Source organism: Gilliamella sp. B2838, from assembly GCF_026536185.1.
Lineage (GTDB): Bacteria > Pseudomonadota > Gammaproteobacteria > Enterobacterales > Orbaceae > Gilliamella.
The window spans coordinates 1-42,806 of sequence record NZ_JAFNOO010000014.1; the positions used below are offsets into that span (position 1 = coordinate 1).

Annotated in this window: 34 protein-coding genes; 23 read left to right on the plus strand and 11 right to left on the minus strand. The window is 37.1% G+C overall.

What is annotated here, in order from left to right:
• Positions 1-509 precede the first annotated feature (509 nt).
• Positions 510-1,046: a D-glycero-beta-D-manno-heptose 1,7-bisphosphate 7-phosphatase gene (gene gmhB, locus J3U63_RS12265; RefSeq protein ID WP_267371678.1), complete on the minus strand. Its 537-nt coding sequence runs from the start codon at positions 1,044-1,046 to the stop codon at positions 510-512.
• Between the two features lie 115 nt (positions 1,047-1,161).
• Between gmhB and metN the strand changes: the two genes are divergently transcribed.
• The 4 genes from metN (at position 1,162) to tsaA (ending at position 4,705) form a co-directional block, all read left to right on the plus strand.
• Positions 1,162-2,193 (plus strand): methionine ABC transporter ATP-binding protein MetN, encoded by a 1,032-nt coding sequence (gene metN / locus J3U63_RS12270; RefSeq protein ID WP_267367841.1) that lies wholly within the window; start codon positions 1,162-1,164, stop codon positions 2,191-2,193.
• A gap of 112 nt (positions 2,194-2,305) precedes the next feature.
• Positions 2,306-2,947 (plus strand): methionine ABC transporter permease, encoded by a 642-nt coding sequence (locus J3U63_RS12275; protein ID WP_416381311.1) that lies wholly within the window; start codon positions 2,306-2,308, stop codon positions 2,945-2,947.
• Positions 2,948-2,961: 14 nt separating this feature from the next.
• On the plus strand, positions 2,962-3,861 hold the full coding sequence (locus J3U63_RS12280) for a MetQ/NlpA family lipoprotein (RefSeq protein ID WP_267371681.1): 900 nt from the start codon (positions 2,962-2,964) through the stop codon (positions 3,859-3,861).
• A 124-nt stretch (positions 3,862-3,985) separates the two neighbouring features.
• Entirely contained in the window at positions 3,986-4,705 is a 720-nt protein-coding gene (gene tsaA, locus J3U63_RS12285) for a tRNA (N6-threonylcarbamoyladenosine(37)-N6)-methyltransferase TrmO (RefSeq protein ID WP_065633287.1), read from the plus strand.
• Between the two features lie 294 nt (positions 4,706-4,999).
• Here the strand turns inward: tsaA and hslO are convergent, their stop codons facing one another.
• The 3 genes from hslO to J3U63_RS12300 form a co-directional block, all read right to left on the minus strand.
• On the minus strand, positions 5,000-5,872 hold the full coding sequence (gene hslO, locus J3U63_RS12290) for an Hsp33 family molecular chaperone HslO (protein ID WP_267371698.1): 873 nt from the start codon (positions 5,870-5,872) through the stop codon (positions 5,000-5,002).
• A complete protein-coding gene (gene hslR / locus J3U63_RS12295; protein WP_141671509.1) occupies positions 5,865-6,263 on the minus strand; it encodes a ribosome-associated heat shock protein Hsp15 in 399 nt (132 codons plus the stop codon). The genes hslO and hslR overlap by 8 nt, the downstream gene beginning before the upstream one ends.
• A 105-nt stretch (positions 6,264-6,368) precedes the next feature.
• A complete protein-coding gene (locus tag J3U63_RS12300) occupies positions 6,369-7,958 on the minus strand; it encodes a hypothetical protein (RefSeq protein WP_267371683.1) in 1,590 nt (529 codons plus the stop codon).
• A 248-nt stretch (positions 7,959-8,206) separates the two neighbouring features.
• Here J3U63_RS12300 and greA point away from each other — a divergent pair, with 248 nt between their 5' ends.
• Positions 8,207-8,683: a transcription elongation factor GreA gene (gene greA, locus J3U63_RS12305; protein WP_065559646.1), complete on the plus strand. Its 477-nt coding sequence runs from the start codon at positions 8,207-8,209 to the stop codon at positions 8,681-8,683.
• Positions 8,684-8,740: 57 nt separating this feature from the next.
• Here the strand turns inward: greA and yhbY are convergent, their stop codons facing one another.
• Positions 8,741-9,034: a ribosome assembly RNA-binding protein YhbY gene (gene yhbY, locus J3U63_RS12310; protein ID WP_065633283.1), complete on the minus strand. Its 294-nt coding sequence runs from the start codon at positions 9,032-9,034 to the stop codon at positions 8,741-8,743.
• Between the two features lie 98 nt (positions 9,035-9,132).
• Here yhbY and rlmE point away from each other — a divergent pair, with 98 nt between their 5' ends.
• The 3 genes from rlmE (at position 9,133) to folP (ending at position 12,736) form a co-directional block, all read left to right on the plus strand.
• Entirely contained in the window at positions 9,133-9,759 is a 627-nt protein-coding gene (gene rlmE, locus J3U63_RS12315; protein WP_065633282.1) for a 23S rRNA (uridine(2552)-2'-O)-methyltransferase RlmE, read from the plus strand.
• A gap of 77 nt (positions 9,760-9,836) precedes the next feature.
• Positions 9,837-11,717 carry an ATP-dependent zinc metalloprotease FtsH gene (gene ftsH / locus J3U63_RS12320; protein WP_416379619.1) on the plus strand — a complete coding sequence of 627 codons (1,881 nt, stop codon included), beginning with the start codon at positions 9,837-9,839 and terminating at the stop codon, positions 11,715-11,717.
• A gap of 182 nt (positions 11,718-11,899) precedes the next feature.
• Positions 11,900-12,736 carry a dihydropteroate synthase gene (folP, locus tag J3U63_RS12325; RefSeq protein WP_267371684.1) on the plus strand — a complete coding sequence of 279 codons (837 nt, stop codon included), beginning with the start codon at positions 11,900-11,902 and terminating at the stop codon, positions 12,734-12,736.
• 202 nt (positions 12,737-12,938) lie between these two features.
• On the opposite strand, the gene ubiA is transcribed toward folP, so the two are convergent.
• From ubiA to J3U63_RS12350, 5 genes are all read right to left on the minus strand, one after another.
• Positions 12,939-13,778 (minus strand): 4-hydroxybenzoate octaprenyltransferase, encoded by an 840-nt coding sequence (gene ubiA, locus J3U63_RS12330; protein WP_267334543.1) that lies wholly within the window; start codon positions 13,776-13,778, stop codon positions 12,939-12,941.
• 121 nt (positions 13,779-13,899) lie between these two features.
• Positions 13,900-14,466, minus strand: a complete 567-nt coding sequence (locus J3U63_RS12335; protein ID WP_267334541.1) for a molecular chaperone TorD family protein — start codon at positions 14,464-14,466, stop codon at positions 13,900-13,902.
• Positions 14,467-14,534: 68 nt separating this feature from the next.
• Positions 14,535-15,374 carry a dimethyl sulfoxide reductase anchor subunit family protein gene (locus J3U63_RS12340; RefSeq protein ID WP_267371687.1) on the minus strand — a complete coding sequence of 280 codons (840 nt, stop codon included), beginning with the start codon at positions 15,372-15,374 and terminating at the stop codon, positions 14,535-14,537.
• A gap of 1 nt (position 15,375) precedes the next feature.
• On the minus strand, positions 15,376-15,990 hold the full coding sequence (locus tag J3U63_RS12345) for a DMSO/selenate family reductase complex B subunit (protein ID WP_416379621.1): 615 nt from the start codon (positions 15,988-15,990) through the stop codon (positions 15,376-15,378).
• A 20-nt stretch (positions 15,991-16,010) separates the two neighbouring features.
• A complete protein-coding gene (locus tag J3U63_RS12350; RefSeq protein ID WP_267371688.1) occupies positions 16,011-18,461 on the minus strand; it encodes a DMSO/selenate family reductase complex A subunit in 2,451 nt (816 codons plus the stop codon).
• Positions 18,462-18,695: 234 nt separating this feature from the next.
• Between J3U63_RS12350 and parE the strand changes: the two genes are divergently transcribed.
• From parE to J3U63_RS12405, 11 genes are all read left to right on the plus strand, one after another.
• Complete coding sequence (gene parE, locus J3U63_RS12355) at positions 18,696-20,585, plus strand: DNA topoisomerase IV subunit B (RefSeq protein WP_267367823.1); 1,890 nt, start codon at positions 18,696-18,698, stop codon at positions 20,583-20,585.
• A gap of 27 nt (positions 20,586-20,612) precedes the next feature.
• Positions 20,613-22,841 (plus strand): DNA topoisomerase IV subunit A, encoded by a 2,229-nt coding sequence (parC, locus tag J3U63_RS12360; RefSeq protein WP_267367821.1) that lies wholly within the window; start codon positions 20,613-20,615, stop codon positions 22,839-22,841.
• 1 nt (position 22,842) lies between these two features.
• On the plus strand, positions 22,843-23,697 hold the full coding sequence (djlA, locus tag J3U63_RS12365) for a co-chaperone DjlA (protein WP_267334530.1): 855 nt from the start codon (positions 22,843-22,845) through the stop codon (positions 23,695-23,697).
• 14 nt (positions 23,698-23,711) lie between these two features.
• Entirely contained in the window at positions 23,712-25,157 is a 1,446-nt protein-coding gene (locus J3U63_RS12370) for a TrkH family potassium uptake protein (RefSeq protein WP_267334564.1), read from the plus strand.
• A 787-nt stretch (positions 25,158-25,944) separates the two neighbouring features.
• Positions 25,945-27,507, plus strand: a complete 1,563-nt coding sequence (locus J3U63_RS12375; protein ID WP_416381309.1) for a TerC family protein — start codon at positions 25,945-25,947, stop codon at positions 27,505-27,507.
• A gap of 526 nt (positions 27,508-28,033) precedes the next feature.
• Entirely contained in the window at positions 28,034-29,833 is a 1,800-nt protein-coding gene (gene ybaL, locus J3U63_RS12380; RefSeq protein WP_416381310.1) for a YbaL family putative K(+) efflux transporter, read from the plus strand.
• A 178-nt stretch (positions 29,834-30,011) separates the two neighbouring features.
• Positions 30,012-31,322 (plus strand): NCS2 family permease, encoded by a 1,311-nt coding sequence (locus J3U63_RS12385; protein ID WP_267334526.1) that lies wholly within the window; start codon positions 30,012-30,014, stop codon positions 31,320-31,322.
• A 317-nt stretch (positions 31,323-31,639) separates the two neighbouring features.
• Positions 31,640-32,959: a xylose isomerase gene (gene xylA / locus J3U63_RS12390; protein ID WP_267371693.1), complete on the plus strand. Its 1,320-nt coding sequence runs from the start codon at positions 31,640-31,642 to the stop codon at positions 32,957-32,959.
• Positions 32,960-33,029: 70 nt separating this feature from the next.
• The gene (gene xylB / locus J3U63_RS12395) at positions 33,030-34,487 is read left to right on the plus strand and encodes a xylulokinase (protein WP_267371695.1); all 1,458 of its coding nucleotides are present in this window, start codon (positions 33,030-33,032) and stop codon (positions 34,485-34,487) included.
• Positions 34,488-34,892: 405 nt separating this feature from the next.
• On the plus strand, positions 34,893-36,539 hold the full coding sequence (locus J3U63_RS12400) for a family 43 glycosylhydrolase (RefSeq protein ID WP_267367813.1): 1,647 nt from the start codon (positions 34,893-34,895) through the stop codon (positions 36,537-36,539).
• A gap of 15 nt (positions 36,540-36,554) precedes the next feature.
• Positions 36,555-37,793, plus strand: coding sequence for an MFS transporter (locus J3U63_RS12405; RefSeq protein WP_416381312.1), 1,239 nt, complete (start codon positions 36,555-36,557; stop codon positions 37,791-37,793).
• Positions 37,794-37,880: 87 nt separating this feature from the next.
• Here J3U63_RS12405 and J3U63_RS12410 read toward each other — a convergent pair whose 3' ends face one another.
• Positions 37,881-39,065, minus strand: coding sequence for a XylR family transcriptional regulator (locus J3U63_RS12410; RefSeq protein WP_267349125.1), 1,185 nt, complete (start codon positions 39,063-39,065; stop codon positions 37,881-37,883).
• 432 nt (positions 39,066-39,497) lie between these two features.
• Here J3U63_RS12410 and rpsL point away from each other — a divergent pair, with 432 nt between their 5' ends.
• The 4 genes from rpsL to J3U63_RS12430 form a co-directional block, all read left to right on the plus strand.
• A complete protein-coding gene (gene rpsL / locus J3U63_RS12415) occupies positions 39,498-39,872 on the plus strand; it encodes a 30S ribosomal protein S12 (RefSeq protein WP_034883792.1) in 375 nt (124 codons plus the stop codon).
• A 99-nt stretch (positions 39,873-39,971) separates the two neighbouring features.
• On the plus strand, positions 39,972-40,442 hold the full coding sequence (rpsG, locus tag J3U63_RS12420; RefSeq protein WP_065633265.1) for a 30S ribosomal protein S7: 471 nt from the start codon (positions 39,972-39,974) through the stop codon (positions 40,440-40,442).
• A gap of 108 nt (positions 40,443-40,550) precedes the next feature.
• A complete protein-coding gene (fusA, locus tag J3U63_RS12425; protein ID WP_065633264.1) occupies positions 40,551-42,653 on the plus strand; it encodes an elongation factor G in 2,103 nt (700 codons plus the stop codon).
• Positions 42,654-42,721: 68 nt separating this feature from the next.
• On the plus strand, positions 42,722-42,806 hold an 85-nt coding region (locus J3U63_RS12430), incomplete at its 3' end, for a GTP-binding protein (RefSeq protein ID WP_010312103.1).

Below are 42,806 nucleotides of genomic sequence, written 5' to 3' on the forward strand. Positions count from 1 at the left end.
TCAATATTTTTGATCTTGCTCTCTAACACGTTCTTCGTTTGTTTTTCACTAACGCCGTGTCAGTGGATGCGCATTATAGGCACTTTAAATTTTCCTGCAAGTGTTTATTGCCACTTTTTTTCTGTTTGTGTTTTTTTTACACATTACGTATCAAAAACAAGCTATCTCTATACATTTTTTATTTAAAATCGCTTTGAATATTACAATTAAAATTAAAAGAGTAAAAATTGAATCGAACTTATCATCATCCAATTTAGCTATTTTAAATACGACAGGACTTTCATGTGATAACAAAAACTAAAATAAAGTCAGTGATAACACCATATAATAGATTCTAGTATTAATATTGTTTATCTTGTCATTTGAATATCTCTTTCCTGATTAAGTCAGGATAACCAAAATGTAACCAACATTTATTTATTAATGCAGAGTTTCAAAATTAAAGTGATCACTGATAGTTATAACAATACAGTATTGTTTCAATGCTTTGTCTGAATTTACATCGTCTATCACAATTGTGATCTTATTTTACTTGGTAAATCAGCCAAGCTGTCAATTACCCAATCAGCTTGTGCTAATGCTTCTTCAGTAATAGCATCACCGGTTTTGACTAAAACTGTTTTTTTAACGCCTGCCTTTTTACCCGACAATAAATCAGATACTCTGTCCCCAACCATATATGAACTTGCAATATCGATATTTAATTCCTTGGCTGCCGTTTGAATCATACCAGGACTCGGCTTACGACATTCACATTTATCAATCAATGGATCGTGAGGACAATAATAGATTCCATCCAAATCTACACCGCGATCTTGTAATGACCAATCCATCCATTCTGTTAATGTATTAAACTGTTCTTCAGTAAAGATATTTCTAGCTATACCTGATTGATTGGTCGTAATCACCAACAAAAAACCCATTTTTTTGAGCTCTTGCATAGCTTCTATAACCCCATCAATAAAATCAAATTTATCAATGGCATGAACATAATTATAATCGACATTAATGGTACCATCTCGATCCAAAAAAATAGCAGGTTTCATGTTTACTTTTTTCCTTTTACTTAGGCATTACACCAATTCGTATAGCATATTATTGATTGACTTAGATGTCTAGACGTCTTAATATTCAGCTATCTACCCTTTGTCTATATATATTATGATACAATTACAGCATATTTCGAAAATATTTGAGCATAATAAGACCCCAATTCATGCTTTAAACGATATTTCCCTTCATGTTCCGCAAGGGCAAATCTATGGCGTTATTGGCAAATCAGGAGCGGGGAAAAGTACACTTATTCGATGCGTAAACCTACTCGAAAAACCGACTAGTGGTAAAATATTTTTTGATAATCAAGAAATTACTCACCTTTCTAACCGTAAGCTAATTGAAGTACGTCGAAAAATCAGTATGATTTTTCAGCACTTCAACCTGCTTTCTTCACGTACCGTTTTTGATAATATTGCTTTTCCATTAGAACTAAATAAAACACCAAAAGCGCAAATAAAGCAAAAAGTGACCGAACTGATTGAATTAGTCGGATTAACCGAGAAAGCTCATGTCTATCCGGCTAATTTGTCTGGTGGGCAAAAACAACGCGTTGCTATTGCTAGAGCGTTAGCCAGTGATCCAAAGGTATTACTATGTGATGAAGCAACTAGCGCATTAGATCCAGAAACAACACGCTCAATTTTAGCTTTATTAAAAGATATCAACCAAAAACTCGGTTTAACCATCTTATTAATCACTCATGAAATGGATGTGGTAAAACAAATTTGTGATCAAGTTGCCGTTATCAGTAATGGTAAATTAGTAGAACAATCATCGGTTGGTGAAATGTTTTCACATGCTAAAACTGATATTGCAAGGCAATTTATACAATCAACTTTACACTTAACTATCCCTGAGGACTATTTAGCAAGGCTATCACCTGAATATAAAGAAGGTTTAAATCCATTAGTAAGTTTAGAATTTACTGGTGTTTCAGTTGATTTGCCACTGTTATCACAAATTGCTAAAGAATTTGATATTGATAGTAACATTATCAGTGCTCAAATGGATTATGCTGGCGGTGTTAAGTTTGGATTAATGTTGACAGAAATGAAAGGCAAACCAAAAAGCACAGCATCAGCAATACAATTTTTAGAGAACAATAACACCAAAGTAGAGGTGCTCGGTTATGTTTAATTTTATTCCTTCGTTTAAACCTTTTGAATCATTATTTCGATTTTTAGCTGAACACGATTTTTGGGCAAACTTTGTGACTTTTTGCTCTTCTTTTAATGGCTTTAATGAAGCCATGTTATTCAAAATGGCACAAGCGACCGATGAAACCCTATACATGGTTATTTTGTCAGGTTTTTGGGGAACAGTGATTGGCTTACCAATAGGCATATTACTTTATACCACACGCAAAGGGCAAATTTTAGATTGTTACTTAGCAAATAACGCTCTTTCATTCATTACTAATGTATTTCGTTCCATACCATTTATTATTTTGATTGTCTGGATTATTCCTTTCACGACAATTCTTATGGGAACTTTTATTGGTAAACAAGCAGCAGTCGTACCACTGAGTATTGGTGTGTCACCTCTAATTGCACGAATGATCGAAAATGCCTTATTAGATGTACCAAAAGGATTAATCGAAGCAGCACGTTCAATGGGGGCAACACCACTACAAATAATTTATAAAGTTTTATTACCCGAATCATTACCTGTCATTGTTAATAGTATGACAATTACATTAATTACCCTAACTGGCTATATTGCTATGGCTGGTGCTGTTGGTGCAGGGGGACTTGGTCAATTAGCAATACAATATGGTTACAATGGTTATAAGCCTGCTATAATGAATACGGTTTTGATAATATTAATTATTATCGTATTTATTATTCAATTTATTGGCAATGCTATTGTAAAACGTGTTACTCATCATTAATTTTGGAGAAAATTATGTCTATTAAAAAGCTAGCACTTATCACTACTTTGGTGAGTGCATTTTTTTTAACGGGTTGTGATAATAAACAATCAAAAACAGAAGAAAATAAACCGGTAGAGCCTGTAAAAACTAACACGATTAAAGTTGGTGTGATTTCAGGCCCAGAACAAGAAGTTGCAGAAGTTGCTAAACAACAAGCTAAAGATCTTTATAACTTGGATGTAGAACTGGTTATTTTTAATGACTATGTCACGCCAAACCAAGCACTAAATGATGGCTTAATTGATGTTAACGCATTCCAACATAAACCTTATTTAGATGAACAAATGAAAGAACGTGGTTATAAATTAGCAGTAGTCGGCAACTCATTTGTTTATCCAATTGCTAGCTATTCACATAAATTAAAACCAATTGATAAATCAGCTGAAACTGGTGCCGGCGTGAAAGTAACCTCACCACGTGACGAAACCTTCTTTATTCCAGCTAGCTCAACGATAGCCATTCCTAACGATCCAACTAATTTAGGCCGTGCATTATTGTTATTACAACATGAAGGCATGATTACGGTGGATAAATCAAAAGGATTACTACCGACAGTACTTGATATAACCAGCAACCCGTATAATTATAAAATTGTTGAACTTGAAGCACCAATGTTACCGCGTTCATTAAAGGACGCACAAGTTGACCTTGCCATTATTAATAACGCTTTTGCAGGACAAGCTAATTTAACACCAAGCAAGGATGGTATTTTTGTTGAAGATAAAGAATCACCTTATGTAAACATTATCGTATCACGTGAAGTAGATAAAGATAATGACAATGTCAAAAACTTTGTTAAAGCTTACCAGACAGATGCCGTAGCCCAAAAAGCAAATCAAGTGTTTAATGGCGGCGCAATTCGTGGTTGGTAAAATCATAGCTAAAATATTATGATGTTTTTCCACCGACTTAACGTCGGTGGATGTTTTTAATATGTCGTAATAACTATTATAAAATGTATTTTACTCATGAGTTGTACCTGTTAACTCAATTAATATGAAACAAATAATCAACCCAATAGGCATTATCCATTCACCTTATAGTGAAAAATTTGCTGTGCCTCGACAACCTAATTTAGTGACTGAAGGTCAAGGTGAACTGCATTTGTTACCACCTTACAATAACCCTGATGCAATTAAAGGATTAGAACAGTTTTCTCATCTTTGGCTTCTATTTCAATTTCATCAAATTGAATTAGACAAATGGCGTTTAACAGTGCGCCCACCTCGTTTAGGCGGAAATAAAACGTTAGGGGTATTTGCAACCCGTTCTCCATTTAGACCCAACCATATTGGTTTATCAGCAGTAGCGTTGAAAGATATCGTTATAAAAAACAAACAAGTCATTTTAAAATTAGGTAGTGTTGATTTAGTAGATGGAACACCGGTTATCGATATCAAACCCTACTTACCCTATTGTGATAGTTATCCCGAGGCAATTGCCGGTTATGCTCAAGCGATGCCAGATAAAACCTTAACCGTTGAATTTTCAAAACAAGCACAGCAATCACTAAAATTATATCAACTGACATACCCTAATTTAGCGACATTAATTACTCAAGTTATTGCTCAAGATCCAAGGCCTGCATATAAACAAAAAAGTTTGAAAGAGCAGGATTATGGATTTAGACTTTATCACTTTAATATTAAGTGTAGAATTTCTGATAAACATGCCATAGTTGAAGATATTGATATAGAAAAAAACAACAAAACATAAATCGCATTACTGCCGTTATTATCATAAATTCTATACTAGAAACACTTTTAGTTTATTAAGTAAAAAGTAAACTACCTAACTTATTGATATTAAAAACAATTAATAAGATATTTTTAGGTATTATTGTTATAAATAGTTTTGTAAAGATTCTTTACAAAAATATCTATCAAAACCGATAAAAGAAACTGACATATTTATACGAGTCTGGTAAATTAGCAGTGGGTTTAATTTCCCTATATTTCACCTTACCACTAAAATTTTAACAAATTTTAGTGGTCCTTTTAGAAAGAAAAATCAATGATAATTGGTATGCTGTTTAGCTCTGATTTGAGCAATATCAATCGTATCAAATATGTAATGTTTCCCACAATAATCACAATGAATATCAATTTTGCCACCATCTTCTTTTAACATCTGATCTATTTCATTGGCAGGCAAAGTCATTAAGCTATCTTCACAACGTTCACGAGAACAACCACATTTAAATGTCACGTTATGAGTCTCAAATAATCGAACTTGCTCTTGATTATATAAACGATATAAAATTTCTTCAGTGGACAGTTCAAATAACTCATCACTAGTAATCGTTTGAGTTAAGGTACATAGATGCTCGAAAGAATCTGATGTATTTTCATTTCCTGGCAATATCTGCAATAAAATACCAGCAGCAACAGGTTTATTATTATAAACGCCTGTTTTGACAAATAAACGTGTTGGTAACTGCTCAGACTGCATGAAATAGTTTTCAATACAACCAATAAGCGTATCGCTTTCTAATCCTACAATACCTTGATAACGTTCACCATTTTTGGGTGTAATGGTAATAACAATATAACCATTACCAACCATTTCTTTAAGTGTTGCATTATTGGCAATATCCGACTTTACACGCGCAACTCCTCGAAGTTGTTGCTGATCATTACCATTTACAACCGCTAAAGATAAAGGACCATCACCTTGTAATTGTACAGCGATATCACCCTCAAATTTTAGTGTAGCTGTTAACAAACTGGTTATCACCAGTAATTCACCTAAGACTTTTTGTACAGCAACGGGATAAGTGTGATTATCTAAAATTGCCTGGTATGTCTGTTCAAGATGGGTGATTTCACCTCGAATAGCGTGATTATCAAATAAAAATCGATTAAGAGTATCCATATTAGTTATTTTCGCCTAGTTGTCTATCATATTTAAATTTAATCAAGTTACGTCGCTCTTTTTTATCCGGTTTCCGATCCGGATGTGGCATAGTTAATGCGTTAAGTTTACGTGCTTGCGCTATTGTTTCGCGTTTAGTAATACTTTCTTGCGTTTCTTGATAAAGTAATTGTGCCTCTGTAGCAGATCTACGCTGTTCAGTAATGGCTAATACTTGGATGGTCTTTTGATCAGAACCTTGTCGAAGAGTTAAAATTGCACCCACTTCAATAATTTTACTTGGTTTAGTGCGCTGTCCATTATAATGAACTTTACCACCGTCAACCATTTCTCGAGCTAATGAACGAGTTTTATAAAACCTTGCAGCCCACAACCATTTATCTAATCTAACTGGATTCATTACATCCTCATATACATTTTTCATCAAGTCAATCTGATACTAAACACTAGTCAGATATCAAATATCTTTACAGGGTATATAAGGATGTTTTTACTTAAATCAATATTATGGATTAATAATAAACTCGTTTTCATTAGACAATAAAGTGCCAGATAATTTAAATGGTGAAATACTACCGTGTAAATCTGCACTATAATTAATGGATTTAGGTGGTTCTTCTATTAATTTCCACTCTTTTAATAGTAAACTGGAGATATTATAGGCAGTTAAATGTAACGAGACAAATTCAGTTTGCGTTGGATCTATTGTCGCTATTGCTTCAACCATACCGCCACTCACTAACGAACTAAAACTGACTAAAGTTTGATTTTGAGCATCAAATTTAACAACAAGATCGGGATATTTAATATCAATTTCATTAATAGAGCCCAGTTCAGCTTTACAAAATAAGGTTCCAGCATAAATACCTAATTTTCTATCTTGAACTAAGACTACATTAGAGCCTGACATTTCAAAATTGATAAAAACAAATGGAAAATCTGAATTTTTATCAATTAACATACCAGGTAAAATGGTTAATTGATCCACTTCTACTCGGCTAAATAGATCGGGTAATAAAAATCCGTCTGATTTTGGCGGTACTTGGTAATTGACACCAGCTAATAATAATTTTTCTAAATGTAAGGCGTTATTACTCCAACTACCAGTAAAATCAAGATTACCTTCATTCCAATTTGCCATCGCTTTTTGAATTTCAACTTGATTATTTTTAAACTGTAATTGTAACAATGCCGATGAAAATACCTCATCATGCCAAACTACACTCTCTGCACTCAAAGTAACATCACTATCATCTACTATCCATTGTTGATCATAGCGTAGGTTAGTTGCATCAATATTCCCTTTATCAATAGTTAACCCTGGAATTTGAATACTACTATCGAACATAGTAAATTGGCGAATAACTAACTTAGGCAGTATTGTAGAATAACGGTCATCCATCGATTGAAAATGAATCTTATTAATCTTCAACTGTTCAATATCCCAGCTATTATCCGCCATTATTTTCAATTTACTAACAAAAAAACCGTTATCAACATTACCGCCTAAATTGGTAACAGTAATAATATTATTTCGATGAAAACCTTGAATAAGTACCTTATCCATTGCCTGTTGATTTAACATAACTTGCTGTGCCGTCAAATCAAACTGATAGTCTCCCTCACCTTGCGAATTAAATGATTTAATGCCACCATTTAACTGGTTTAATGATAATTTATCTTGGTTATTATTAAGGGGAATATTGATTTTGGTATCCACTAATTTTAGCGTGTTTGCAGTAAAATTATAATCTTTAGCTTTTTGTGAATAATCAATCACACCTTCAAAAACAGTAATATAATTGAAATGATTTAACTGCCATAGGTTATCTTTATCAAATCCAACAACTAATTTTGGAACATTAACCAATTGCTGCTTTTCATTACTAATCACAACATCATCAAAAGACAGCTCATAAAAATTTGAAAATGAATGACTTACCTTGCCAATAGAAATAGTATAAGGACTTAATTTAGATAATTGTTGCCCAATTAAATTCGCACCAAAAGAAGTCTGCATTAAGAAATAAGGTAATAACAACACAAACCAAATAATAGACAAGACAATAATTATAGATAATCTTAATCGTCGCATAACATAAATAGACTAAATGGTTAAATTAAAATATTAATAATTACATTACGATAACCGATTTTAGGCAAAATAGCACCTGATTTCGATATAAATGATTTGTGGTCAGATCGGTTTTACAGTTAATATATAGCGATAGACATTGGTGTCTTTTAAAATAACATATACAACTACAATCACCACCTGCCACGCTTTTGATTAAGCGTTGGGCTTGTTATTTTTTTTATTATCAGTAAAACGGGAGAGCAAAGATGAAACAAATCCCAATGACGGTAAAGGGAGCCGAATTATTACGCGCGGAATTGGAAGAGCTGAAAAATGTTAAACGACCACAAATTACAGCAGCTATAGCCGAAGCAAGAGCGCACGGGGATTTAAAAGAAAACGCCGAATACCATGCAGCCAGAGAACAACAAGGCTTTTGTGAAGGACGTATTCAAGAAATTGAAGGCAAGTTATCACAAGCACAAATTATTGATATTACCAAAGTGAAAAACACCGGACGTATAATTTTTGGTGCCACAGTAACAGTAATCAATGTTGATACCGACGAAGAAACAACTTATCGCATTGTCGGTGATGATGAAGCTGACTATAGGCAAAATCTGATTTCGGTCAACTCACCTATTGCCAGAGGTTTAATTGGCAAAGAAGATGGTGACACAGTCCAAATTAAAACACCGGGCGGTGATGTAGAATTTGATATAGTAAAAGTTGAATATATCTAATATCAAAAAAACATAAAAGTTAACAATAAAAACAGGGCTTACTGCCCTGTTTTTATTTTATTTAGGTAAAGTGATTTTCTTTTCATCACTTGGTCTAAAAATAGTAAAAATAGACCCGACTTGTTGTACAGCTAGTGCTTTGGTTTCACGAATAATTGCATCGCAAATTAATTTTTTACTATCACGATCTTCAGCTGATACTTTAATCTTAATTAATTCATGAAAATTTAAAGCGCTTTCAATTTCAGCAAGAACACCTTCGGTAAACCCATTAGCACCAATCATCACAACAGGTTTTAAATGATGGGATTCACTTTTTAAGTACTGTTTTTGTTTATTTGATAAATTCATTAATTTTTTATCACATTAAGTTGTAATTTTGCTATTCTACCCTTATATATATGAGTAATCAATTGAAGAAACCTTCTTACACTAAGGATTTATTAGCGGTGAGTAATAAAAAACGCTCGGCAAGTTCGACACGCTGGCTTAATGAACATTTCAAAGATCGCTTTGTACAACAAGCCCAAAAAAAGGGATTACGATCTCGGGCATGGTTCAAATTAGAAGAAATTCAAAAAAGTGACAAACTATTTAAACCCGGGATAACCGTTGTTGATTTAGGTGCAGCACCTGGTGGTTGGTCACAATACGTAGCATCTTTAATTGGTAATAAAGGTCGCATTATTGCATGTGATTTATTACCCATGGATCCGATTGTTGGCGTTGATTTTTTGCAAGGTGATTTTCGTGATGAAGCAGTATTAAAAGCACTGCTTGAACGCGTTGGTGATCAAAAAGTTCAAGTTGTGATGTCAGATATGGCCCCCAATATGAGTGGTCAACCCGCTGTTGATATTCCTAGAGCTATGTATTTAGTTGAACTCGCGCTTGATATGTGTCGAGACGTGCTTGCACCTAATGGTAATTTTATTGTCAAAGTATTCCAAGGTGAAGGTTTTGAAGAGTACCTAAAACAGGTACGCTCAATGTTTAAAACAGTCAAAATCCGTAAACCTGAAGCTTCACGGGCAAGATCCCGAGAAGTTTATATCGTTGCAATGGGTATGAAGTAGCCAGTTGTATAATTTTGTAGTACCATTGCTAAGTTAATTTTAGTCGTAACTGTTAATTTTTATGAGAGGTTTTTCTTTTGAACGACATGGTAAAGAATTTGCTGATCTGGGGAGTCATTGCGGTAGTATTGATTGCTGTATTTAATCAATTCAGCTCAATATCCAATAGTGGTCCTCAAGTCAATTATACCCAATTCAACTCAGACATCACCAGTGGCAAACTTCAAGAGGTGCATATTAACGGGCGTGAAATTGTTGCCACCACTAAAGGTAACGGCAGTTATGTCACCTATATCCCTTATTTTGATGAAAAATTAATGGATGATTTGGTATTAAACAAAGTTGCTGTTTATGGTAGCCCTGATGAAAAACCGAGTTTATTAGTTAATATTTTAATCTCTTGGTTTCCAATTATTCTATTAATTGGCTTCTGGATTTTTATCATGCGCCAAATGCAGGGTGGCGGCAAAGGCGGGCCAATGTCTGTTGGCAAAAGTAAAGCCAAAATGCTCACTCCAGATCAAGTCAAAACTAAGTTTACCGATGTTGCGGGTAGTGAAGAAGCGAAGCAAGAAGTCACCGAAGTCGTGGATTTTTTACGCGATCCTGGCAAATATCAAAAACTAGGTGGACGCATCCCAAAAGGGATTTTGATGGTTGGACCACCAGGTACTGGTAAAACGCTACTTGCCAAAGCTATCGCGGGTGAAGCCAATGTACCTTTCTTTAGTATATCGGGTTCTGACTTTGTCGAAATGTTTGTTGGTGTCGGTGCATCTCGTGTCCGCGATCTATTCGAACAAGCTCGTAAACATTCGCCTTGTATCATTTTTATTGACGAAATTGATGCTGTCGGGCGTAAACGTGGCGCAGGGTCAATGGGTGGGCATGACGAACGTGAACAAACCCTTAACCAAATGTTAGTTGAAATGGATGGTTTCGAAGCGAATAGTGGCATCATCATTATTGCGGCAACCAACCGTGTTGATATTTTAGATCCAGCATTACTTCGCCCAGGTCGTTTTGACCGCCAAGTACAAATTGGTTTACCGGACATGAAAGGTCGTGAACAAATTTTAGCCGTTCATGTACGTAAAGTTCCACTTGGTTCTGATGTCAATTTATCCGTTCTTGCACGTGGTACACCTGGTTATTCTGGCGCTGAACTAGCAAACCTTGTAAACGAAGCTGCACTATTTGCCGCTCGTCGTAATAAGCGCTTAGTCACCATGGACGAGTTTGAAGAAGCTAAAGATAAAATTAACATGGGTACTGAACGACGTTCATTAACCATGACCAAAGAACAGCTTATTTCTACTGCTTATCACGAAGCTGGTCATGCAATTATTGGTTATTTAATGCCTGATCATGATCCGATTCACAAAGTGACCATTATTCCACGTGGACGCGCATTAGGGGTTACGTTCTTTTTACCTGAAGGTGATCGCGTTAGTGAAAGCCGTGAAAAATTAGAGGGTGACATTGCAACACTTTATGGTGGTCGGCTTGCTGAAGAACTTATTTACGGAGTTGATAAAGTATCAACCGGTGCATCTAATGATATAAAAGTCGCGACGCAATACGCCAGAGCGATGGTTACTCAGTGGGGCTTTTCTGATCGCTTAGGTCCGTTATTTTATGAAATGGATGATAACTCATCTTATGGTCGTCCTAAAGATATTTCAGATGAAACAGCACGTATCATTGATGAAGAAGTCAAAAAAATTATCGACCGTAATTTTGAACGGGCACGTAAAATACTGACTGAAAATATGGATGTACTTCACGCCATGAAAGATGCATTAATGAAGTACGAAACTATTGGTGCTAAACAAGTTGCAGATTTAATTGCTCGTCGACCTATCACTGCGCCTGATGATTGGACAGAAAGTGACGAAAAAGCAGCAAATCAAATTCCAAATGAAGGAAGCGATATACCACCTCAATCAGAAAGTTAATTGACTTTAATAAAATATAACGCGCTACGGCGCGTTTTTTATCGATAATATTAAAATAACTATCTCATAAATAGGGCAACAATAACATCATAATCTGCATAAAATACATGCAACAATTGTGCTCAAGCGTTTTTAATATCGCATAAAAACATTATCAATAAAAATCGAATAAGGCTATAACCATGGAAATACGTTTTCAAAATCAAGTAATGGAGCTCTCTTATCCACAAGTGATGGGTATTGTAAATATGACACCAGATTCGTTTTCTGATGGCGGCAATTACAACAATCTTGATGATGCAATGCGTCGTGTCGATAACATGATCCAAGCCGGTGCCACATTCATTGATATTGGTGGAGAATCAACTCGACCAGGGGCGGCTGAAGTCTCGGTTGAAGAAGAACTCGATAGAGTGATTCCTTTAGTTGAAAAAGTTGCCCGTTATTTTGATGTTTGGATTTCGGTTGATACCTCAAAACCACAAGTCATAACAGAATCGGCAAAAGCAGGTGCACACTTAATCAATGATATCCGTGCACTAACCGAACCTGGCGCAATTGAAGCTGCGTCCCAAACAGGATTACCCGTTTGTATTATGCACATGCAAGGCGATCCAAAAACTATGCAAAATGCACCACATTATGAACAAGATATCTATCAAGTAGTGGATGACTTTTTTGCTCAACATATTGATCGTTGCATACAAGCAGGAATTGATCGACAAAAAATCATTCTCGATCCTGGCTTTGGTTTTGGTAAAACCTTGGCTCATAATTATCGACTCTTAGCAACATTAGAAAAATTCCACCATTTTGACCTCCCTTTATTGGTAGGCATGTCACGGAAATCCATGATTGGCCAAGTATTAAATGTACCACCACAACAGCGTATGCTAGGTAGTGTAACTTGTGCTGTCATTGCTGCAATGAAAGGTGCACACATTATTCGTGTCCATGATGTTAAAGAGACATTTGATGCATTACGAATTGTACAAGCGACATTAGCGGAACAAAAATGAAAATGTTTATTTTGTAGTAGATGTAAAATGTAAAATCAAGAGATTTTGGGGGGATGCAAAAACGCATCCATTTCCTTAAAATTTTTAATCACGGTTTAACTTCTTTTAAGAAGTTAAGAAATTTAAGAAACAAATTTGATTGATAAATAAAAACAATTCCCGACCAGAAGTTTATGGGAATATCCATATTTATGGATAAAAATCAAACAAACCACTCACTGCAAAAAATCCCGACAAAAACCAACAACCCTACAGAATTATTATTCATAAATGCTTTAAAACAGTTATTGCGTTGGCGTTGCTTGATTAATGTTTGTTGATAAATAAATAACATCGAGGCTAATGCTAACGCGCTATAGTATATAAACGATAAATGATTGATTAACCCAACAATCAATAAACAGATTATGGCGATCATTTGTAACACACCAATCATTAATTTGTCATAACAACCAAATAGAATTGCCGTTGATTTAATACCAATTTTTATATCATCATTTCGATCGACCATAGCATACTCAGTATCATAAGCGACCGTCCAGCTAATATTCGCTAAACAAAGTAACCAGCAAGTTAATGGAAATTGCTCAATGGTTGCCGCGTACACCATTGGAATGCTCCAACTAAATGCTAGCCCCAAAATAACTTGAGGAAGATGAGTATAACGCTTCATGAAAGGGTAAATCATGGCGGTTAATAAAGCAAAACAGGCAATTAACCAAGTCAATTTGTTTAAAGTTAGCAATAAACCAAGTGCTATTGCTAAAAGTAACACTAGTGTCCATAATGCATTTTTAGCAGTTAATGCACCCCGTGCCAATGGGCGATTTTGGGTTCGTTCGACATGTGCATCAAAGTTACGATCGGCATAATCATTTACCACACAGCCAGCCGCACGCATAACAATTACCCCTAAAACAAACACTAATGAGGTATAAGTATAAGGCTGACCAGTCAGCCAAATTGCCCAAAGCGTGGGCCATAGTAATAATAAGGTACCAATTGGTCGGTCTAACCGCATCAGTTGTAAATAAGCTAACATAATTTGGGGTTTATCTGAAAAGTAATAGCAGGATTATACCGTTTCCCTTAAAAGCTGCAAAGTTGCGACAACGTCTATAAAACTTAAGCAAAGTAAAAAGTTAAAAGGAATTCAAAGCCTACTATAACGTCGATAGCATTAACAAATATTGCTGAGCAATGACGGCTAACGATTGATAAAATTGGCTAATGTCATTATTTTTCAAGCATTCTAAATAGTTTGATGACCAGGTCAGTAAATGTTCATTAATTAATTGCTTGGCAATTGATATTTGATTTTTTTCGAGTAATAACGCAAATGCCATTAACATTAATCCAAACTGATCTTCCGGCTCATTCATACCGGTATTAAGAGTTATCCCGTGTTGCTGTAAAAACTGACGATAACGCTCTTGTGATTCGCCCATTAATAACTGTTCTTGATCTAAATAAACGGATCCCCAAGGGGGTGCAGGCATATCACCCTGCCCTTCAAATAACAACGAAAATTGATAATCAAGATCTGTATTACTTATCTCTGTCATTAATGTTTGGCATTGCTGACTAATTAATGATGGATTTTGCCAATCAATAAGTTTATCAATATGTAATAAAGGATTAATCAGTGGCTGTACAATCTGGCTATTTGGCGAATAATAAAAAAAAGCACCTAACACTTTTGCCACCGTTGCGCATGCTAACTTATCCAAATTATTCTATCCCTTAATTATCGTTAGACGATTTTTTCATCTTGATGAGTAAAACTGTTTGTTACTTATTATAATGGAATTATCCATAAATTATAAAATACAATGCGCCCACAAATTTCAGCAACAAAAACACAAGTAAAAGCGATAATCGATAAGATCATTGCATAGTTTGCTCGCCAAATATTGATAATCACTAACAACAAAGCAACTAAGATTAAAGCACATTCACCAATCATCCAACCACTTTGCTGAGCGGTGAGTTCTGGCGTAATAGTTGCCATTAAATTAGCATAAGGTATTTTCAACAATAGGATTAACAATCCGCCAATAAAAAAAACAACACTGCCCAACCGTTTCAAACCCAACATAGCGCTTGCAATCCCACCTAAAGCAAACATAGCGGTATACATTTGCAAGGCAGTATAATACGTATCCCATGTTTTGACCGTTGGTAACATATAGGTTAAAACAATGGTCCAAACAAACACTATGCTTAATAAAATTAGAACGGCTGATAGTAGACCATTGACATAAGGAATCTTATTTACCTTCCAGCAAATAACTCTAAAGAATTTGAACTTATCATTAGTTGGATAACACGAAAAATAATTTAATACTACTGAAGCAAAGGTGACACCAAATAATACGCCAAAGGTAAAAATTTCGTTACTCATCGGCGAGCGACCAATCCCAAAAATCACATTTAATGCGCGTAAAGGATGCCCTAAATGGAAAGAAGCAATGATCATACCTATCGCCATAAAAATCAGGCTGATAACATTAATTTTTTGAATAATAGATATTTTATCTTTTGTATGATTAACCAGATAATATAAGCTACTTAAAAACACCATGCCAGCGGATAGTTGCCCAAACACCGTAAAAAATACTAGCGGTAATTCATGCATATTACACCTCCTCTGGATTGAGTATTTTACCCAATGTATCACCCGATGCTTTAGCTTGAGCATGTGGTTTAATCACGATATTAGGTTTTGTTAACTGAGCATCAGGTAATGGTGCAATATTACGTTCTTCACCATAGCGCTCACGTAATTTATCGATTTGGTCAAAATCTAATGCACGTTGTGGACAAGACTCTACACAGACTGGTTTTAGCCCCTCAGCCACGCGCTCATAACAACCATCACATTTTGACATCACCCGTTTTTGGTGATCATACTGAGGCGCCCCATATGGACAGCGCATTTCACAATAGCGGCACCCTATGCACACATCTTGATTAACCACAACTAAACCATCTTCCTTGCGTTTATGCATCGCACCGGTTGGGCAACCTTGCACGCAAGTTGGTTGCTCACAATGATTACATGAGATGGATAAATAATAGGTAAAAGTATCATTTTGCCAAATACCATCAACTTGCTGCCATGAACCACCGCCATATTCATATACGCGGCGATAATGAACACCGAGCGCATTATCTTTTTCATCTTTACAACTTAATTGGCAAGTTTTACAACCAGTACATTTGGCCGAGTTAATATAAAATCCAAATTGCATTTTGCTCATCCCCCTATTACCTATGATGTCGATGACATCACCGACAATGGTTTAATCTCAACCAAATTGGTGTGCTGTGGATTAGATTTAGCCAGAACTGAAGGCCGCATAGAAGTTAAGCGATTCACACAACCACCAATATCAATGCCGGCTGCATTAGTTTTAGCCCATAATCCTTGCGGAATAGCAATCACGCCAGGTAATATTCTTGGTGTAACTTTAGCGGGAATATAAAGTCGTCCTCGATCATTGAAAACTTCTACAAGTTGACCGTGCTTAATTTGCCGTTGCTCTGCATCTAGTGGATTAATCCATATACTGCTTGCTACAGCTTCGCGTAATTGAGGTAAATTACTATAACTAGAGTGACAATGGCCTTTAATATGAAATCCTATCATTTGTAACGGATATTTTTGCCGCATTGCTATATCTTCACTCCCCTCAATAGCGGGTAGATAAGCTGGAATGGGGTAAAGCATATCCTGCTCATCAAACTCCCATTCACCGGCTATCTTAGCTAATGCTTCGGAATAGATTTCTATTTTACCGGACGGCGTATTTAATGGCTGATTAATCGGATCGTCTCGAAAATCTTTTAACGCGATTTGTGCATCACTATCAGCTAATTTACGGTCAATCACGCCCATCCCATCAGTGTCAGCAAAGGAGGGTAAATCAGGATTTTGCTTGCGCATTCTTTCATAGCTATAAGCTATCCACTCATCTTGAGTTCGCCCTTGCGTAAATTTCTCTTTAACACCCATTTTTTCAGCCAATTCAGTCAAAACCTCATATGCAGGGCGATTTTCCCATAATGGCTTAATAGCCCGCTGCATTCGAATAAAATAGTGATAAGCACCCGTTGCATAAGAATTATTAATAAGATCATTGCTTTCAACCGATGATACATCCGGTAGCAATAAATCAGCATATCGTGCCGATGCAGTCATATGGGTATCCCACACTAAAATGAATTCACATTTTGATTCATCTTGTAAAATTTGATGGGTTTGATTGAGATCAGCATGCTGATTGCCAATAACGTTACTGGCATAACTCCATAAGAATTTGATACCTACATCGAGTTTATCTTTACCCAGTATGTAGGCATTTTTAGCTGTCATGCTATCTGGATCTGCAATAGCTTTCGTCCATAAAAAGAAAGGAATACTGGTTTTAATCGGATTTAAAAGGTTTAAACCTGGAACAGGATAAGTCACACTCCCTCCCCATGTTCCAATATTAGTACCACGTTTACCAAATTGACCTGTAATAATTGGTAATAACATAATTGCTCGAGCCGTATGCTCACCATTTTGCCAGCGTTGAGCCCCCCAACCTTGAGAGATCCAAGCTGCTTTAGCATTGACAATATCAAGTGCAAGTTGCCGAATTTTTGCAGCAGGAATACCGGTCTTTTTCGCTGCCCATTCAGGGGTTTTAGCGGTTCTATCATCCCCCAAACCTAAAATATACGATTTATAATCACTAAAAGGCGGCGCAGAATCAGGCAAAGTGTCAGCATTCCAACCCACACAATATCGATTAAGCATTGCCTCATCAATATTATCTTCTTCCAGTAAAGCATAGCCAATTGCGGCAACTAACGCAGCATCGGTACCGGGAATAATTGGTATCCACTCGGCATTATAACCAACCACACTTTCACTACGCCTAGGATCGATAATAATTACTCGAGCGTTGCTTTGTGCTAATGCATTAAACAGCTCTGTAACTTGCCCACCGCCCGACATTCGCGTTTCGGCAACATTATGACCAAACATCACAACTAAATCAGAATGCTTTATTTGATCCAATAATGAATCTTTAGCATTACCATAAATATAAGGTTGAATGGCGGTTATCTGCCCACTTGAGTAATCACCATGATAATTAAGAAAGCCGCCAATACTGCTTAAAAATCGCTTACAGACATTACGCCCAGAAAGATTGGCGCCCGTCGTGCCTGTGCCATATTGATAATAGATAGCCTCATTACCATATTGGTTGATGGTATATTTAAGTTTATCTGCAAGAAGATTAATGGCTTCGTCCCATGAAATGCGTTTAAATTTACCTTCACCTCGTTTACCAATACGGAGCATGGGATATTTTAAACGCTCAGGATCGTAGGTTCGCCAACGAACAGCCCGACCTCGCAAGCAAGGACGAATTTGATGCAATCCAAAGGCAGGTTCGTCAATACCGTCTTCCGACGAAATTTTAGTAATAATATCATTTTTTACATGGACTTTTAATGGACATCGGCTACCACAATTAACTAAACAAGCACTATAAAAAATCTTCTCATCATTAGTAGGATTTGGTGCTAGACTATTTTGAGTTGTCGGATTAGGTTCGGCATAGGCAAATGGTAATTGAAAACTATTTGCGAGCGCAGTAACGCTCCCGACAGCGAGCGATTTTTGCAAAAAATCACGCCGAGTAATCTTGTTTTCTGACTTGCTCATCTTATTCCCTTAATTTTTGTGTGGGATTTATCTATCATAATACTAAAAGTACAATAAAAAAACTGAGAAATAGAAAAATAACTAATTAACTTCAAATAAATTAATATAATAAGAATTATTATCAAATAACGCAGCTTTAAAAAACCTATTTTCAAGTAAGCATAAATTTAATTTCATACATCTTAATGAAAGATTGGTATAATACTCCCATTTATCCGGATAAATAGAAAAATTATGTCACAATCCACATATAATGCCGTTGATATAGAAGTCCTAAAAGGACTTGATCCTGTCCGTCACCGACCAGGGATGTACACGGATACTACTCGCCCAAACCATTTAGGGCAAGAGGTCATTGATAACAGTGTTGATGAAGCAATAGCGGGGCATGCCAAACAAGTTAAAGTCACACTTTATGAAGATAACTCATTAGAAGTGATTGATGATGGACGAGGAATGCCGGTTGATATTCACCCAGAAGAAGGCGTTCCGGCGATTGAACTATTACTGTGCCGCTTACATGCAGGGGGAAAATTCTCTAATAAAAATTACCAATTTTCTGGTGGTTTACATGGAGTAGGTATTTCGGTAGTTAATGCTTTATCAAAGCGTGTAGAAGTTACCGTTAACCGTGATGGGCAAGTGTATCAAATCGCGTTTGAAAATGGCAATAAAGTTGAAGATTTACATGTTATTGGTACATGTGGTCGTCGTAATACGGGAACCAAAGTTCATTTTTGGCCTGACGAAAAATATTTCGACTCACCAAGATTTTCAGTCCCACGTTTAACGCACCTATTGAAGGCCAAAGCTGTACTTTGCCCCGGTCTTGAAATCATTTTTAAAGATAAGATCAACAATACCGAACAACGCTGGTGCTATCAAGACGGTTTAAAAGATTACCTAATGGAATCAGTGAGTGGTTACACGCTTTTACCAGAAGAACCCTTTACTGGTAGCCATAATGGTGAAACCGAAGCAGTTGAATGGGCACTACTTTGGATGCCTGAAGGCGGTGAACTGTTAACAGAAAGTTACGTTAACTTAATTCCAACGGTACAAGGCGGTACCCATGTAAATGGTTTACGCCAAGGTCTGCTCGATGCGATGCGTGAATTTTGTGAATTCCGCAATTTATTACCGCGAGGAATAAAACTCACAGCCGATGATATTTGGGAACGCTGCGCTTATGTACTGTCGGTCAAAATGCAAGAGCCCCAGTTTGCCGGTCAAACCAAAGAGCGGTTGTCATCACGACAAAGTGCGGCGTTTGTTTCAGCGATTGTTAAAGATGCCTTTAGCCTTTGGTTAAATCAGCATGTACAAGTCGCTGAATTACTGGCTGAAATGGTGATTTCAAGTGCGCAAAAACGCCTACGAGCATCAAAAAAAGTTATCCGTAAAAAGCTGACCAGTGGTCCAGCCCTTCCAGGCAAATTAGCGGACTGCTCGTCACAAGACTTAAGCCGAACCGAACTCTTTTTAGTGGAAGGGGATTCTGCGGGCGGTTCAGCAAAACAGGCTCGCGATCGTGAGTATCAAGCGATAATGCCGTTAAAAGGTAAAATATTAAATACTTGGGAAGTCTCATCAGATGAAGTGCTTGGCTCTCAAGAAATCCATGATATCTCGGTCGCTATTGGTATTGATCCTGACAGTGATGATTTAAGTCAATTACGATATGGTAAAATCTGTATTTTAGCTGACGCCGATTCCGATGGATTACATATAGCTACGCTGCTATGTGCGCTTTTTGTTCGCCATTTTAAAGCCATGGTCGAACATGGGCATGTCTTTGTTGCCATGCCGCCACTCTATCGTATCGATCTTGGTAAAGAGGTTCACTATGCCTTGGATGAAGAAGAAAAAGAAGGAATTTTAGATCAGTTAAAACGTAAAAAAGGCAAGCCGAATGTCCAACGTTTTAAAGGTTTAGGTGAAATGAATCCACTGCAACTACGTGAAACAACGATGGATCCCAATACTCGCCGTTTAGTTCAATTATCATTAGATAATTCCGAAGAAACCATGGCATTAATGGATATGCTACTTGCGAAAAAACGCTCAGAAGATCGCCGTGAATGGTTACAAGAAAAAGGTGATCAAGTCCAACTTGATGTCTAACATAAAGAATGATTTAGAGGAACAATAATGAGTGAGATAACTCATGACGGAGTAGAAGTTCAATCGCTACGTACCTTTACTGAAAGCGCTTATTTAAACTACTCGATGTATGTCATTATGGACCGTGCACTGCCGTTTATTGGTGACGGTTTAAAACCAGTGCAACGCCGTATTGTTTATGCCATGTCAGAATTAGGGCTTAATGCTCAAGCTAAATTTAAAAAATCAGCACGTACCGTTGGTGACGTTTTAGGTAAATATCACCCACATGGTGATAGCGCCTGTTATGAAGCGATGGTATTAATGGCTCAGCCATTCTCCTACCGTTATCCTTTAGTTGACGGACAAGGTAACTGGGGGGCGCCAGATGATCCCAAATCCTTTGCCGCTATGCGTTATACCGAATCACGCTTATCAAAATATGCTGAACTGCTATTAGGCGAGTTAGGACAAGGCACGGTCGATTATACCCCTAACTTTGATGGTACATTACAAGAACCGAAAATGTTACCAGCTAGATTACCCAATATTTTATTAAATGGTACCACCGGTATTGCAGTAGGGATGGCAACTGACATACCACCGCATAATATCCGTGAAGTGGCTAATGCCGCTATTATGTTAGCCGATAATCCTAAAGCAACACTGAGTGAAGTGATGGCTCACATTCAAGGGCCGGATTTTCCAACTGAAGCCGAGATTATTACTTCGCCAGAAGATATTGCAAAGATTTATCAAACTGGACGCGGATCAATTCGCATGCGTGCCGTTTGGAAAAAAGAGGACGGTGATATTGTTATTACTGATCTACCACACCAAGTTTCAGGTGCAAAAATATTAGAACAAATCGCCGCACAAATGCGAGCAAAAAAACTGCCGTTAATTGAAGATTTACGTGATGAATCAGATCATGAAAATCCAACTCGTTTAGTAATTGTCCCAAGATCTAATCGAGTAGATTTAGAACAAGTGATGAATCATCTATTTGCGACAACCGATCTGGAAAAAAGTTATCGTGTTAATATGAACATGATTGGGCTTGATAACCGCCCAGCAGTGAAAGGCTTAGTTGAAATTCTTACTGAATGGCTAGAGTATCGCCGTAATACCGTAACCAGACGTTTAAACTATCGTTTAGACAAGGTTTTAAAACGCCTTCATATCTTAGATGGTTTATTAATAGCTTTTTTAAATATTGATGAAGTTATTGAAATTATTCGGCATGAAGACGATCCAAAAGAAGAATTGATTAAACGATTTGCCTTAAGTGAAACACAAGCAGAAGCGATTTTAGAGTTAAAACTGCGTCATTTAGCAAAATTAGAAGAGATGCGCATTAAAGGCGAACAAGCTGATCTAGCTAAAGAACGCGATCAACTACAAGCTCTACTTGACTCACCAAGAAAACTCAGTAATTTAATCAAAAAAGAGTTACAGCAAGATGCTGAAAAGTATGGCGACGATCGCCGTTCGCCAATTGTTGAACGTAGCGAAGCGAAAGCGATTACCGAACAAGAATTAACACCGTCCGAACCCGTTACTATTGTGCTGTCCGAAATGGGCTGGGTAAGAGCGGCAAAAGGTCATGATATCGATCCCGTTGGGCTAAGTTATAAAGCGGGAGACAGCTTCAAAGCGGCAGCCAAAGGTAAAAGTAATCAACCGGTTGTCTTTATTGATTCTACTGGTCGCAGCTACGCCATTGAACCCAATACATTACCATCTGCTCGAGGTCAAGGCGAACCGCTTACCGGAAAATTGGCTCTCCCTGCTGGGGCAATAGTTGAACATGTCCTTATGTCAGCTAATGAAAATCAAAAATTATTACTAGCATCAAGTGCAGGTTATGGTTTTATTTGTCAATTTAGTGATTTAGTTGCGCGCAATCGTAATGGTAAAGCTATCATTAATTTATCTAATCAGGCTCAGGTATTACCACCTATTGAAATTACTGATGAAGCAAGCTTACTGTTATCCATCACAAAAGCAGGACGCATGCTAATTTTTCCTGTTAAAGACTTACCCGAATTAGCCAAAGGCAAAGGTAATAAAATTATTTCACTTGCCGGTAGTGATGATAGTTTAGCGTATATGATGTTAATCACACCAACAACATCAATAACCTTACATGTTGGTAAACGCAAACTAACGCTTTATCCTGCTGATTTACAAAAATTTACCGCAGAACGCGCGCGTAAAGGTAGTGCTTTACCTCGCGGGCTACAAAAAATAGATCGAATTGAGGTGAACGAATAATATGTCTTTTATTTGGGCGATTATTACAGGCTTTGTGTTAAGCATTGTCTTAAAAACAAGTTGGGGGTTTATACTGGGTCTTTTTATTGGCCCTATGCTTTATCAAGCATTTTGCAATAAATTAACCAATCAACGAACCCAAGCAAATCCAACGCTCTATTTAACCGTTGTTTTTGAAGTATTGGGACATTTAAGTAAAGCTAAAGGTGTGGTGACCCAAGATGATATCAATCTAGCTCGCCAATTTATGGATAGATTACAACTTGATAATAACAGCCGCCAGTTAGCTCAAGAATCATTCAATCGCGGTAAAGCTAGTGATTACCCACTACGTTCACGTTTGGCTGAACTCTATGCACAATATCGTTACCGACGTAATGTGTTAAATATTTTTTGTGAACAACTCATTCAAGCCGCGCTGGTTGACGGTCAATTGGATGATAAAGAGTTAGACATTCTTTTTATTGTAGCAGATGAATTCAATATACCTCGTCAGCAAATGGCAGCGTATATCAAAATGATGATGGCGAGCTATCATTTTGGTCAAAATAGTTATAGTTATTCTCAAAATCAGTACAACCAACATAGTCAATATAATCAGAACAATAATTATGGTGGTTACCAAGGTCGCTCGACTCAATCAGATTTGCAAAATGCTTACAAAATTTTGGGCGTTGAGCCAACAGCTGAAATCTCAGAAATTAAACGCGCTTATCGTAAATTAATGAATGAGCATCATCCAGATAAACTAGTATCAAAAGGTTTACCGAAAGAGATGTTAGAAGCGGCTAAAAAACGTGCGCAAGAAATTCAAGCCGCTTATGATCTTATTAAAGCATCCCGAGGATTTAAGTAGAGACTATCATTATGATGCATTGGCGTTCAATTATCAGAATCGTTGGATTGTTAATAGCCTTATTATCGATATTTATGCTTTTACCGGCATTAGTCGCGTTAATTTATCGTGACGGTGCGGGAGCGATTTTTGTCCGTTCATTTTTCGCATCATTAGTTTTAGGTTGTGTTTTATGGCTTCCTAATCGAAATCATCGCCATGAACTTACTACGCGTGAAGGTTTTTTTATTGTTGTACTATTTTGGTTAGTATTAGGGACTATCGGCGCTTTTCCCTTTATTTTTGACAACCATATCAACCTTAACTTAACCACAGCTTTTTTTGAATCGTTTTCTAGCTTGACCACAACGGGCGCAACCACTATTGTGCATCTTGACCATCTACCTAAAGCACTACTTTTTTACCGTCAGTTGCTACAATGGCTCGGCGGGATGGGTATCATCGTATTAGCCGTAGCCATTTTACCATTATTAGGGGTTGGGGGCATGCAGCTTTATCGGGCCGAAATTCCTGGCCCACAAAAAGATAGTAAAATGCGACCACGTATTGCCGAAACAGCAAAAACACTGTGGTCAATTTACATTTTGCTCACCACCTTATGTGCTGTTTGCTTATGGCTTGCTGGCATGAATGTATTTGATGCCATTTCACACAGTTTCTCGACGATTTCGATGGGCGGATTTTCAACTCATGATAATAATCTAGCTTATTTTAATAGCCCGGCCATTAATTATATTGTGACCATTTTTCTAATTTTATCGGGTTGTAATTTTGCACTACATTTTGCGGCACTAAATGGGTTTTCTATCAGTGTTTATTGGCGAGATCAAGAGTTTAGAACCTTCCTTTTTATTCTTATAATTTTAATTATTATCTGTGCTTTTGTTATTTATGTCTATCAACCACAACGCCATCTAAGTATTGATAAAATTATATTACAAGTAGTCTCAATAGCCGCAACCGTTGGCTTTACGGTTGATGATATTAATACTTGGCCGTCTTCATTACCTATTTTCTTACTCTCTGCATCATTTATCGGTGGCTGCGCTGGTTCTACCGGTGGTGGATTAAAGGTAGTGCGTGTATTGTTACTTTTTATGCAAGGATCGCGTGAATTAAAGCGTTTAATTCACCCTAACGCAATTTATACCTTAAAACTCAATAACCGCGTCGTACCCGAACGTATCATCGAAGCGGTTTGGGGATTCTTTTCTGCCTATGCGTTAGTCTTTTTAATCAGTCTATTTATAATTATGGGCACAGGCGTTGATGCAACTGATTCTTTTTACATTGTCTCCTCATCCCTAAATAACTTAGGTGTTGGGTTAGGTAGTGTTAGCGATAACTTTGCAACTGTTAGTGATTTAGTTAAATGGGTAATGGTTGTCGATATGTTATTTGGCCGATTAGAAATCTTCACCTTGTTAGTATTATTTACGCCAACGTTCTGGCGCAGCTAAGGATTGGTGATTTTTGTCAGGAATCATTTCTACTTATCCATCAAATTTGTTTTTTAAATTTCTTAATTTCTTAAAAGAGATTTTTTTGTTTGGTTTGGGTTTCGGACGTTAATCGTTTTACTGATTTTTCTTTTTTAGTGAACACGTCCAAGTTAGGGGATTTTTTGCGAAATCCCCTAACAACCCCTCGCAGCACAAGGACAAAGTGGTCTACGACTTCCCTCCGCCTTCGTGCGGTCTTACGCACCGCCGCTGATTTGTTCCTGACAAAACAGCGCCTTGCCAAACATCCCTGTTTGGCATGCTAACCGCGCTCAGTTGTCGGCACGTTGTAATTACGCGGATATGAGCTTTAATAAGCGTCTTAGCTTATTGATGCAGAATTTTCGAAATTTAGAGTTCTATACTAAAACCCCGATTTTCCTTAGATTTTTTTGTTTGGTTTGGGTTTCGGACATTAGTCGTTTTACTGATTTTTCTTTTCAGTGAACACGTCCAAGTTAGGGGATTTTTTGCGAAATCCCCTAACACTCCCCTCTTTACTCGGACCCCATTATCGTTATAAAAAAATCACTGAACCAAAAACCTCACCCAACCCCAAAATCACCCAATCTCGTTCAAAACTTCAAAGAAACACCTACATTAAAGTAAAAAACCGCCCCACTCTTAATCACAAAACCACTAAATTTTGACAAAAATTATAAATATTTTATTGATTATTTAGTCAATTACAGACAGAATTACTAGGCAGCATGTGCTGTATTTATTAGAGGTAATCACCTGACATATGGAATGGATCATGGATCCTACAATCTGGATTGGTTTATCTACTCTGGTTGTACTTGAAATCGTCCTTGGTATTGATAACATTGTTTTCATTGCCATTCTTGCCGAGAAACTTCCTCCCCAACAACGAGATAAAGCACGCGTCACGGGACTTGCTTTTGCATTAATTACACGCATTATTTTACTAATGTTTGCCGGCTGGTTAGTCACCCTTACAACGCCATTATTTTCAATCTCAGGAATAAGTTTTAATGCACGCCAATTAATTATGTTAATTGGAGGGATATTTTTACTATTTAAAGCCACCATGGAGCTCAATGAACGACTTGAAGGCGCTTCACAGGAAGATGGCAAACCGAAAAAAACATCTCATTTTTGGACCGTTGTTGCACAAATTGTCGTACTTGATGCGGTATTTTCGCTCGATTCGGTGATTACTGCTGTTGGGATGGTAGAACATATTCCAGTCATGATAATTGCAGTATGTATAGCAATTGGAATCATGATGGTCGCCAGTAAACCGCTTGCCAATTTTGTTAATTCACATCCAACAATCGTTATCCTCTGTTTAAGTTTTCTATTGATGATTGGGTTTAGTTTGGTTGCTGAAGGGTTTGGTTTTGCAATACCTAAAGGTTACTTATACGCCGCAATTGGCTTCTCGATTATGATTGAATTTTTCAATCAATTAGCGATCTTTAATCGCCGTAAAGCGTTAAACAAAAAACCATTACGTGAACGCACTGCCGAAGCCATATTACATTTACTTAAAGGCGATGCCGAAGAAGATCCAGACACGCATACCGTTGATGTTGTATCTGATGCCAATAAAAAAGTATCAGTATTTAATCATCAAGAACTGAGTATGGTTGAACGAGTACTCGGGCTTGCACAGCGTTCGGTAAGCAGTATTATGACCTCGAGATTAAATGTTGATATGATCAACATTAATGAAAATCGTGAAGTTATTTTAAAAGAAATTTTCGATAATCCACATTCTCGATTAGTGGTGACTGATACAGCTTCAATTGATGAACCATTAGGTATTATTCAGGTTAATGATCTTTTAAAAGATGTGCTACAAAACAAAGAGCCGATTGATATTAATGCACTAATAAAACAACCCCTGATTTTTCCAGAAACAGTCTCGTTATTAGTTGCGTTAGAGCAATTTAAAAAAGCTAAAACCCATTTTGCCTTTGTAGTTGATGAATTTGGTTCAATGCAAGGTGTTGTGACTGTCACAGATATCATTGAAACCATCGCGGGGGACTTTCCAACCGAAGAAGAGGAAATCGACGCCAAACATGATATTCAATGCTTAGAGGATAATAGTTGGATAGCCAATGGTTATATTCCTGTTGAAGAATTGATCAGGTTTGTCCCAATCCCTATTGATGATAAAAGAGAATATCATACATTAGCGGGACTTTTGATGGAAAAAGCGCAGCATTTGCTTAATGTTGGCGATACCATCCAAATTGGCGATTATCAATTTGAAATTGCCGAAGTAGAAAGTCACCGTATTCTTAAAGTCAAAATTACACTGAACAAACCGTCATAACACAATTAGCATAAAATGAGTTAGCCCACCTAAGTGGGCTAAAACTAAGTTAACTCCTCATGAAAGTGCACTTGTTACCTATCGAACCAACCACAAATGGTTTGGTCCCCTACCCAAGCAAGACCCAATCCCCCCTTTTTTAAAGCGATTGAAACGACCAAAGTAGACAGTCATCGTATTCTTAAAGTCAAAATGACACTGAATAAACCAAAATAACACAGTTAGCATACCACCTAAGTGGGCTTAAACTAAGTTAACTCTTGATTAAAAAGCGCCGTTTGTTTATCCAATCAAAGCTACATCGTTTAACTGTCCGACTTAAAGCATAAAATAGTTAAATTGCCGATTTTATTTGAGAGCAAGTATTCCTATCAAAGAACAGTAAATAAAGCTTAAACCAAACTATTTACCTGTTACAGTGATTGGTGAATAACTGTATCTATTAATTCAAAAAATCATCATGTTATGTTAACATTAACACACTCCATACTTTCAAACTCACCCTTTACAAAGCTAGGAGGTATACATGCATGACACCGGGCCTTTACTCATTGCCATCATCGGCGGCATTGTACTTGCCACCCTACTTGGATTACTCGCTAATCGTTTACGTATTTCCCCGCTAGTCGGTTATCTTATTGCCGGTATTATTGTTGGCCCCACAACACCTGGATTTGTTGCAGATACATCAATTGTGCAAGAACTAGCAGAAATTGGCATTATTTTATTAATGTTTGGTGTAGGGTTACACTTTTCATTAAAAGATCTTATGCAAGTAAAAAACATTGCTATTCCCGGTGCAATTGTTCAAATTACCGTTGCCACATTACTTGGAATGGGCATGTCTAGCTTGATTGGATGGCCGATTTTAACGGGATTAGTGTTTGGGCTGTGCTTATCTACTGCAAGTACAGTTGTATTACTCAGAGCCCTAGAAGATCGAAATCTGATAGAGAGTCGTCGCGGTAAAATTGCAGTGGGATGGCTAATTGTGGAAGATTTGGTCATGGTGTTAACGTTAGTATTGCTACCGGCGATTGCTACCATGTTTAGTGATAGCGATAACTATAATACAATCGATATTGTCAAAGAAGTCGCCAAAACTATAGGTCTTGTAATTCTTTTTATCGCTATCATGATTGTAATTGGTCGACGAACAATTCCTTGGCTATTAGCCAAAAGTGCCGCAACAGGTTCTGAAGAGCTGTTCACACTAACCGTACTTGCTATTGCTTTAGGTATTGCTTTAGCAGCAGTACAACTGTTTGGCGCTTCATTTGCATTGGGCGCTTTTTTTGCCGGAATAGTATTAACTGAATCAGATCTCAGCCATCGGGCCGCTAAAAATATCTTGCCATTAAAAGATGCCTTTGCCGTACTATTTTTTGTTTCAGTTGGAATGTTATTCAAACCACAAATATTACTGATTCATCCTATTGCCGTATTGTCGGTTATTGTAATAATCATTTTAGGCAAATCACTTGCTGCATATTTGATAGTCAGATTATTTGGTTATTCTAAACGCACCGCTTTAACTATTTCAGCAAGTCTGGCGCAAATTGGTGAGTTTGCTTATATTCTTGCGGCATTAGGTATCACTTTACAGATCTTTCCTGATGAAGCGCATAGCCTAATTTTAGCTGGTTCTATCATATCTATTGTGCTAAATCCCTTCATATTTAATTTGCTCGAATACTACTTATCACGCACTGAAAACATTGTTGATAGAATGATTGATCCCATTATTGAAATTAACCAACAAATACCCGAGGTTAAAAACCATGCTATTTTAATTGGCTATGATAGATTAGGTAGTATGATTGCCGAAAAATTAATTGCCCATCACGTGCCGTTTATTGTGATCGAGCCGTCATTAACTTTAGTTGAAAAAATTCGCCATGATGGATTAATTGCGGTATTTGGTAATGCAATAAAGCCGGGGATCCTCAATTTTGCTCATATCAAATCAGCCAAATGGTTAATTATTACCTCGCCAAATGGCTATAAATCAGCAGAAATATCACAACAGGCAAAAACGGTGAATCCTGATTTAGAAATTTATGTGCGAGCATTTTACGAAGATGAAATCGAATATATTGAAGAACATGGTGCAACCAAAGTTGTTACCGGTGAAGAAGAGATTGCAAATCACCTTTTACAGTTTCTTAATATTGATAAAGAACATGAAACAAATAATCAATATCAAGTTAGTCAAACCATGTCGATTGATATGGAAACTTCAAATACTAACAATAATTTAAAAGTTAAAATAGATATTCCGGTAAATGCTAATCTTGCCGCAGGAAATGGTAGTCCGATAGAATAACACTTGACCTAAATAAATAACTGGCAATAATAACGCAGTAAAAACTCTGTTTATTGTAAGATGTGGAGCGAATACTTCGCATCTTTTCTATTTTTGGCTTACAAAAATTTTAGATAAACACAGCAAAGACACACTAAATGCACATTGACTATTATCAATCAAAATTAGGCCTTAACTTATGAATTCAATATTCGAAAAAGTATTTCAATTGAGAGAGAAAAAAACCACCATTGGCACCGAAATCATTGCTGGTTGTACCACCTTTCTTACTATGGTTTATATCATCTTTGTTAACCCGTCTATCTTATCTGCAACCGGCATGGATACTTCTGCGGTATTTGTTCTCACCTGTGTGGTGACAGCTGTTGCCACTATTTTAATGGGTTTATTTGCCAATTTACCAATCGCATTAGCCCCCGCGATGGGACTTAACGTTTTTTTTGCTTATGGGATTTGCGGCGCAATGGGCTATTCCTGGCAAATTGGCATGGGCGCGATATTTTGGGGTTCTTTAGTCTTTTTTGCTTTATCACTGTTTAAAGTACGTCATTGGTTAATTGAGCATATTCCACAATGTTTACGAGTAGGAATTAGCGCAGGTATTGGACTATTTATTGCCTTTATGGGCTTCCAAAATATGGGCATAGTCGTGAGTTCACCGGCAACACTCTTAACCATGGGCAATATCTTATCACTCAAAGTATTACTAGGCTCTCTTGGTTTTTTTATTATTATTATTTTAGCAGCGCGCAATTTCCATGCAGCGGTTTTAATTTCAATATTTGTAGTCACCCTACTGGCGTTATGGCTTGATCCTAATATTACGTATCAAGGTGTCGCGGCAGTGCCACCGAGTGTCGCACCAGTTGTTGGTCATGTCGATCTTGCTGGCTCATTCAACATTGGTATTATGGGTGTGATTTTTTCAGTGATGATTGTTAGCTTATTTGATTCATCAGGCACAATTTTAGCCTTAACCGACAAAGCAGGCATTTCGGACGAAAAAGGACGCTTTCCTAAAATGCGTCAAGCACTATTAATCGATAGCTTTAGCTCATCACTAGGCGGATTATTTGGTACATCATCTGTATTAACTTATATTGAAAGTTCTGCGGGTATTTCAGTTGGTGGACGGACTGGCTTAACAGCTGTTGTGGTTGGAATCTTATTCTTACTGATGACATTTTTATCACCGCTTGCACATTTAGTACCAAGTTATGCCACATCTGGCGCACTCATATTTGTCGGTATTTTAATGGTTTCAAGTTTAGTCAAAGTTAACTGGTCTGATTTAACCGATGCAACGCCTGCATTTATTACCGCTTTGATGATGCCTTTTGCCTTTGCAATTACTGAAGGTGTTGCGCTTGGTTTTATCTCCTATGTGGTATTAAAAACCTGTACAGGTAAATTTAAAGAACTCAATCTTTGTGTAATTATTTTTGCATTATTGTTCGCATTAAAATTTATCTTTATTGATCATCACTAATTTAAACAGCTATTGCTACGATTAACACCGTAGTAATAGCTTAGTTACTTACCAACCAGCTAATCTTCAAAAATCCGCATTATTCAGTCAAAAAAATCATTCATTACCAAACATGTCACTAGACGTGCTTATAGAGTTTGATCTGCATCACAAAAATAAAAAAACATAAAATAATTACAAAATTTAATAATTGTCGTTAGTTTCAAATTTAATGCATATTGATTACAACGTATTAACACAACTGTGCTTAACACTAAATTAAAACAAGCAAAGATAACTTTCTCATTAACTTATTAGGCATCATTTAGAGGAATAGTATGAATCAATATTACGACAAAATAGATAGAATCAACTATGAAGGAACACAATCAGATAATCCTTTTGCATTTCGACATTATGATCCAAACCAGATAATTTTAGGTAAAACAATGGCTGAACATTTACGTTTTTCAATCTGCTATTGGCATACATTTTGTTGGGCAGGTACCGATATGTTTGGTTCTGGTTCGTTTGATTATCCTTGGCAAAAAAGTAGTGATCCTTTAATCAATGCTAAAGCAAAAGCCGAGATTGCTTTTGAGTTTTTCTACAAAATGAATGTTCCTTTTTATGCTTTTCATGACGTGGATGTTTCACCTGAGGGGAGTTCAATTCAAGAATACATCAATAATTTATCCACGATGACTGACATTTTGCTAGAAAAACAACAACAAACGGGCATTAACCTACTTTGGGGTACAGCAAATTGTTTCACTAATCCGAAATATGCAGCGGGTGCAGCAACTAATCCTGATCCAGAAGTTTTTGCTTGTGCTGCAACACAAGTTGTCTATGCGATGAATGCCACACATAAACTTGGTGGACAAAATTATGTGCTATGGGGAGGTCGTGAAGGCTATGAAACACTTTTAAATACTGATCTGCGTAAAGAAAGACAACAACTGGGTAAATTTATGCAATTGGTTGTTGAAAACAAACATAAAATTGGCTTCAAAGGTGCGTTACTAATCGAACCTAAACCTCAAGAACCCACCAAACATCAGTATGATTATGATGTTGCCACTATTTATGGCTTCTTAAAACAATTTGGACTAGAAAACGAGATAAAAGTTAACATCGAAGCTAATCATGCCACTCTTGCTGGTCACTCTTTTCAACATGAAGTTGCCTCAGCTATCTCTCTTGATATTTTTGGTTCGCTTGATGCCAATCGAGGCGATCCACAATTAGGTTGGGATACCGATCAGTTTCCAAATAGTGTCGAAGAAAATACTCTTGTCATGTATGAAATCCTAAAAAGTGGTGGTTTTAAAACAGGCGGTCTAAATTTTGATGCCAAAATTCGCCGTCAAAGCGTTGATAAATACGATGTCTTTTATGGTCATATTGGCGCCATTGATACTATGGCGTTATCATTAAAAAATGCGGCAAAAATGCTCGAAAGCCAAACATTAAGCCAATGTGTTACCAATCGTTATGCTGGTTGGGATAAACAACTTGGTAACGATATATTACAGGGAAAAATGTCATTACAACAAATTGCAGAGTATAGTCTAAAACATAAATTACAACCAAAAACACGTAGTGGAGAGCAAGAAAAACTTGAAAACTTAGTCAATAAGTTCATTTTTGGCTAATCGTTAGGCAACATAAGTTTATTAGGGCTACAAACCCGTAGCCTTAATAAACATTGTAGTGGAGAAATATATGTATATTGGTATTGATTTAGGCACTTCTGGTATAAAAGTCATTCTCATGGATGAACAGCAAAACATTATCGCATCGACAACACAACCTCTTAGCGTGTCTCGCCCTTTTCCGCTTTGGTCAGAACAAGATCCAAATCAATGGTGGCAAGCGACTAATATAGCAATGCATGAGCTTGGTTCACTGCATGATTTACAACACGTTAAAGCGATTGGTTTAAGTGGGCAAATGCATGGCGCAGTATTATTAGATAAACAATTGCAAATTTTAAGACCAGCCATCTTATGGAATGATGGCCGCTGCGATGCCGAGTGTCATCAATTAGAACAGCAAGTCCCCAATTCAAGAAAAATTACCGGTAATTTAATGATGGCTGGCTTTACTGCGCCTAAAATCAAATGGGTTAAAAATCATGAGCCAGACATTTTTGCCAAAATCGATAAAGTACTCCTGCCTAAAGATTATTTACGTCTTAACATTACCGGACAATTGGCATCAGACATGTCAGATTCAGCCGGTACCATGTGGTTAGATGTTGAAAAACGTGATTGGAATGATGACCTATTAGCCGCTTGCGGGCTAAGCAGGCATCATATGCCGACGCTATTTGAAGGTAATCAAATCACCGGTTATGTCAACGATAAAGTTGCAAAAAGCTGGGGAATAAATACCATTCCGGTGGTTGCTGGTGGCGGTGATAATGCAGCTGGCGCAATTGGTGTTGGGCTCTATCAATCAGGGCAAGCGATGTTATCACTTGGCACCTCGGGCGTCTACTTTGCTGTCACAGATCATTTTGTTAGTCAACCAGAACAGGCCATTCACAGTTTTTGTCATGCATTACCAGATCGTTGGCATCTTATGTCCGTAATGTTAAGCTGTGCATCTTGCCTTGATTGGGGCTGCCAATTATTATCAATCAAAGATGTACCTACGCTAATTTCATTAATTCAAACCGATCAAACTGATGCTAAACCTCCCGTCCAATTTTTACCTTATTTATCTGGCGAAAGAACGCCACATAATAATCCTGAAGCGAAAGGCGTATTTTTTGGCTTAACTAATCAGCACAACAAAGTAGACTTAGCTAAAGCCATATTGTTAGGTGTCAGTTACGCACTGGCTGACGGTATCGATGTCGTTGCGAAAACCGGCATTTCGCCCGATAAAATAATGGTAATTGGTGGCGGGGCAAAAAGTGCCTACTGGCGACAATTAATCTGTGATATTTCTGGTTATCCTATTGAATATTGTGAAGGCGGTGAAGTCGGCCCAGCATTAGGGGCAGCTAAACTAGCCCAAATTGCTTGCCATCCAGATACCCCTATAAACGAATTATTACCTTCACCAAAAGTAATTCAACTGCATCAACCTAACCGTGATAATTATCAAATCTATCAACAACAACGCGCTGTTTTTAGACAGATTTATCAGCAACTAAAACCACTCATGTGTTAATGATTCATCAAAGGGGAAAGAATCACGTTATCTTCCCCTTTATTTTCACTATCGAAAACCAATCATATCAATACTTAAGTAAATCGCTCTTCCCAATAAAAAGGCGTTAACATAACATTATTGTGTCAATAAACTACCGCTAGCTTGATTGGCGATTGTTACACACCACCTATGCTAAGCAGATCTTTTTTAGAATTAAAAATCTTAATTTACCTGCCAATTTTTTTATATTTTTCAGATTGTGACAAATATCTCATAAACCAAATTTCATAAATTTAAAACCAAATTTGATAATAACAAAATAAACAGAGATAAATTATATTGAAAAGCACGTTTTAATTTATCTGTTATGCAACTTATATTTTTCATTTAGTATCAATAATTTAACGATAAGAGAAAAATAACATGCTAAAAATAAATAATCCCGTTATCCCCGGTATGTCACCCGACCCATCGATTATTCGTGTCGATGATATTTATTACCTTGTAACCTCAACTTTTCATTGGCTACCAGCGATACAAATTTTTAAATCAACTGATTTAGCCAATTGGCAACTTATTGACTATGTGTTTAAACAAGGAGAAATTAATTTATCAGGAACACATACACCAGCAGGAATATGGGCCCCACATTTATCGTACGATGGCATCACCAAAAAATATTGGCTTATTTACTCTCACATGATCAATATGGCCGGACGAGAATTTAATGCCGATACCTATGTAACGTGTGCCAATAATATTCAGGGTCCTTGGTCTGCACCTATCTACATCACCTCAATAGGTTTTGATCCTGCACTGTTTCATGATGAGGATGGTAAACATTATTTAACCATTTTAGAATGGGAAACACGTCAAGGTTATCAAGCACCGGGTCATATCGTAATAGCCGAAATCGATTTAGACCATAAAAAATTAGTAAGCCCTTGGGTTCGCCTTACACAAGGTTTCACCACACGAGGCTGCGCCGAAGCACCACAACTTTATAAAAAACAGGATTATTATTATCTGTTAATCGCAGCTGGAGGGACCGGTTATGCACATGGCATTGAAATTGGGCGTAGTAAAACTATTTTTGGCCCTTACCAACCTCATCCATCATTAGAACCCATTGTGACATCTTCGCCTAATCATCTATTTTCATTGGGCGATCCTGATGCGGGTCATTTTGAAATGTATAATCCTAACTCAATCATGCAAAAAGCTGGACATGGTTCACTAGTTGAGACACAAAATGGCGATTGGTACATTGCTCATCTGATGTCCAGACCGATAAAAAACACATTACTAAATCCACTTGGACGCGAAACTTCAATCCAAAAGATGCAGTGGACTGACGACGGTTGGTTAGTCATGGCTGATGGTTCTAATTTAGCTAAAATGGATTTCGACTCTGAACTACCACTTGGTAAGCCACTCAATCACGATGTGATTGATGAGTTTGATGGATCATATTCATTACGTTTTATGACACCTTATAGAAATCAAACCACTAATTGGGTCAATAGCTATGAACGCACAAGTCATCTCAGAATATATGGGCAAAATTCGCTATTTTCTCAAGTTAATCCGGCTATCATGGCAACAAGGACCACATCGTTTAATTATCATGTTCAAACCAAAGTCGAATTCCAGCCCGAGCATTATTCACAAACGGCAGGCGTTGGGCTTTACTATGATGCTAATAATTGGATTTACTTTCACTTAACCTATAGCGAACAACTAAAAACTACCGTTCTTAGCCTTCTACAAGCAAAGTTAGGCGTTCGAATCGAGTTCACCAATCACCGTGTTGCTATACCTCATGGTGTTGTTGAACTCAAAATAGTCTATCAACAAGGTATTATTGAACTATTTTACAAACGCGATAACGCTTGGCTATCTTTCATGAGTAATTTGGATGTCCTTTACTTATCTGATGAAGGCGTTAATGGCGAGCCGGGTGAAATAGGTGGATTTACTGGCTTATTTAATTTTATTGCCTCTGTCGATAGCTATCAGCATCAATCTTATGCTGACTTTGACTATTACTATGTAATAAATAATGATTGAGATTTAAGGCGATATATTATGAAAATAACGATTCCATTAACTCGACTTATCCCTGGGCTAATCATTGGTCCTGCATCGTGGTTAGGTCCATATATTGCTGCATCAAGTCTCTTTTTACCGGCATTAATTCAACAAATTGATGAAGCCAACAAGATCCATCTATTAGCCCTATTTTCTGCCTGCGGTATGGTGATTGCGGCAATATCCAATATGCTTGCAGGCTATTTATCAGATCGAACACGCTCAAAATTTGGTAATCGCTCACCTTGGATAATTTGTGGTGGCATCGCTTTCATGCTTGCTATGATATTAGCGTCAACGGCTGATAGCATACCTTTTTTACTGGGCTGTTGGTTATTTGGTCAAATCGCATTGAATTTTATTGTTGCGCCCATGGTGGCTTGGATAGATTTTGCCGCTGACGATAGAAAAGGCACCGCATCGAGTGCCTATGGTGGGCTGGGAATGGCACTTGGTAATAATGGCTTTACCATTATTGCTGCAATGTTTTTAGGTAATTTCCGGTTTGGCTTTGTTATCTTTGGTGTGCTGGCATTTATTGGTATATTAATTGCTGTCATCATAGTGCGAGAGCCAGCTAATCTAAATCAAGCAACCACCCATCGTGCAATCAGAAAGCAAAATAGTTTTAGTGGTGCGTTAACAATTTTCCCTAAGTGGGAAATTGGACGAGACTACTACTTAGCGCTAATTGGTAAACTCTTTCAAGGTGTCAGTAATTTTACTATTGCAGGTTACTTATTATATATCATGACCGATTTTATCCACCATGATGCGCAAGCAACCCAAAATTCAATTCAGCTAATTAATTTGATTATGCTTATATTAGGCATTTTAATGGGGTTCATTGCAGGACCAATCTCCGATAAATTAAAAATTCTAAAACTACCTGTTGGACTATCCACCATCTTTTTAGGTATTGGTGCAATAAGCTTATTTATTTATCCAAACCTAAATGGTGTCCTTATTTATGCCTTCACTGCTGGTATTGGTATGGGGATCTGGAATTCACTCGACAATTTATTAAATTTAAAAGTGATTCCCGATAAAAATCGCATAGCATTCTTTTTAGGTATTTACAATCTAGGCAATACTATTACCCAAGCACTAGCGCCAATTATTGCTGCTTTTGTTATTTCAGTATTTGGCTTTTCTGCAATTTTTATCGTTTCATTGATATTTGCAACAATGGGGGGTATAGCTATATTATCGATTGGTTCAGTTAAAAAATAGTCTATTCACACCAGAAAAATTTTGTCAGTAACAAGCAATTTTTTTCTGGTGATAAAGTGATACAACCTAATTTTTATTAACGCGATATCATGATGAAGTTTTATTGACAGCATACTTATTTCTATAATCTTTAGGTGTCATTCCATAAAGCTTTTTGAATAAAAAATAAAAGTATTGTACAGAGGGGTAACCACACTGCTCAGAAATCATTTGAATCGACAGTGAAGATTCAATTAATAGGTATTTGGCTCGATTAAACTTTTCTTCATGAATGACACAATGAATTGTTTTACCTAATGACGCTTTAAAACGAAGTTCTAAGTTTGATCGAGATATTTGCATTTCAGAAATAACTTGCTCAACTTTAATTCCTTTACAAGCATAATCGCGGATATAGTGCATAGCTTGAATTACATATGGATCTTGTATTGATCGGTAATCAGTTGAGCGCCGAGCAATAATTTTTTTAGGTGCTATAAGGAGTGGTTCTGTTGAAATTTTGCCTTTTGCGAACTGTTTATTTAATAAACTTGCCGCATTAAATCCCATCTCTTCAGTCCCTTGCTTGACAGTCGATAACGACACCATCGACAAATTATTGATCACTTCTTCATTATCAATCCCAATCAAACATAACTGTTCAGGTATTTTTATTCCCACCCTATCACAAGCTTGCAAAATATGATGCGCCCTGGCGTCATTGACTGCAATAATGCCTGTATTAATCGGTAAAGTGAGTAACCATTTAGACAGTTTATCTAGGCTTTCTTGCCAATTATCCAGCGAGGTGGTCATACCTTGATATATAACCCCTTGGTAGCCTTTTTGCGCTAAGATCTGCTCAAATATTTTTTCTCTTACTGCTGCCCAGCGGCAATATCGCGTTGTTGGTATACTATAAAAAGCAAATTGATGGATGCCTTTTTCGCATAGATGATTAAACGCACTTTCGATAATGGCATAATTATCAGCTGCCACATAAGGTACGTTTGGATAGCTTACGTGATCATGGTAAGAGCTGCCAACACCAATAATAGGAATGGTTTCTTTAGCCAGCAAATCTTCAATATCCGGATCATCAAAATTGGCAATAATCCCATCACAATCAAAATGAAAAGCGGCTTTTGCATCATAACGCAGGGTTTCTGAAATATAAATATTCCAATGAATATTATGCAATTTCAAATAATCGCCTATGCCCTTTAATATTTGGCGGTCATAAATATTGTTTGCATTAAAGAGTAAAACAACTTTGTAAGATTCGCTTTTCATCGATGTTATTTGATACAGGGTAAATTCAAGATCCAGTATAATATTACCATTTTTTAATGCAAAAATTTGATTAATATAATTTTAATCTTTATCGATAAAACTATGTTAATAATTACACATAAAATACAAGTGTACCTAAACTCAAACTATCAATTACAACTAACTGTATAATAAAGACTATTTTAGTGGCTAAAAATCTTACTAAGATAAAAATAATCCGCCTACCGATGATACTCAACTATACCTAGCTAATATTGATATTAAATATGTGTTAAACCCGACAAACAACTTGTGGTAATACTTGACATTATGCCTGTTGGGGTCTAGAATCTTGCGACCCAAAACTTATATACATAGGTTTTGGTCTACAGTTATTAATTACGTATCTAAAATGCAATTTTAAATTTATTTTAATTAATCAGGAGCTTATTAATGGCAACAATTAATCAGCTGGTACGCAAACCAAGAGCCCTAAAGGAAGCGAAAAGTAACGTTCCTGCCCTTGAAGCATGCCCGCAAAAACGCGGTGTTTGTACACGTGTTTACACAACTACACCGAAAAAACCTAACTCAGCATTACGTAAAGTATGCCGTGTACGTTTAACCAACGGTTTTGAAGTGACTTCTTACATCGGTGGTGAAGGTCATAACTTACAAGAACATAGCGTGATTTTAATCCGCGGTGGTCGTGTTAAAGATTTACCTGGTGTTCGTTATCATACTGTTCGTGGTGCATTAGACTGCGCAGGTGTTAAAGATCGCAAACAAAGCCGTTCTAAATACGGTGTAAAACGACCTAAAGCTTAATGGTACTCCGTTAAGTAAGGCCAAACTATAAAATTCCATTTAACTCATTTGAGTTTTGGGTAAACCTGAAAATTTATAACATATAAACGGAGTATTCCAATGCCACGTCGTCATGTTGTCGGTCAAAGAAAAATTTTACCTGATCCGAAATTCGGTTCAGATTTACTGGCAAAATTTGTCAATATTTTAATGGTAGATGGTAAAAAATCTATCGCAGAATCAATCGTATATTCAGCTCTTGATAAATTAGCTGAGCGTAGTGGAAAAGACCACTTAGCAGCTTTCGAAGTTGCACTAGATAACGTAAGACCAACTGTAGAAGTTAAGTCTCGTCGCGTTGGTGGTTCTACATACCAAGTTCCTGTTGAAGTGCGTCCTGTTCGTCGAAATGCACTTGCAATGCGTTGGATTGTAGATGCTGCACGTAAACGTGGCGATAAATCAATGGCTTTACGCCTAGCGAATGAACTTATGGATGCTTTTGAAAACAAAGGTACCGCTGTGAAAAAACGTGAAGATGTTCATCGTATGGCTGAGGCTAATAGAGCGTTTGCACACTATCGTTGGTAATCAACCATTTATATTAAGTGGCTTGAAAATAGACTGACAGCACATATCTACTGTCAGTCCACCTAAATGATATTTTATTAAGCAAACGATTCTAAATAGAGGATTAATATGGCTCGTACAACCCCTATAGCACGCTACCGCAATATCGGTATCAGTGCACACATTGACGCAGGTAAAACGACAACAACTGAACGTATTTTGTTTTACACTGGTGTAAGTCATAAAATTGGTGAAGTTCATGATGGCGCAGCTACCATGGACTGGATGGAACAAGAACAAGAACGTGGTATTACTATCACGTCAGCGGCGACCACTGCATTCTGGTCTGGTATGGGACAACAATTTGAACCACACCGTATCAATATCATCGACACCCCGGGACACGTTGACTTCACAATCGAAGTTGAACGTTCTATGCGTGTACTTGATGGTGCAGTTATGGTTTACTGTGCGGTTGGTGGTGTTCAACCTCAATCAGAAACAGTATGGCGCCAAGCAAACAAATATAAAGTTCCACGTATCGCATTTGTAAACAAAATGGACCGTATGGGTGCTAACTTTTTACGTGTTGTAGAACAAATCAAAACACGTTTAGCAGCAGTACCTGTTCCATTAGTATTACCAATCGGTGCTGAAGAAGGATTTACTGGTGTAGTTGATTTACTTAAACGTAAAGCAATTAACTGGAACGATGCTGATCAAGGCGTAACATTTACTTATGAAGATGTGCCTGCTGACATGGTTGAGCAAGTCGAAGAATGGCGTGCTAACTTAATGGAAGCTGCAGCTGAAGCAAACGAAGAGTTAATGGAAAAATACCTTGGTGGTGAAGAGTTAACTGAAGAAGAAGTGAAAAAAGCATTACGTGAACGCGTACTTGCTAATGAAATCATCTTAGTAACTTGTGGTAGTGCCTTTAAAAATAAAGGTGTTCAATTCATGCTTGATGCAGTTGTTGAATATTTACCAGCACCGACTGATGTTCCAGCGATTAAAGGTGAATTACCAGATGGTGAACCAGCAGAACGTCATTCAAGTGATGATGAACCATTCTCATCATTAGCATTTAAAATTGCAACTGACCCATTTGTTGGTAACTTAACATTCTTCCGTGTTTACTCTGGTGTGGTTAACTCTGGTGATACTGTTCTTAACTCTGTTAAAGATAAAAAAGAACGCTTTGGTCGTATCGTTCAGATGCACGCTAACAAACGTGAAGAAATCAAAGAAGTTCGCGCTGGTGACATCGCTGCGGCAATCGGTCTTAAAGATGTAACAACAGGTGATACACTATGTGCTGAAAGCGCACCTATCATTCTTGAAAGAATGGAGTTCCCTGAACCCGTTATTTCTGTTGCAGTAGAACCAAAAACTAAAGCTGACCAAGAAAAAATGGGTCTTGCTTTAGGTCGACTAGCACAAGAAGATCCTTCATTCCGTGTACACACTGATGAAGAATCAGGTCAAACCATTATTTCTGGTATGGGTGAACTACACTTAGAAATCATCGTTGACCGTATGAAACGTGAATTTAAAGTGGAAGCAAATGTTGGTAAACCACAAGTTGCTTACCGTGAAACAATTCGCAATGAAGTTGAACAAGAAGGTAAATTTGTTCGTCAGTCTGGTGGTCGTGGTCAATATGGTCATGTATGGTTAAAAATCAAACCATTGGAAGCGGGTGGCGAAGGCTACAAATTCAACAACGAAATTGTTGGTGGTGTGGTTCCTAAAGAATACATCCCAGCAGTTGATAAAGGCTGTCAAGAACAAATGAAAAACGGTGTTCTTGCTGGTTACCCAATTGTTGATGTTGAAGTCACTATCTTTGATGGTTCTTACCATGATGTCGACTCATCAGAAATGGCATTTAAAATTGCCGGTTCAATGGCATTTAAAGAAGGCTTCATGAAAGCTAAACCTGTGCTTTTAGAACCGATTATGAAAGTAGAAGTTGAAACCCCTGAAGATTATATGGGTGACGTTATCGGTGACTTAAACCGTCGTCGTGGTATGATCGAAGGTATGGAAGATACTGCAACTGGTAAAACAGTTAAAGCACAAGTTCCACTTTCAGAAATGTTTGGTTATGCAACAGACCTTCGTTCACAAACACAAGGTCGTGCTTCTTACTCAATGGAGTTCTTGAAGTACAATGAAGCACCAACAAATATTGCAACCGCAATTATTGAAGCTCGTAAAGCGAAATAATTATTTATATAAATAAAGTAACACTTCCCTATTGAATTAGGGAAGTGGTTAAATAAAGGAACATTAAGATGTCTAAAGAAAAATTTGAACGTACAAAACCCCACGTTAACGTTGGTACAATCGGCCACGTTGACCATGGTAAAACAACTTTAA

Excerpts from the sequence above, each read along its gene's own strand:
- rpsG (WP_065633265.1), top strand. The coding sequence starts at position 39,972 with ATGCCACGTCGTCATGTTGTCGGTCAAAGAAAAATTTTACCTGATCCG.
- fusA (WP_065633264.1), top strand. The coding sequence starts at position 40,551 with ATGGCTCGTACAACCCCTATAGCACGCTACCGCAATATCGGTATCAGT.
- yhbY (WP_065633283.1), bottom strand. The coding sequence starts at position 9,034 with ATGAATTTATCAAATAAACAAAAACAGTACTTAAAAAGTGAATCCCAT.
- ybaL (WP_416381310.1), top strand. The coding sequence starts at position 28,034 with ATGCATGACACCGGGCCTTTACTCATTGCCATCATCGGCGGCATTGTA.
- folP (WP_267371684.1), top strand. The coding sequence starts at position 11,900 with ATGGAAATACGTTTTCAAAATCAAGTAATGGAGCTCTCTTATCCACAA.
- J3U63_RS12340 (WP_267371687.1), bottom strand. The coding sequence starts at position 15,374 with ATGCATGAATTACCGCTAGTATTTTTTACGGTGTTTGGGCAACTATCC.
- J3U63_RS12410 (WP_267349125.1), bottom strand. The coding sequence starts at position 39,065 with ATGAAAAGCGAATCTTACAAAGTTGTTTTACTCTTTAATGCAAACAAT.
- tsaA (WP_065633287.1), top strand. The coding sequence starts at position 3,986 with ATGAAACAAATAATCAACCCAATAGGCATTATCCATTCACCTTATAGT.
- J3U63_RS12350 (WP_267371688.1), bottom strand. The coding sequence starts at position 18,461 with ATGAGCAAGTCAGAAAACAAGATTACTCGGCGTGATTTTTTGCAAAAA.
- xylA (WP_267371693.1), top strand. The coding sequence starts at position 31,640 with ATGAATCAATATTACGACAAAATAGATAGAATCAACTATGAAGGAACA.
- gmhB (WP_267371678.1), bottom strand. The coding sequence starts at position 1,046 with ATGAAACCTGCTATTTTTTTGGATCGAGATGGTACCATTAATGTCGAT.
- hslR (WP_141671509.1), bottom strand. The coding sequence starts at position 6,263 with ATGAATCCAGTTAGATTAGATAAATGGTTGTGGGCTGCAAGGTTTTAT.
- J3U63_RS12345 (WP_416379621.1), bottom strand. The coding sequence starts at position 15,990 with ATGCAATTTGGATTTTATATTAACTCGGCCAAATGTACTGGTTGTAAA.
- parC (WP_267367821.1), top strand. The coding sequence starts at position 20,613 with ATGAGTGAGATAACTCATGACGGAGTAGAAGTTCAATCGCTACGTACC.
- J3U63_RS12370 (WP_267334564.1), top strand. The coding sequence starts at position 23,712 with ATGCATTGGCGTTCAATTATCAGAATCGTTGGATTGTTAATAGCCTTA.
- J3U63_RS12400 (WP_267367813.1), top strand. The coding sequence starts at position 34,893 with ATGCTAAAAATAAATAATCCCGTTATCCCCGGTATGTCACCCGACCCA.
- metN (WP_267367841.1), top strand. The coding sequence starts at position 1,162 with ATGATACAATTACAGCATATTTCGAAAATATTTGAGCATAATAAGACC.
- J3U63_RS12375 (WP_416381309.1), top strand. The coding sequence starts at position 25,945 with ATGGAATGGATCATGGATCCTACAATCTGGATTGGTTTATCTACTCTG.
- J3U63_RS12275 (WP_416381311.1), top strand. The coding sequence starts at position 2,306 with ATGTTATTCAAAATGGCACAAGCGACCGATGAAACCCTATACATGGTT.
- parE (WP_267367823.1), top strand. The coding sequence starts at position 18,696 with ATGTCACAATCCACATATAATGCCGTTGATATAGAAGTCCTAAAAGGA.
- greA (WP_065559646.1), top strand. The coding sequence starts at position 8,207 with ATGAAACAAATCCCAATGACGGTAAAGGGAGCCGAATTATTACGCGCG.
- ubiA (WP_267334543.1), bottom strand. The coding sequence starts at position 13,778 with ATGTTAGCTTATTTACAACTGATGCGGTTAGACCGACCAATTGGTACC.
- xylB (WP_267371695.1), top strand. The coding sequence starts at position 33,030 with ATGTATATTGGTATTGATTTAGGCACTTCTGGTATAAAAGTCATTCTC.
- djlA (WP_267334530.1), top strand. The coding sequence starts at position 22,843 with ATGTCTTTTATTTGGGCGATTATTACAGGCTTTGTGTTAAGCATTGTC.
- J3U63_RS12300 (WP_267371683.1), bottom strand. The coding sequence starts at position 7,958 with ATGCGACGATTAAGATTATCTATAATTATTGTCTTGTCTATTATTTGG.
- J3U63_RS12280 (WP_267371681.1), top strand. The coding sequence starts at position 2,962 with ATGTCTATTAAAAAGCTAGCACTTATCACTACTTTGGTGAGTGCATTT.
- J3U63_RS12385 (WP_267334526.1), top strand. The coding sequence starts at position 30,012 with ATGAATTCAATATTCGAAAAAGTATTTCAATTGAGAGAGAAAAAAACC.
- rpsL (WP_034883792.1), top strand. The coding sequence starts at position 39,498 with ATGGCAACAATTAATCAGCTGGTACGCAAACCAAGAGCCCTAAAGGAA.